This is a genomic window from Paracoccus sp. Arc7-R13 (assembly GCF_004010775.1).
In the GTDB taxonomy this organism is placed as follows: domain Bacteria; phylum Pseudomonadota; class Alphaproteobacteria; order Rhodobacterales; family Rhodobacteraceae; genus Paracoccus; species Paracoccus marcusii.
This window is the reverse complement of sequence record NZ_CP034810.1, coordinates 2403863-2457961: the sequence shown is the minus strand read 5'-3', so window position 1 is coordinate 2457961 and position 54099 is coordinate 2403863. Positions and strand designations below refer to the sequence as shown.

Genomic DNA, 54099 nt, shown 5'->3' with positions numbered 1-54099 from the left:
CGGACATCCGCGTCAGGATGCGCCCGCGGTCGGTGGCGGTCAGCGCCCCCCAGGGGCCGTCCAAGGCGGCGCGGGCGGCGGCGACGGCGGCGTCGACATCGGCCGGGGTGCCGCGACCGATCACCCCGATGGCATCGCCGGTCGACGGATCCTCGACCGGCAGGGCGCCGCCTTGGGGGCGGGTCCAGTGGCCATCCACGAAGATCAGGCTGGTGTCGATGCGGGTCAGATCGTCGATGATCATGCTGCAGTCCTGTGGTCGGTGGAAAAATTGCGTCCGGTCACCTTGTGGCCCGGACGGCCAGCGCCCAAGCTGGCCCCCCGGCAGGACAGGAGGAGACGATGGACAAGATGACGGTCGGCATGGTGGGCGTGGGTCTGATGGGCCACGGCATCGCGCGAAACATTGCGGCCAAGGGGTGGCCGCTGCTGTTTCTGGATCATCCCGGCAACCAGCCGGTCGGTGACCTGACGGCGCTTGGTGCGCGCCGCGTCGACAGGCTGGAGGCCTTGGCGGAATGCCGCGCGGTCATCCTGTGCCTGTCCGGCACCCCCCAGGTCGAGGATGTGCTGCTGGGCGCGGGCGGTCTGCTGGCCGCGATCCGTCCGGGCACCGTGATCGTCGACTGTTCGACCGCGATCCCGGCATCGACCCTGCGCCTGGCGGGGCTGACGCGCGAGGCGGGCGGGGAATTCATGGACGCGGCCATGACCCGCACCCCGAAGGAGGCTGAGGAAGGCCGCCTGAACCTGCTGGTGGGCGCGGACGGTGATCTGTTCAACCGCATGCGCCCCCTGCTGGGCACGTTCGCCGAGAACATCTTTCACGCGGGCGACGTCGGCGCGGGCCATACGCTGAAGCTGCTGCACAACTTCGTCTCGATCGGCTGTGCGACCCTGATCAGCGAGGCCGCGGCCTGTGCGCGGCAGGCGGGCATCCGTGACGCGACCTTTGTCGACGTGCTGTCCAAGGGCGGCGGGCACGGTGCCGCGCTGGACCGGATCGCGCCCTTCCTGCTGTCGGGGGACACGTCGGGAATGCGCTTTTCGGTCGGGAATGCGGCCAAGGACCTGTCCTATTACCGGCAGCTGTCGCGGGACGTGGGCGCCGCGCATGACGCGGCAGATGGCGTCGGAGCAGCCCTGGACGGGCTGGCCCAAGGCGGTTTCGCCGACAGCTATCTGTCGGAAGCCGCGGCCCTGTTTTCCCCGCAGGACAAGCCCTCGCACGACTAGCCCGTGACCACGGGCCAGGGGCGTGCGGGCGGGGCGATCCGTTCCCACGCCCGCGCGGCGCGCAGTACGCCCAGGTCGTCGAACCGGTGGCCCGCGATCTGCAACCCGATGGGCACGCCGTTCCGGTCATGGCCGCAGGGCACGCTGATCGCCGGTTGTTCGCCGATGTTGAAGGGGGCGGTAAAGCCGATATGCTGCATCGCGCGGGTCACGTCGTTGTCGGCGGGATAGGCCCAATCCGCCGGAAAGCTGACATTCGGAGAGATGGGCGACAGGATCAGGTCCAGATCAGCCATGGCCTGCGTGGTGCGACGACGGATCTCGACCGTGGCGCCATAGCTGCGCCAGACGTCCTCTCCGGACCGGCCCAGACCCGATTCTGCCCATTCCCGCACCAGCGGCAGGATCCGGGCCCGCTGTTCGGGCGATAGCGCCAGCACGTCCAGCCCGGCCCGCGTGCGCCAAAAATCATCCAGGCCCTGCAGCAGGTCGGGAGTCATCCACGGATCGATGGGCCGGATGATGGCACCAGCCTGTTCGAACAGGGCCGTCGCGGCGGTCACGGCGTCGCTGACCTGCGGGTCGACCGCCATGCCGCAGCCAGCGTCCATCAGCAGGCCGACGCGCAGCCCTTTCAGGTCGCGGTCCAGGTCCATCCAGTCGATCGTGGCGGGTGGCAGGGACATGTGGTCGCGCCCGTCGGGCTGGGACAGCACCGCCATGGCCATCGCGGCATCGGTGACGGTCCGCGTCATCGGTCCCGCCGCGCGCCCCATGAAGGGCGGGTCGATCGGCACGCGCCCCAAGCTGGGCTTCAGCCCCACCAGCCCGCACCATGCGGCGGGCAGCCGAATCGATCCGCCGATATCGGTCCCCAAGTGGATCGGCCCATAGCCCGCAGCCCCTGCCGCTCCCGCACCCGCGCTGGAACCGCCGGGGTTCATGGCGGTGTTCCACGGGTTGCGCGCCAGCCGGTGAAAGCTGGACAGGCCCGAGGACAGCATCCCGAAATCGGGCATGGTCGTGCGGCCCAGAAAGACTGCCCCCGCCTCGCGCATGCGGGCGGCGGGGGGAGCGTCCTCGGCGCGCGGCGTCATGTCGCTGACCGCGGTGCCCAGGGGCATGGGCACGCCGCGGGTGGCGATATTCTCCTTGATGGTGATGGGCACGCCGTCCAGCGACACGCCGTTTACCGTCAGCGGATCGCCCCGCCGCCAGCGGTCCTCGGACGCGCGGGCGGCCTCCAGCGCCTGGTCGTGATCGACGGTCCACATCGCGTTCAGCACCGGCTCGCTGGCGTCGATGCGCTCCAGGACGGCGCGGGTCACCTCCACCGGGGACAGGCTGCGGTCGGCAAAGCCCGCGGTCATCGCGGCGGCGGTCAGGTCGGCAAATGCGGTCATGGGGTCCTCAGATGATCCGGGTCAGCAGGCCCGCGGCCAGGCGCGCACGCTCGGGCAGGCTGTCGATCTCGATATGTTCGTCCAGCGTATGCAGGCCGCGGCCGCGCACGCCGATGCTGTCCAGCGTCGGCACGCCCATCGCGCCGGTGAAGTTGCCGTCCGACCCGCCGCCCGACCGGTCCGAGGACAGCTCGAACCCGATCTGCGCCGACAGGTCGCGCGCGAGGTCATACAGCGCCATTGTGCCCGGCTGCGGCTCCCAGACCGGGCGGGTGACGCCGCGGGTGACGGTGAATTCCACCCCGTCCCGTTCGCCCTGCAGCGCCAGCATGGCCGCAACGCCGCGGTCCAGGTCGGCTTGCGTCTTGGCCATGGACAGGACCTCGGCCCGGCATTCCGAGGCCACGCAGTTCACCCATTGCCCGGCATGGATCACGCCCACGGAAAAGGTGCAGTCCTCGGTGGTCATCGCCTCGATCTCCAGGATGCGGCGAGCCATGGCGGTGATAGCCGACCGCCCGTCCTTCAGCGCCCAGCCCGCATGGCTGGGCCGGCCATGGGTCAGCAGGTCGAACCGCGCGATGGCGTATCGCCCGATCACCGCGCCCCCGTCGGGCAGCGCGGGTTCGGGCAGCAGCACGGCGCGCTGGCCGCGGGCGGCATCCTCGATCAGGCCGCGGGTGGCGGGGGTGCCGACCTCCTCGTCGGGGGTGAACAGGAACGTGACCGGCAAGGGCGTGCTCAGCCCGGCCCGCGCGATCTGGCGCATTGCCTCCAGAAAGACGTAATTGCCGCCCTTCATGTCCATGATGCCTGGCCCCCAGGCCTTGCCGTCCTGGACGCGGAAGGGCAGCTTCTCGAGCGTTCCCAGGGGATGGACCGTGTCCATGTGCCCCGACACCAGGATGCCCGGCTTGCCCTGATCGGCATGCGGAAAGGTCGCGCGGATCGAGGTGCCGAAGCCCTTGGTGCCCGGCACCGTCTCGACCGTGGCGCCGATCGCGGACAAATCGCGCGCGGCCAGGTCCATCATCCGGCTAACGGCGGCCGCGTCCCAGGTCGGGCTTTCGCATTCGATCCAGGGGCGCAGGCCCGTCAGCATCTCCTCCGCGTCGAAGGGCAGATCCAACGCGCTCATGCCGCCACCGGCAGGCGGCGTTCGATCAGCCGCGCATAGATCGACGCGCCGACGGGCAGGATGCTTTCATCCAGCACGAAGCCCGGATTGTGCAGCGGTACAGTGCCCGCATGGCCCACGTTGCCATAGGCGCCGGGGACCTGCTGCAGCATGTCGGCGAAATCCTCAGACCCGGTGAAGGGCTGGGAATCGTCGCGCACATTGTCTGCGCCCAGCACGTCGGCGGCGGCTTGGGTCCAGGCGTCCGACAGGTCGGCATCGTTCACCAGCACGTCGAAGATCTCGCGGAACTCGCAGGTGATCCGCAGATCGAAGGCCTGTGCGGCACCCTCGCAGATGGCGCGCATCCGCGCCTGCATCAGGTCGCGGACCTCGGGGCGGAAAAAGCGGATCGTGCCGGCCAGGGTCGCGGTTTCGGGCACCACGTTGTAGGCGCTGCCCGCATGGATCTGGGTGACCGACAGAACCGCCTGATCCAGCGGCGCGACGTTGCGGCCCAGGATCGTCTGGAACTGCCCGACCAGCCCAGATGCCGCGACCAGCGCGTCGCGCGACTGCTGCGGCATGGCGGCATGGCTGCCCTTGCCCGTTACGGTGATGTCGAAGAAGGACGCCCCCGCCATGGCCGGCCCCTTGCACAGCGTCGCGCGGCCCGGCTGGCCGGTCGGCTGGTTGTGCATGCCATAGACCTCGTCGACCGGGAACCGCTGGAACAGCCCGTCCGCGATCATGGCGCGGGCGCCGCCCAGACCCTCCTCGGCGGGCTGGAAGATCAGGACCGCGGTGCCGTCGAAATTGCGCGTCCGCGCCAGATACTGCGCGGCCCCCAACAGCATCGTCGTGTGCCCGTCATGGCCGCAGGCATGCATCTTGCCGGCCTGGGTCGAGGCATGGGGCAGCCCCGTCGCCTCGTGGATCGGCAGAGCGTCCATGTCGGCGCGCAGGCCGATGCGGCGGTTGCCCTGACCCCGACCATGCAGGATGCCCACGACGCCGGTCCTGCCCACGCCCTCGTGGACCTCGTCCACGCCCCATTCGCGCAGCTTGGCCGCGACGACCGCGCTGGTGCGGACCTCCTCCATGCCGATCTCCGGGTGCGCGTGCAGGTCGCGGAAGATCTCGGTCAGTTCCGGGACGGCGGCGTCGATCTCAGGCAGGTTCGGCATGTCTCACCTCTGGCATGGCACGGAAGTTCTGGAAGTCCCATGACCGGCCGGGGGCGGCCTCGATCAGGGCGCGTGTATAGGGATGGGCGGGCGCGGCCAGCACCTCGCCCGCGGGGCCGTGTTCCACGACGGCGCCGCGCTGCATGACGATCACCTCGTCGCAGATCTGGGCGGCGACGCGCAGATCGTGGGTGATGAAGACGATGGCGATGCCCAGGTCGCGCTGCAGCTGGTCCAGAAGGTCCAGCACCTGCGCCTGCACCGACACGTCCAGCGCCGACACGGCCTCGTCCGCGACCAGCACGTCAGGGCGCATCATCACCGCGCGGGCGATCGCGATTCGCTGCCGCTGCCCGCCCGAGAACTGGTGCGGATAGCGGGCCAGCGCGTCGGCGGGCAGGCCCACGACGCCCATCAGGCGCGCGGCCTCGGCCATCGCGTCCGTACGGCTGGTGCCATAGTTCAATGGCCCCTCGATCAGGCTCTCGCCGATGGTCCAGCGGGGGTTCAGCGACCGCATCGGGTCCTGGAACACCACCTGCAGCTTCTGGCGGTGCGGGCGCAACGCGCCGCGCGAAAGGTTCGCGATGTCGGCATCGTCCAGCAGGATGCGCCCCGAACTGGGGTCGATCAGCCGCATGATGCAGCGCGCGACGGTGGACTTGCCGGACCCGCTCTCGCCGACGATCCCCAGGGTGCGACCGCGCGACAGGGCGAAGGTCACGTCCTTGGCGGCATGCGCTTGCGGAAGCTTCCGCAGGATGCCGCCGCCGCCATAGATCTTGTTCAGCCGCTCGACCCGCAGGACGGCATCCGCCGCCTGGGGCCGGGCCTCGCGGGGCGACAGGCTGGGCACGGCCTTCAGCAGCTTGCGGGTATAGTCCGCCTGCGGGCTGCGCAGCAGCGTCTCGACCGCGCCATGTTCGACGATCTCTCCCTGCTTCATAACATAGACGGTGTCGGCAATTTCCGCGACGACGCCCATGTCATGGGTGATGAACAGCACCGCCGTGCCATGGTCGCGCTGCAATTCGTCGATAAGCGCCAGGATCTGCTTTTGCGTGGTCACGTCCAGCGCGGTCGTGGGTTCGTCCGCGATCAGCAGGACGGGTTCCAGCACCAGGGCCATCGCGATCATGATCCGCTGGCGCTGGCCGCCCGACAGCTGATGCGGATAGCTGCGGAAGATGCGCTCGACATCGGGCAGATGGACCTGCTCCATGATTGCCACGGCGCGACGGCGGCGTTCCGCGGCGGGCAGGTCGGTGTGCAGCTCCATGACCTCCATGATCTGGTCGCCCACGCGCAGGACCGGGTTCAGTGCGGTCATGGGCTCCTGGAAGATCATCGCGACGCGGGCCGCGCGCAGGTCGCGCATCTGCGCCTGTGTCAGGGGCAACAGGTCGCGCCCCTGCAACTGGATCGTGCCCCCCGCGACGCGCAGCGCGTCGGGCAGCAGCCCCATGATCGCCAGCGAGGTGACGGATTTCCCCGACCCGGATTCGCCCACCAGGCAGACGGTCTCGCCCGCGCGGATGGTCACGTCGATGCCCTTCAGGACCGCGGGGTTTCCCGGCGTCTCGGGCAGGGTCACGGTCAGCTCGCGGGCCTCAAGCACCACGTCGGCCGCGTCGAAGTTGCGTGTCTTGAACTGCATCAGCCTGCCCTTTTCTTCAGCCGCGGGTCCAGCATGTCGCGTGCCGCGTCGCCCAGAAGGTTGATCGACAGGATGCACAGCGACAGCGCGATGCCGGGATAGAGGATCAGTTCCGGCTTGATGCGGAAGAACAGCCGACCCTCGGCCATGATGTTGCCCCAGGTAGGGGTCTCGGTGCTGACGCCTGCGCCCAGGAAGGACAGGATCGCCTCGGTCAGGATGGCGCTGGCCAGGATGTAGGTGCCCTGCACGATCAGGGGCGCGGTGGTGTTCGGCACCAGGTGGCGTACCAGGATCTTGCGCATCGGTGTGCCAAGCGCGATCGCGGCCTCGACATAGGGCTCCTCGCGCGCGGAGAGGACCACGGCGCGGACCAGGCGCACGACGCGGGGGATCTCTGGGATGGTGATCGCGGCGATGACCGATCCGACCGACGGCCCGTTCAGCGCCACCAGCGCGATGGCCAGCAGGATCGAGGGGATCGCCATCAGCGCATCCATCGCCCGCATGATGATAGCGTCCGCCGTGCGGAAGAACCCTGCGATCATGCCGATGATCAGGCCCAGCAGGACCGACACCACCGCCGTGGCGATGCCGATGATCAGCGACAGCTGTCCCCCGATCAGCACGCGGCTGAAGATGTCGCGGCCGAAATTGTCGGTGCCAAGGGGGTGGCCCTCGATCGGGCCCTGCAGGCGGGCCATGGGGTTCATCGCCAGCGGGTCATGCGGCGCGATCCAGCCCGCCAGCAGCGTCAGGACGACGATGACGGCCAGCACCAGCGCCGCGATCTTGCTGCCTGCGCCCAGATGCGGCAGGCGCAGCGCGCGCAGGACCGGCTGCATCGCCGAGGTCGGTTGCGGTACCTGTGCCATCAGTAACGGATCCTTGGGTCAAAGAGGCTGTAGCTGAGGTCGATCAGCAGGTTCACCAGCACATAGAGGAAGCTGGTCAGCAGGATCATCGCCTGGATGACCGGATAGTCGCGCGCCAGGATCGCATCGACCGTCAGGCGGCCGACGCCGGGGATGTTGAAGACGGTCTCGGTCACCACCACCCCGCCGATCAGCAGGGCAAAGCCGGTGCCGATCACGGTCAGGATCGGCACGGCCGCGTTCTTCAGCGCGTGGCGGAACAGGACGGTGCGTTCCGGGGCCCCCTTGGCGCGGGCGGTGCGGATATAGTCCTCGCCCAGCACCTCCAGCATGTTGGCCCGCGTCATGCGCGCGATCAGCGCGACATAGATGGTCGACAGCGTCAGCGCGGGCAGGAAGGCATTCGACAGAAACCCGCCCAGGCCCGACGACAGGGGCGTGTATCCCTGCACCGGGAACCAGCCCAGCTGCAGCGAGAAGACCAGGATGAACAGGTATCCGATCACGAATACCGGTACCGAAAACCCCAGGACCGAGAAGGTCATCACCGCGTAATCGACCATGCTGCGATGCTTCCACGCGGCCAGCACGCCCATCGGCACGGCGATCGCGACCGACATCACGATGGTCAGCACCGCGATGGACAGGGTCGGCGCGATGCGGTCGGCGACCATCGTGGCCACCGGCGTGTTCGAGATCAGCGACACGCCAAGATCGCCCCGCAGCAGCTGTCCGACCCAGGTCACGAACTGGATGTGCAGCGGGTCGTTCAGGCCCATCGCCTCGCGGATGCGCTCCAGCTGGGCGGGGGTCGCCATGTCGCCCGCGATGATCGCGGCCGGGTCGCCCGGCGTCAGGCGCAGCAGCAGGAAGACGAAGACGGCGACCAGCAGCATCACCGGAATGACGGCCAGAATGCGCCGCAGGATGTACCCCAGCATCAGGTTTCTCCGATCAGGTGGGTGGGGGGCGGCGGAACCGCCCCCTGCTTTCGATCACTCGGACTTCTGCAGGCCCCAGAAGACCGGCACGGGCGAGTTGATCATCTCGGTGATCGTGGTGCGGCGGGCCTGCGGCAGGGTGTACTGACCGAGGGGGATCAGCAGGCCGTTCTCCAGGGCATGGGCCTGGATCTTCTCGGCGACCGCGGCCTGGGCTGCGGCGTCGGGGGCGTCGATGAACTCCTCCTTGAGACCCTCGATGGTCTCGTCGGTGGGCCAGCCGAACCAGGCATCGTCGCCGCGTCCGTTCAGCATCGGGTTCGAGATCGGGTTCGAGATCTCCGGCACCATCCAGTTGGTAATGAACACGTTCCAGCCCCCCTCGGCCGGGGCCGCCTGGCTGGCGCGGCGGGTGACCAGCGTCTGCCAGTCCATCGGCTGCAGCTCGACCTGGAACCCGGCCTCGCGCAGCATCTGCGATACGACGACGGGCTGAGTGGCCAGCGCCACCATGTCGGTGGGCGCCATCAATACGACCGGCGTGCCGTCATAGCCCGCCTGTTCCAGCAGCGCCCGCGCCTCCTCGGCGCCGCCGCCCTGGGTCAGGGTTTCGGTGCCGGTCGCGTTCTCCAGTGGCGTGCCGCAGCCCAGGATGGCGCCGCAGACCGAATAATATTCGGGGTTGCCGACCATCGCGGCCAGGACCGGTTCCTGGGTGATCGCCTTGATGGCCGCCTGGCGGACTTGGACGTTGTCGAAGGGCGGGTGCAGGAAGTTCATCCGCGTCATCGTCTGCATGCCGGTCGGCTCGCGCGTTTCGACGACGATGTTCGGATCACCCTCCAGCAGCGGGATCAGGTCGACCTGCATCGCCTCGATATAGTCGATCTCTCCGCCCGACAGCGCGTTCACGGCGGTCTGGACGTCGGGCATGTTGACCCATTCGACGCGGTCGACATTGACGACCTTGCCGCCGGCCATCCAGTCGGCGGGTTCGTCGCGCGGCACGTATTCGTCGAACTTCTCGTAGACGACCATCAGCCCCGGCTGGAACTCCGCCTCGACAAAGCGGAACGGCCCCGAGCCTACGTATTCAGTGATCGCCTCGTCGGCCGAGGTCTCGGCCACGCGGGCGGGCATGATGAAGGGGGGCAGGGCCGACTGCTTGGACAGCACGTCCAGCATCGGCACGAAGGGTTCGGTCAGCGTCCAGGTGATCGTCTTGTCGTCGGTCGCCTCAAGGCTGGCGGTGCGGTCCATGATGACCTGTCCGCCCGCGTCCTTCTGCCCCCACCGCTGCAGCGAGGCCACGGCATCGGCCGCCGTCACCGGCGCGCCGTCATGGAAGGTCAGCCCGTCGCGCAGCGTGAAGGTATAGGTCAACTGATCGTCCGAGATGGTCCAGTCGGCCATCTGCGGCTGCGGCTGGAATTCGGAATCCTGCGCGATCAGCACGTCGTAGATCATGTAGGCGTGGTTGCGCGTAATGTGGGCGGTGGTGATCACGGGGTCCAGCACGCGCAGGCCGGAATGCATCACGGCCTTGACGGTGGTCTCGGCCCAGGCCGCGCCTGTCAGCATGGTCGAGGCCAGAAGCGTGGCAGTCAATTTCTTGAGCATGGTGTCCTCTCTGTTGAACGGGTCCGCGGGGTGATCTTGGCGTCAGCCTTGCGCGGGGGGTGTGAAGGGTGCGCCGCCCGGCTCCAGCCGGATGCCGGGGGCAAGGTTGCGAAAGGGCAGGCTGGCCGGGCTGACGGGCATGGGCCCGGGCGCGGCGCAGGTCAGGATCGCCGCCGCGATGGGGGCGAAATCGGCACGGAAATGGTTCGAGCTTTTCACGACCAGGACGGCCTGCTCCTCGGGGACGATCCCCAGGAAGCGGAACATCTGCCGATCGGCCATCTGCGCCTTTTCCGACGCGACGGCGACCCGCACGCCCCCGATGCTGAGGCAGGCGGACGGCCCAAGCGCCAGATGCGCGCCGCCATAGAACGGGCCCGTGGCATGGCAGGCCCCGTCGGACAGCGCGTCCACGGTGAATTGGCCCTGAAATGGCGCATCGCCCGGAATGCCGGACCGACCGCCTAGGGCCAGATCGATGGTCGCGCCCACCCCCGCGGCATGGGCCGCCGCCGCCGCCTCCGGATCGATGATCAGGCCGATGGCCGCGTCCCGGGCATCGGCCTCGACCAGGGCGCGCAGCATGCCGGTCGTGTCGGAATTGCCGCCTGCGCCGGGATTGTCCTGCGTGTCGACCAGGATCACCGGCCGATCGTTGACGCGGCGCATCGCCTCTGCCACCCCGCCCGCGGGGCTAAGGCATTCGCCGCGGAACGCGGGTTCGGCCTCGCGCAGGGCCTGTGCCAGGCCGTCGGCCATCGCATCGGCATGTGCCTGCGTCTGGGCATAGGCGATGACCGAGGGGCGGCAGTCGGCGAAATCGGCCGCGGGAAACCCCATGAACAGCGACGCACAGCCCTGACCGTCGCAGGCGGCAACCCGGTCATAAAGCCCGGCTGCGGGCTGCGCATCGGTCGCCTGCCACGCGATCGGGATCAGAAAATCCAGTTGCCGGAACGCCTTGGCGTTGGGCGCGCCGCCCATCAGGCGGTCCAGTTGCTGCGCCGCACGATGCCCGGTCAGGGCCATGTCGACATGCGGATAGGTGCGAAACCCCACCATCAGGTCGGCATTGTCCACCATCCGCGCCGTGATGTTGCCGTGCAGGTCCAGCGCCGCGACGACAGGCGTGTCCGGCCCGACTGCCTGGCGGACCCGCTCCAACAGCAGGCCTTCGCCGTCCGGCGCCCCATCGGCCACCATCGCGCCATGCAGGTCCAGAAAGACCCCGTCCAGCGGCCCCGCATCGCGCAGGCCCTGGACGATCTCCTCGGTCAGGGCGGCGTAGCAATCGGCGGTCACCGGGGCCGATGGCACCGCGCCGGCCCAGACGACAGGCACCATCTGCCAGCCCTGCTTTTCGCCATGCGCGATGACGCCGGCGATCGGCAGGTTCACGTCCCGCGCCCGATCGATGATCTGCGCCCCGCGGCACAGAGGCAGATAGCCGCCGCCCTGTTCAAAGGCCGCCATGTCGGCGGGGCTTGGGGCAAAGGAATTGCTCTCATGAACGAAGCCCGCAAGGGCGATCCGCAAAGGACGGGCAGGAATCGTTTGGGTCAGCAATGTATTGCCATCCGATACAGTTGCATTGTATCACGAGTGTATTAACCCAAAATTGATCATGTCAACGTCGGAGATTGCATGCAGCGCAAGAATCACGATCCGGACGGTCCGCAGGCAGAGAATGCCTTGTTCGTCCAATCCCTTGCCCGCGGAATGAGCGTTCTGGAAGCGTTTCGCGATGCCGACGGGGCACTGTCGCTTGGCCAGATCGCCACGCGGACCGGGCTGACGCGCAGCGCGGCGCAGCGTCTGGTGCACACCTTTCGCAAGCTGGGCTATCTGACGTTGGCCGAGGATGGTCGCGGCTTTCGTCTGGACCTGCCGATCCTGGACCTGACGCACGACTATCTGCGCCTGAACCCGCTGGTGCGTCGCGCCAGTCCGATCCTGCTGGACCTGCGTCGCAACGTCCGCGAACGGGTCGACCTGTCACTGTTCGATGGTCAGCGCATGGTCTATGCCGCCCGGATGCAAAGCAAGCGCGAGACGTTCTTTGCGACCTTGGTGGGCAACAGCGTGCCCACGACCTGCACGTCGGGTGGTTGGGCCGTCATGGCGATGCTGCCCCCGACCGAGGTCGACCAGATCCTGGACCAGGCCAGTCTTCGGCCGCTGACGCCGCGGACCCTGACCGATCCCCAGGCGATCCGCGACCAAGTCGCGCTGGCACGAGAGGCCGGCCACGCGCTGGCGCTGGAGCAGATCCTGATGGGAGAGGTGGCCCTTGGCGTGGCGATCCCGGACGCATCGGGCCGCCCGATCGCCGCGATCCACATCGCCGGATCGCTGTCGGAGTGGGATCCGGAGGAGTTCCGCCGCCGCAACGCACCCTTGGCCGCAGAGGCCGTGCGCAGCATCGTGTCGGCGTAGGCGACATCATGTATGGCAGCCAAGTACGGCTGATTATTCGACTTTCTGGATATTGGCTGGGGCGGTAGGATTCGAACTGACTTTCGAGGTCAACTGAAATCTCACGCGCTTTTCCAAACACCGTGCAAGATTCCGCGCTTTGGGTGACAATATCTATACCCTACTGTGGTGTCTGACGATCGCCAACACAAGGGCGTAAATCTTGCGCTGTGTAAGAAGCCTTTCGGCTACTGCGATATTTCACGACAGCTCCATCGGCCATAACCATGGATGCCTCGATGCTTGATGTTCCGCGATGGTTCACCGGCGCAATGATAGATCGTCGTCCGCCCGATGTTCATGGTCAACGGGATCGAAGCACCTTCCAGCGTGTTGCCAGATTTGACTGCCGATCTGGACGATCATCAGCGACCCGAGTTCATCGGCAATGAAGCGAAGCCCCGTGACGGGTTCTCCGAAAGCATCAGCCTGATGATGCGCCGCGCGGATCATGTCGGCCCGGGTCAGTCGTCGGACGGCCCGGGCATCGGGTGCCCGAGGAGGTCGAGGACCTCGTTGGTCTGCGCCTCCAGCCGTCCAAGCCTCTCCAAGATGGCCTGATCCCAAGACGACCGGTCGAGCGCCTCCTGACGACGCAGTGCGGCGATCAGATGCTCGGTCGCGGCCGTGAAGCTGGCCTCGATCCTCTGCACCGCGATGAGGTGATCCCGGATCACGTCCGAAATTGCCGGCTGATCGCGGTCCCGGAGCAGTTCGGCCAAAATGTTGTTGAAGGTCCTCAACTGCGCGATGAGGTCGTGAACCTGCTCCACCGAGACGGTGGTGCCCGTATTGGGCGCGGTTGTATCGGTCATTGGTGTTCTCCAAGGTGGTGATCAGATTTGAAATTGTGGGCAGAGCAGCCGCAGCATGAACCTCAAGGTTCGCGGCAATCGCCACAACCATACGGTTCCTCCGGATGCGGGCCATAGTCCGCTCGAAGATAGGTTTCAGCTTTCTGACGAGGTGAATGAGCTGAGAATGTCCGAAGTGATCTGCAGGTCCCGGATCTTTCGGTTTCCCTCGGTGATTTGCTCCCGGAGATGTCGGTTTTCCTCGGTCAGGACTGTTAGCCTCTCTTCCAGACGGGTCAGCGCGACCCTCAACTGCTGAATGCCCTGCCAATGCAATTTCAGTGCCGAAGCCATCCGGTCCATCCGGTGCCGGAACGGGGAAAGCGCTGCCGTCGTGTAGGGGTATTCTTTCGTCATAAGAGTGTCCTGCATCGGGGTGGCACGCGGGCAAGATTACCCGCGGGATATCGGCCAGATCCGCGATCGGGTTAGGCCTAGGATGGTCCTCCCTCTGCGCGCGTTCGTTTGCATATCTGTTCCGGTATTCGATAAACCTCGTCTCAGCGGTCCGCAGCCGGATCCTTCGTTCGATCCTCATCGGACCATTTCGATCACGGAGGTCTCTGATGTCCTGTGCGGACCGAAACGCGTCGGTGCAGCAGAATCCTCTCAGCCGTAAGGATTTATCTCCGGCGATCTGATTGATCGTTACGGTGGTTGGTGTCAGGTGATCGACCTCGAAGCCTTCTACAGCCAGATCAGGGACGAGCCGTTCGATGAGGTCGTTGCGATTATGCACCAAGCCATGTTTGGCGGCCGTGACCCCCTGCTCGATCAGGTGGAAGAGGGCATGTCCTGTTGATTTCCACCCAGAACTGAGCCGGGTTTTCCATCGAGAAGTGAGCCACCTCTGATTATGGATATAGGGTCATAGAGGGGTCAAGGTATGGTTTGTCTCCTTCTTTTTCGTGGCCGCTGCGGCTGAGCTTGCCTTGAACCTGAAGCTGTCGTTTCCGGTCTCCAGGATGTGGCAACGGTGGGTCAGGCGATCGAGCAGTGCGGTGGTCATCTTGGCGTCGCCGAAGACCGTGGCCCATTCGCTGAAGCTGAGATTCGTGGTGATGACCACGCTAGTGCGCTCATAGAGTTTGCTCAGCAGATGGAAGAGCAAAGCGCCGCCTGATGCACTAAAGGGCAGATAGCCCAGCTCGTCCAGGATCACGAGATCGAGGCGGCTGAGACTTTCGGCAATCTGTCCGGCCTTCCCCCTTGTCTTCTCCTGCTCGAGGGCATTGACCAGTTCGATAGTCGAGAAGAAGCGGACCCGCCGGCGGTGCTGTTCGATGGACTGAATGCCCAATGCCGTCGCCACATGGGTCTTTCCGGTCCCTGGGCCACCGATCAGCACAACATTCTGCGCACCCTCCATGAACTCGCCGCAGTGCAGCTGACGCACAGTCGCTTCATTGATCTCGCTGGCGGCGAAGTCGAACCCCGAGAGGTCCTTGTAGGCGGGGAAGCGCGCCGCCTTCATGTGATAGGCAATGGAACGGACCTCGCGCTCGGCCAGCTCCGCTTTCAGCAACTGAGCCAGGATCGGCACAGCAGCGTCAAAAGCAGGCGCCCCCTGTTCGATGAGGTCAGTGACCGACTGCGCCATCCCATGCATCTTCAGACTGCGGAGCATGATGACGATGGCACCGCTGGCGGGATCATGACGCATGACGGCCACCTTCGGTCTGGCTGCGCAGACTGTCGTAGCGCTCGACATTGGCCGATGGCTCGCGCCGCAGGGCCAGCGCCTGCGGGGTATCCAGGGGCGGCCCGCCAACCACCTTCCCATCGATCAAGCGGTGCAGGAGATTCAGTACATGGGTCTTGGTCGCCACGCCCTCGGCCAGGGCCAGCTCCACCGCCGTCAGCACGGCCTGCTCGTCATGCTGCAGAACCAGGGCGAGGATATCGACCATCTCACGATCGCCGCCCGGCTTGCGTATCATTTGGCCCTGTAGTTGCCTGAAGGCAGGCGGCAATTCCAGGAAAGGTGCGCCATTCCGAAGCGCTCCGGGCTTGCGCTGAAGGACAGCCAGGTAGTGCCGCCAATCGTAGATCGTCCGCGGCGGCAGCTGGTGGCTGCGTTGAATCACGCGAGGATGCTCGCACAGGATGTTACCCTCGGCCGCCACGACAAGTCGGTCCGGATAGATCCGCAAGCTGATGGGACGGTTGGCGAATGACGCGGGAACGCTATAGCGATTGCGCTCGAAACTGATCAGGCAGGTGGGCGAGACGCGCTTGCTCAGCTCGATGAAGCCGTCAAAGGCCACCGGCAACGGCATCAAGGCAGCCCGTTCTTCGGCCCAGATATCAGCGATCGTGCCAGGCCGCGTCCCATGCGCCGTGCTTTTCCACAGCTCCAGACAATGCTGTTCCAGCCAGACATTCAACGCGGCGAGGTCTGCGAAGTCAGGCATTCCATGAAGCAACTGGTGACGGGAGTCCCGCACGTTCTTCTCGACCTGCCCTTTCTCCCAACCCGCTGCCGGATTGTAGAACTCGGGCTCGAAGACGTAGTGGTTCGTCATGGCGAGGAAGCGCATGTTGACCTCTCGTTCCTTGCCGCGGCCGACACGATCCACTGCCGTCTTCATGTTGTCGTAGATGCCCCGGGCAGGCACGCCACCAAAAACCCGGAACCCGTGCCAGTGGGCGTCAAACAGCATCTCGTGGGTCTGCAGCAGATAGGCGCGCAGCAAAAAGGCCCGGCTGTGCGACAGCTTGATGTGGGCCATCTGAAGCATGGGTCACGCTCTCCACCCAAAATGGCGAAGTCGTCGCTCCAGTCGAACTGGAAGGCCTCGCCCGGACTGAAGGACAAGGGGACAAAGGTCCCCCGTCCTGCCGTCTGCTGCTCACGCTGACGGTCCGCGCGCCAGTCCCGCGAAAAGGCGGCCACGCGGTTGTAGGATCCGGTGAAGCCGAGCTTGACCAGATCGGCGTGCATCTGCTTCAGCGTTCGTCGCTGCTTGCGCGGCTTGCCGATCTCCGTCTTCAGCCAGCCGGCCAGCTTCTCCGAGAAGGGGTCAAGCTTGCTTGGACGTTCCGGCGCCGCAAACTTTGGCTCGATCGTGTTCGCCGCCAGATGCTTTGACACGGTATTGCGCGAAAGACCCGTGCGCCGAGCGATCTCGCGGATCGACAGCTTCTCGCGCAAGTGCATGCGTCGGATGATGTTCAAAAGCCCCATGTGGATCACTCCGTTACCCCCGCCGCTGACCGCTATGGGGGAAGGTTCACATGGCTCACTTCTCAGTGGAAATTATGCGCTTACCCGGCTCAGTTCTGGGTGGAAATCAACAGTCAGGATGCCCGCGAGGCGCCGTGCGGTTGCCGGACAGGCCGTTCCCAGACCGACCTGAAGGTGGAGGCTTTCGCAACCGATACGTGTGGGAATGCGACGGCGCCATGTGTAGATAGCGGCCCGGCGAAAGACAAAGTGTGCGATGCCCATTCGTGGCCCTCGAAGCTGGGGCGCGGTAGGTCTGGAGGACAGGCATGGAGGACATCGGTCCGATAGCGTGCCTGGCGGCTGCTACCTGCTTATCTTCCAATATTTTAGACGATGTTGGCTGGGGCGGTAGGATTCGAACCTACGGTACACGGTACCAAAAACCGATGCCTTACCACTTGGCCACGCCCCAACTGTGGAGGGTGATTACCCAAGCCCGCAGATGGGTGCAAGACGAAAAATGCAGAAATCTTGCCCCCGTCCCAAAGCCCCGGTATCGACGCGCCATGGAACACGCCGATATCGTCATTCTGGGGGCCGGGGCGGCCGGATTGTTCTGCGCAGGCTCTGCCGTCGCGCAGGGCAGGCGGGTCGTGGTGCTGGATCATGCGCCGACGCCCGCCGAAAAGATCCGCATTTCCGGCGGCGGGCGGTGCAATTTCACCAACCTCGCGACCGGGCCGGACCGTTTCCTGTCGGACAACCCGCGCTTCGCAGCCAGCGCCCTGGCGCGGTATCGTCCGCAGGCCTTCGTCGATCTGGTCGACCGGGCGGGAATCGCTTGGCACGAAAAGACCCAGGGCCAGCTGTTCTGTGACGGCAAGGCCACGCAGATCACCGACATGCTGCTGGACCGCATGGCCGGGGCGGACCTGCGCCTTGGCACGCGCATCGACGGCGTCAGCAAGGATGGTGATCGGTTCGTGGTCGCGACCTCCGGCGGGTCGATCAGCACGGGTCGGGTCGTCGTCGCGACGGGCGGAAAGTCGATTCCCAAGATCGGGGCGACGGGGCTGGGCTATGATCTGGCGCGCCAGTTCGGGTTGCGGCTTGTCGAAACGCGGCCCGCGCTGGTGCCGCTGACCTTTGCGGAACAGGATCTGGCGCTGTGCCGTCCGCTGGCCGGGCTGTCGGTCGAGGCGCGGATCACGCATGGCAGGGGCAGCTTTCGCGACGCGCTGCTGTTCACGCATCGCGGGCTGAGCGGCCCGGTGATCCTGCAGATCTCAAGCTTCTGGCAGGCGGGCGAGGTGCTGACCATCGATCTTGCGCCCGACCGCGACATCGCCGCCGACCTGAAGGCCGCACGCGGCGGCAAGGCGCAGGTGGCGACCGTCCTGGCCCAGATGCTGCCGGAACGCCTTGCGCAATCCGTGGCGGCGGACGCGGGCTTGGCACAGGCGCGGCTGGCCGATCAGCCGAACGCCCGGCTGGACGCGCTGGGCGCGCGCGTGAACCGGTGGCAGGTCCGACCCGTGGGGACCGAAGGCTATCGCACCGCCGAAGTCACCTTGGGCGGCGTGGATACCCGCGATCTGGACGCGCGGACCATGCAGGCGCGCCAAGTGCCCGGTCTGGCGTTCATCGGCGAATGCGTCGACGTGACGGGGTGGCTGGGCGGCTATAATTTTCAGTGGGCCTGGGCGTCAGCGGATGCCGCCGGGCGCGCCGCCTAGGTCCGTGGCGTCGGGCTGAGCAGGTCGCGCCCGTCATCGATGCGACCCCGTTCGACCATCTCCTCGAACGCGGCGTCGGGGTTCAGGTCGGACAGGCGCGCATCGGCGGGGCGTGAGGGGCGGGCAGGGCTTGGACGCGCCTCCGCCTCGGGCTGTTCCAGGCGGATGCGGTGGACGGGTTCCGGCACCAGATAGCCCTTGCTGTCCAGCGCATGGCGCAGCAGGCGAAACGCCTCTCCGCGCGCCAGGTCGAAATCGGTGCCGTCCTGCGAGACCCACCCCCCGGCGCGGATGACCACGTGATCCGGCCCCTGGGCATCCAGCCAGGCAACGGGTTCGGGACGCTTCAGCACGAAATCCATCCCCGCCAGCGCCCTGAGCACCAGATCGCGCGCGCGGCCCAGATCGGCGCCGGGGTCGATGGTCAGGTCGACCATGAACCGGCGTTCGGGGTTGCGCGTGTAATTGGTCAGGACGGCCTTGTAGATGATCTGGTTCGGGATGCGGATGTGATTGCCGTCCAGCGTCAGCAGGGTGGTGCCGCGGCTGGTCAGGCGGATCACCCGACCGCGCAGGCCGTTCACTTCGATCAGGTCGTTCGGGTTGAAGGGTTGGCGCAGCGACAGCAGCATCGTGGCCACGAATCCTTCGATCGTATCGCGGGCGGCAAAGGACAGCGACAGGCCGAAGATACCCGCCGCACCCAGCAATGTCCCCAACAGAGCCCGCGCGCCCATCAGGTCCAGCGCCACGACAAGCGCCACGATCCATGCGGTCAGCCGGATCGTCTGCGCCAGAAATCCGGCGATGAAGGGGTTCGGTGCGATCCCCGACAGGGTTCGTTCTCGCCGCGACAACCAGCCGCCGGCCAGCACGATTATCGCCCCCACGGCCAGGCCCAGTGCCATGAAGGGCAGGCCCGCGATGACCGCGGTCAGGCGTGACTGAAACCTGTCGCGGACCGAGACCAGCCGCGTGCCCAGGTCTGTAGACAGGGTAACCTGATCCTCGATCGCGACGACCCCCTCGACGCGCGCCAGCAGCGATTCAAGGCGCGAGATGGTCTGCTGTTCGGTCACCTCGCCGACCAGCGTCACGATCCCCGCATCGACGCTGGCACGGACGCCATCGAATTCAGGGACTTGCGCGAGGATGCTGGAAATCCTCGACAGGATTGCCAGGTCCGTCGCCCGATTGTCATGTGTCGAGATTGCGCCGCTTGGCGTCGACGGTGCTGACGGATCGGCGACTTGGGCGGCCACGGGGGCCGCCAGTGCCAACAGGATCAGCAGAACGCGGATCATGCCGGGAGCGGGTCGGCCTTTGCCAGCCGGTCGAAGGCCATCAGCGATGCGATCAGCGCGGGCATACGGTCCAGCGGGATCATGTTCGGCCCGTCGGACGGCGCGATGTCGGGGGCTTCGTGCGTTTCGATGAAGACGCCGGCCACGCCCAAAGCCACCGCGGCCCGTGCCATGACCGGGGCGAATTCACGTTGTCCGCCAGAACTGCCGCCCTGACCGCCCGGCTGCTGGACCGAATGGGTCGCGTCCATGATCACCGGATAGCCGGTCCGCGCCATGATCGGCAGCGACCGCATGTCGGCCACCAAGGTGTTATAGCCGAAGCTGGCCCCGCGTTCGGTCAGCAGGATGTTTTCGTTCCCGGTCGAGGCGACCTTGTCCGCGACGTTGGGCATGTCCCAAGGGGCCAGGAACTGACCCTTCTTGATGTTGACCACCGCGCCGGTGCGGCCCGCGGTCAGCAGCAGATCGGTCTGGCGGCACAGAAAGGCGGGGATCTGGATCACGTCGACGACCTGCGCGGCGCGCACCGCCTGGTCCGCGTCATGGATGTCGGTCAGCACGGGGCAGCCGAACCGATCGCGGACCGCGGCCAGGATCTCCAGCCCCTCCTCGATGCCTAAGCCGCGGCGACCCGACAAAGAGGTGCGGTTCGCCTTGTCATAGCTGGCCTTGAAGACGAAGGACGCCCCGGCATCGGCACAGGCCTTGGCCATCACTTCGGCGATCATCAGCGCGTGGTCCAGGCTTTCCAGCTGGCAGGGTCCGGCGATCACCGTCAGCGGCAGGTCGTTGCCGCAAGTGATCGAACCGATGGGGATATGCTTGGCAGTCGTCATGTCGATACCTGTTCGCGTAGGATGGAGGCCGTCAGCGACAGCATCAGATAGATACCCGAAAACACCAGGAATGCCACCAGGGTGTTCTGGAACGCGCGGGGATAGGTGGCCTCATCCGGCGGGATGGGCGCGATGGACAGCGACAGATAGCGGACCTGCTTATTCGCCTCGATGCGCGCGGTTTCCATCTGGGCGGCGGCGGCGGCCAGCATTTCCTGGCGCGTCAGCATCTCGGCCTCGGCAACGCGCAGCTCTCCGCCGATGGCGGCCAGAGAGTTGCGGGTGTCGTTGCCCTGCGTCAGCTGCTGGCGGGTCTGCGTGATCAGGTCGCGCAGGCGGGCGATGTCGCCCTCCACCGCATCGACGCGGCTTTGCAGGGGGCGGGCATTCGACTGCAACTGGCCCAGTTCCAGCTGCTTTTCGGCCAGTTGGCCCTCCAGCATGCTGACCTGCGCCATGACCACGCCGCTTTCCGCGACGGGGTCCAGGACGCCCAGCCTCTCCTGCAACTCCTGGACGCGAAGCTGGGCGGCCAGCATCTTCTCCTCGGCGTCCTGATAGGTCTCGCGCGCGCCGTCCATCTGGTCGGAGCGCATGCGTGAGGTCAGGGCGTCAACAAGCTGTTCCGCATAGGAAATCAGCGCGCGCGAGAACTGTTCGCTTAGCTGCGGGTCGGGCGCGATGACCTCCATGTTCAGCACGCCTTCGGTCGGGTCATAGCCGATCTTGACGGAATCCTTGTACAGGCTGAACGTGGCCTCGTTCGTGGCATCCGCGGGCAGGCGCTTGATCGCATCGACCGACGGGTCCTGGAAGGCGCGCCGGAAGCCCAGATCCTCGTCCAGCCGCAGCATCGCGTCGCGCGATGTCAGATAGCTTTGCACCGCGACCGCGTCCTGGTTCGTGCCCAGGCCCGACCCGCCCAGCATCCCGCTGAGCCCGCTGGCGCCGGATCCGCTTTCGGCCGACTGGATCTGGAACTGCGATACCGTCGCGTAAAGCGGAGAGGCATAGCGGCCGTAATAGATGCCGACCAGTGCGGTCGGCAGGAACACGAACAGCGCCAGCCGCATCGCCAGCATTGCCATGCGGCGGCGGCGGCGGCGGGCCAGGTCGCGCTGGATGCGATAGATTTCGGCGGCGCGCTTTTCTTCGGTCAGTTCCTCGCGGGACGGCAGGGCGGGGCGGCCGGGGGGCGCCGGGCTGCGGTCGGGTAGGATCGACGGCACGGGGGCCTGCCGCACGGCGGGCGCGTTGGGTGAGGGGGCGGCCTGCGCGCGCGTGCCCTCCGACGACAGGATGCTGCCGACGGCGGTGCGATGGGACGGATCGATCCCCCGCTCGCGCAGACGAAGCACGGCCTCCTCGGCCGAGGAAACCTCGATCTGGTGCAGGGCGGCGATGCGCTTGGCGATGCGCAGCTGGCGTTCGGTCAGCTTCTCCGCGCGGATGGCGGCCAGTCGCGCCTCCATGTCGCCAGAATCCGCAGGGGGGGCGGCCGGCATGTCCTTTTCGGGGGACGGCGCTGCGGGCTTGGTCAGGCGAAAATCACCCAGGCCGTCGTCGATCGGTTCGGTGGCCAGGAACCGTTCCAGCCGCGCCTGGCGTTCGGACGCGTCAGAGGCGGGGGCATCGCTGCGGCGCGCGACCTCCAACCGAGGCGGCGCGGGGCTGTCCGATGCGATCGGTTCCGCCGGCGGGGGCGTCTGGGGCGTGATCGAGGCCATCGCCTGCGTGTTGTACCGGCGCGCTTTAGGAGGTGTAGTCATAATATTGCTTGGCCTCGTCGAGGGTCTCGAACAGATACAGCCTGCCATCACGCAGGATCGCGGCGCGGTTGCAGAACTTCTCGATCGTGCTGGGCTGGTGGGACACGATCACCGTGGTCGCGGTCTGAAGCCGCTCGAACAGGACGCGACCGGCCTTCCGATTGAATTCCACATCCGTGGTCTGGGGCATGCCCTCGTCGATCAGGTAGATGTCGAAATCCAGCGCCAGCAGCAGCGAGAAGTTGAACCGTTGCCGCATGCCCGTGGAATAGGTGCCGACCGGCATGTCGAAATATTCGTGGATGTCGCACAGCCACCGCGTGAAGGCCGCGACGTAATCAGGGTCCAGCCCATAGATGCGCGCGATGTAACGCGCGTTCTCGTTGCCGGTGTGGCGCGTGACCAGGCCGCCCATGAACCCCAGGGGAAACGAGATGCGGCATTCGCGGCGGATCTTGCCTTCGTCGGGCTTTTCCAGCCCGCACATCATGTTCACCAGGGTGGTCTTGCCGGTGCCGTTGGGGGCCAGGATGCCAAGCGATTGCCCCAGCTCAACCCTGAACGAGGCCTGCTCGAGGATGATCTTGTGCTGCTTGCCGGTCCAGAAGGATTTGGACACATTGTCGAATTCAAGCATGGCCTTGTTATACCAACGCGTTTTGGCACGAGGCGTGCCATGCCGGGTGCCTCGACTGCCAAGGCGACATTAGGGTGGGGCGGACGGGGTGTCCAGTCTTGCCATCGGGCCCGATAATTTGTGATCTGACCAGCCTTATATCGCCGCAATTTCGCCATAAATGCGACGCATGTATGATCACGACGCCCCGCTGGCCGACCGTATCCGTGCCTGCAGGCTGTGCGCGGACCGCTTTGCCGTGACCGCCACGCGCCATGCGCCCCGACCGGTGGTCTGGTTCCGGCCGGGAACGCGGATCCTGATCGTGGGGCAGGCGCCGGGGGCGCGGGTCCATGACAGCGGGCGGCCCTTCACCGACCGTTCCGGCGACAGGCTGCGCGACTGGATGGGGGTGGAGCCGGACACCTTCTATGACCGCGACCGGATCTCGATCGTGCCGATGGCCTTCTGCTTTCCGGGTTACGACGCCAAGGGGTCGGACCTGCCGCCCCCGCCCATCTGCGCGGCGACGTGGCGGCGGCAGGTGATGGACCAGCTGAACCCGCAGCTGACCCTGCTGGTCGGCGGGCACGCGATGCGGTGGCATCTGGGCGCGCGCAACGTGACGCAGACCGTCCGGGACTGGCGCACCCATGCGCCGGCGGTGTTTCCGCTGCCCCATCCCAGCTGGCGCAACACCGGATGGCTGCGCGCCAATCCGTGGTTCGCGACCGACCTGCTGCCCGTGCTGCGGGACCGCGTGGCGACCCTGCTGGGCTGATCAAGGCCAGGTCCACGCCCAGGACGCTTTGTGGCCGTGCGGGCTTGTGTTTCGCACACGCATCCGTGACGATAAGACCATCCAGCGGGAACGCGCCTGTCATGCCTTCCCGCCAATCATCGTTAGGGAGACGCCGACATGGGTAAATTGAAACCGATCCTGCTGAGCACCGCCATGGCACTGGGTGCCACGCCGCTGATGGCGCAGGAAGAACAGTTCATCACCATCGGCACTGGCGGCCAGACGGGCGTCTATTACGTCGTGGGTCAGTCGATCTGCCGCTTGGTGAACCGCGACACGGCGACCACCGGCCTGCGCTGCACCGCGCCCGAGACCGGTGGATCCATCGACAACATCAACCAGATCCGGTCCGGCGGCATGACGATGGGCGTGGCCCAGTCCGACTGGCAGTTCCACGCCTATAACGGCAGCTCGGACTATGAGGGCGATGCCTTCACCGACCTGCGCGCCGTGTTCGCCGTCCACCCCGAGCCCTTCACCGTCGTTGCCCGCGCCGACAGCGGCGTCGAGACCTTTACCGACCTGGCAGGCAAGCGCGTCAACGTGGGCAACCCCGGTTCCGGATCGCGCGGCACGTTCGAGGTCGTCCTGGAGGCCATGGGCATGAGCATGGACGACTTTGCGCTGTCGTCGGAACTGCGCCCCGCCGAACAGTCGGCTGCCCTGGGCGACAACCAGGTCGATGCCATCAGCTATACCGTGGGCCATCCCAACGGTTCGATCCAGGAGGCAACCTCGACCGTGGACGCGACCCTGGTCGACGTGTCCGGCGAGGCGATCGACAAGCTGATCGCGGACAATCCGTTCTACTCCAAGGTCGTGATCCCTGGCGGTATGTATGCCGGCAACGACGACGACACCGAGACCTTCGGCGTCAAGGCGACCTTCGTGACCTCGGCCGCGATCCCGGACGAGACGGTGTACCAGGTCGTCAAGGCGGTCTTCGACAACTTCGATCGCTTCAAGGGTCTGCACCCGGCCTTCGCCTCGCTGACCCCCGAAGAAATGATCGCCGACGGCAACAGCGCGCCCCTGCACCCCGGTGCCGAGCGCTACTATCGCGAACAGGGCTGGATCCAGTAATCCAGGCCTGGCCGGGGCGGCCCCATCGGGCCGCCCTTCATCATGACCAACGAATAACAAGATGCATCGCAGGGGGTGCCGTGATGAGCGACGACGACAAGACCAGGGAACGCCAGCAGCAGGCCAGCGCGGTCGAGATGCAGGCGTCGGGCCACGGCGCCCTGACCCAGGAGGAACTGGACGAACTGGTCGCCTCGTCGGACACGGGCGCGCGCACTCCGCCGGGTTTCGTGGGCAAGCTGATCCTGGGGGTGGCCCTGTGCTGGTCGCTGTTCCAGCTGTGGATCGCCTCGCCGCTGCCCTTCATGCTGAACTTTGCCATCATCAGCGCCACGGATGCCCGCGCGGTCCATCTGGCCTTCGCGCTGTTTCTGGCTTTCATGGCCTATCCCGCTGAGAAGTCGCCTTTCCAGCTGGCCCTTGGTGTGTCGGTTCCGGTGATCCTGTCCGGGCTGTTCATTTATGGCGCGCCCGCCGCGATGCCGCTGTGGTGGCTGGCACTGGCCGGGGCGGGCGTCGTCGCGGCCGTGCTGCTGGGCAGCCCCAAGACCCGCGTTCCGCCATGGGAATGGTTGCTGGCGCTGGCCGGCGTGGTCGTCACCATGTACGTCTTTATCAACAGCGACGCGCTTGGCCGCCGGGTCGGCGCGCCGATCACCACGGACCTGATCGTGGCGGTCGTGGGCATCCTGCTGCTGCTGGAGGCCACGCGCCGCAGCCTTGGACCGGCCCTGATGATCGTGGCTACGGTGTTCCTGGCCTATACCTTCCTGGGCCCCTACATGCCGTCGATCATCGCGCATCGCGGCAATTCGCTGGCCGAGGTCGCCAACCACCAGTGGGTCACGACCGAAGGCGTGTTCGGCATCGCCCTTGGCGTGTCGACCAGCTTCGTGTTCCTGTTCGTGCTGTTCGGCGCGCTGTTGGACAAGGCGGGCGCGGGCAACTATTTCATCCAGGTCGCCTTTTCGCTGATGGGCCACCTGCGCGGCGGGCCTGCCAAGGCCGCCGTCGTCAGCAGCGCCATGACCGGCCTGATCTCGGGCTCGTCCATCGCCAACGTGGTCACCACGGGCACCTTCACCATTCCGCTGATGAAGAAGGTGGGCTTTTCCAGCGAAAAGGCCGGGGCGGTCGAGACCGCGTCGTCGGTCAACGGCCAGATCATGCCGCCCGTCATGGGCGCCGCGGCCTTCCTGATGGTCGAATATGTGGGCATTCCCTATTTCGACGTGGTCAAGCACGCCTTCCTGCCCGCCACGATCAGCTATATCGCACTGGTCTACATCGTGCATCTCGAGGCCATGAAGGCCGGGATGCAGGGCCTGCCACGTGCCTATACGCCGCCGCCGCTGCTGCGCCGGCTGATGTTCGCGGCCTTCCTGATCGCGGGCATCTGCGCGCTGTCGCTGGCGGTCTATTACCTGATGGGCTGGATCCGGCCCGCATTCGGTGCGGCCGCCCCCTACGTGGTGTTTGCCGTCCTGACGGCGGCCTATGTCGGCCTGCTGTGGGTCGCGTCGCGCGAGGAGCCGCTGCAGATCGACGATCCCAACGCGCCGGTGACGGAACTGCCGCTGCCGGGGCCGACGGTCCGGTCGGGTCTGCACTTCATCCTGCCGGTGGTCGTGCTGGTCTGGGCGCTGATGGTCGACCGCCTGTCGCCGGGCCTGTCGGCCTTCTGGGCCACCGCCTACATGATCTTCATCCTGCTGACGCAGCGACCGCTGATGGTGCTGCTGCGCGGGTCCGACCGCACCGGAAACGCCCGCACCGGGCGCGCATTGCGGGCCGGGTTCGACGATCTGGTGGACGGGCTTATCTCTGGCGCACGCAACATGATCGGCATCGGCATCGCCACGGCGACCGCGGGCATCATCGTGGGCGCGGTCAGTCAGACCGGCGTCGGATCGGCCCTGGCCGAAGTGGTCGAGGTCCTGTCGGGCGGCCATCTGCTGGCCATCCTTGGCCTGACCGCGGTCCTGTCGCTGATCCTGGGGATGGGTCTGCCCACGACGGCGAACTATATCGTCGTCTCGGCGCTGCTGGCGCCGGTCATCGTGACGCTTGGTCAGCAGAACGGGCTGATCGTGCCGCTGATCGCGGTGCACCTGTTCGTGTTCTATTTCGGCATCATGGCCGACGTGACCCCGCCCGTGGGCCTTGCATCCTTTGCCGCGGCCGCCGTGTCGGGAGGCGATCCGATCAAGACCGGGGTCGTCGCCTTCGGCTACAGCATGCGCACGGCGGTCCTGCCGTTCCTGTTCATCTTCAACACCGATCTGCTGCTGATCGACGTGGGCTGGGGGCAGGGGATCTTCGTCTTCATCACGGCGACCATCGCGATGCTGCTGTTCGCGGCCGCGACCCAGGGCTGGTTCCTGGTCCGCAGCAAGCTGTGGGAGACGGTCTTGCTGCTGGTGATCGCCTTTACCATCTTCCGACCCGGCTTCTTCTGGGGCTACGTCTTCCCGCCGTTCGAGGAGCGTTCGGGCGCGGAACTGGTCCAGGCGCTGGAGGACAGCGAGGTCGGCGACGGCCTGCGCCTGCGCATCGCCGGGCTGAACGACATCGGCAACCCTGTCGAGTTCACGGCCCTGCTGCCCGTCCCCGAAGGCGCCACCGGAGAGGAACGGCTGGAGGCCGCGGGCATCACCCTGATCCAGGACGGTGATCGCACGCTGATCGATAACGTGGCGTTCGACAGCCCGGCGCAGGCGGCGGGGCTGGACTGGGATCAAACCGTGCTTGCCGTGAACGCCCCGGCGGCGGCGCCGTCGCGGTACTGGATCTATATCCCGGCCTTCCTGCTGATGGGGCTGGTGATCTGGTCGCAGCGTCGGCGCGAGACGCGCCCCCAACCCGTGAAAGGACCGCGCCATGCATGACGTCGTGCTGCTGCCGATCGACCTTCAGCATCCCGAAAGCTGGGAAAAGGCCCTGCCGGCCGCGATGCGGCTGGCGGGGGACCAGGGCGTGATCCACCTGCTGGGGATCGTGCATGATTTCGGCAGCTCGATGGTGGCGACCTTCCTGCCCAAGGGGTACGAACAGAAGGCCCTGCAGAAGATGAAGGGCGCGCTGGACGATTTCGCCAGCCAGCATTTCCCCGACCAGTCGCGCGTGCAGGTGCATGTCGGCCACGGGCATGTGGCCGAGACGATCCTCAAGGCCGCGGCCCGGCACAAGGCGGACCTGATCGTGATGGCCAGCGACAAGCCGGACGAGCTGCGCAGCATCCTGGTCAGCCGCGATGCCAACGCCGTCGTGCGCCATTCGCCGGTCTCGGTCATGGTGGTGCGCTAGGACATGAAGACCGACCTTCAGATCGCGCGCGCCGCGACCAAGCGGCCGATCAACGACATCGCCGCCCGTCTTGGTCTGACCCCCGACCAGATTTTGCCCTATGGCCATGACAAGGCCAAGATCACCCATGACGCGCTGGCCGGTCTAAGCGGGCCCGAAGGACGCCTGATCCTGGTCACCGCCATCAACCCGACCCCTGCGGGAGAGGGCAAGACCACCACGACCGTGGGTCTGGGCGATGCGCTGAACCGGATCGGCCACCGTGCCACCATCTGCATCCGCGAGGCCAGCCTGGGCCCGAACTTCGGCATGAAGGGCGGGGCGGCCGGGGGCGGGCGCGCGCAGATCGTGCCGATGGAGGAGATGAACCTTCACTTCACCGGCGATTTCCATGCCATCACCTCGGCCCACAATCTGCTGGCCGCGATGATCGACAACCACATCCACTGGGGCAATGCGCTTGACCTGGACACGCGCCGCATCACCTGGCGGCGGGTCATGGACATGAACGACCGCGCGCTGCGTGATGTGGTCGTGGGGCTGGGCGGTCCGGCGAACGGGTTTTCGCGCCAGACCGGTTTCGACATCACCGTCGCGTCCGAGGTGATGGCGATCCTGTGCCTGTCCCGCGATCTGCCCGATCTGCAGGATCGGCTTGGCCGGATCGTCGTGGGCTATACCCGCGACCGCCAACCCGTCACCGCCCGCGATCTGCAGGCGGACGGCGCGATGACCGTCCTTCTGAAGGACGCGTTGCAGCCGAACCTGGTCCAGACGCTGGAGAACAACCCGGCGCTGGTTCATGGCGGCCCCTTCGCCAATATCGCCCATGGCTGCAACAGCGTCATTGCGACCCGCGCCGCCCTGCGCCTGTCCGATTACGTGGTGACCGAAGCGGGCTTCGGCGCCGATCTGGGGGCCGAGAAGTTCCTGAACATCAAGTGCCGCCTTGCGGGGCTTGCGCCGGCGGCCGTCGTGCTGGTGGCCACGGTGCGGGCGCTGAAGATGAACGGCGGCGTGGCCAAGGCCGATCTGGCGGCGGAAGACGTCGCGGCGGTCACCGCGGGCTGCGCCAATCTGGGCCGGCACATCGAGAACATCCGCAGCTTTGGCCTGCCGGTCGTCGTGGCGTTGAACCATTTCGATGGCGACACCCCGGCCGAGATCGCGGCCCTGCAGGACTACTGCGCCGAACAGGGGGTGCAGGCCATCCTGGCGCGGCACTGGGCCATGGGTGGCGCCGGTGCCGAGGATCTGGCCCGCGCGGTCGTCGCCCTGGCGGAACAGCCTGCGGCATTCGCGCCGCTTTACCCCGACGCGATGCCGCTGTGGGACAAGATCCAGACGGTCTGCACCCATATCCACCGCGCCGCGCAGGTCGAACCCGGTCCCGGCGTCCTGGATCAACTGGCCGCCTGGCAGGCGGCGGGCCATGGGCATATGCCGGTCTGCATCGCCAAGACGCAGTACAGCTTTTCGACCGATCCGGACCTGCGCGGCGCGCCCACCGGGCATGTCATCCCGGTGCGAGAGGTGCGGCTTAACGCGGGCGCGGGCTTTGTCGTGGCGATCTGCGGGCAGATCATGACCATGCCGGGCCTGCCGCGCCATCCTGCAGCCGAGGTCATCCGGCTGGACGATCTGGGACAGGTCGAGGGGTTGTTCTGACCCGATCAGGCGGCGGCCACTTCCTTGGCTTCCGGTTCGAACAGGCGGGACAGCAGGGTCAGGCGATCCAGGCTGTCCAGCATCCGGGGCAGGGGCGCATCCTGCGTCAGCGCCTCTACGCACAGGCGGCGGGTCATGGCGCGGACCGCGGGGCTGGCCGGGCCGTCTGCGTGATGCTGCGCGATGCGGGCGCAGTCGGTGAAGGCCGCGACGTCACCGGCCAGCGCGGCGCGGTCCCACAGCCGCATCACGGCATCCGGCAGGGGGGTCGCGATGGCCACGATGCGCCCGGTCAGCCATGCGGCCTCGGGTCCGTCCAGGCCGGATGGGCGGTCACCGTGACGCGTCAGGCCAAGCCATGCGCGCAGATGCCGGGCCGCGACCGCGTCGCGAAAGCAGATGCGCCCCAATCGGGTCAGGTCATCGGGCATCGCCTGGCGCGAGGGGGACAGGCGGGCGAACCAGTTCTCTCCGGTCGCGCGGGTCAGGCTGGTTGCCGCGTGCAGGGCCTGCGCCTTGGGGATGTCCATCGCGGCGATCCGGTCGGCCAGCTGGCGGGCGGTGGTCTGGACGGGATGGGGCTGCAGCCAGACGGGCGCGGGACCGCGCCAGCGTTTCCACGCCGCCATGTGCAGCGCCATCGCCACATGGACCGTCGGCTGGACCGCATCCGCGAATGTCTGGTCCGCGGTGGCAAAACCCAGCCTGACGGGAAATGATCCGTCGGGCCGCTGGACTTGGATCAGGTCGGAAAGCATGTCCGCCACCGGGTGGTCGTCGTCCAGCAGCCGCAGGCAGAACGCGATCCGGGCAACCGACCCCGTGCATCCCGCGCCCTGTGCCCAGGTTGCCAGCATTCTCAGGTGGTCGAAGATCAGCGTATAGGCGCGCGGGTGGGACAGGCGGGGACGCCGCGCGCCATGATGATAAAGCTGCATCAGCAGCTGCGCCACCTGTGCCACGTGATCGGGGGTGATCGAGGTCGGGGGCGTGGTCAGCACGGCCTCGGCCTCTGCCAGCAGGACGGGCTCGTCGGACAGCGCCAACCTGTGCGGCAGGGGCAGGGCGGGGTCGTCGGCCAGCGCCTCGCAGGCCAGCTGCCACAGGGGGTCCATCTGGGCGACCAGACCGCCCGCCAGCGTCAGGCGGACCAGCGCATCGTCCCGCGCGCCGTCAAGAACGCGCAAGGCGCCCTGGCGAACCAGATCGGGCGTCAGGCGACGCAGCACGATCACCTCGATCGGCGAGATGCGCCCGCGCAGGCCCGACAGCACCGGCGCGACCTGTCCCACCAGCGCCAGCGCGCCGATGTCGGGATGATCCAGCGGGCAGGGATCGGGCAGGGCCATGATGCGCTGGCGCAGCCATTCAAGGCCGCGGTTGGACAGCAGCCGCATCAATTGGTCCCATGATCCGTCCATCTGCGCCCTCGTCCGTTTCGCGGTTGATCATGCGACAAGGACGCGCGGGTTCAAGAACCGGATGCAGACAATTCGTGCCATTGGCGGCATGATGCCGGGAATTGCGTCGGACGCGCGCGCAGGATAAAGCGGCGGCATGACAAACCGCCCCCAGCTTCCACCCGAAATCGCCCGCCGCCGGACCTTTGCGATCATCTCGCATCCCGATGCCGGCAAGACAACGCTGACAGAGAAGTTCCTGCTGTACGGTGGCGCCATCCAGATGGCCGGGCAGGTGCGCGCAAAGGGCGAGGCGCGGCGCACGCGGTCGGATTTCATGAAGATGGAGCAGGATCGCGGCATCTCGGTGTCCGCGTCGGCGATGTCGTTCGATTTTGACGGACATCGCTTCAACCTGGTGGATACGCCGGGCCACAGCGACTTTTCCGAGGATACCTATCGCACGCTGACCGCGGTGGATGCGGCGATCATGGTCATCGACGGGGCCAAGGGCGTCGAATCGCAGACCCGCAAGCTGTTCGAGGTCTGCCGCCTGCGCGATCTGCCGATCCTGACCTTCTGCAACAAGATGGACCGCGAATCCCGCGACACGTTCGAGATCATCGACGAGATCCAGGAAAACCTGGCCATCGACGTGGCGCCGGCATCCTGGCCGATCGGCGTGGGGCGAGAGTTCATCGGCTGCTATGACATGCTGGGCGACCGGCTGGAGCTGATGGACCGGGCCGACCGCAACAAGGTGGCGCAGTCGATCTCGATGAGGGGGCTGGACGACCCGCGGCTGGCCGATCACGTTCCCGCCGATCTGCTGGCCAAGCTGCGCGAGGAGGTCGAGATGGCCCGCGAGTTGCTGCCGACCTTCGACCAGCGGTCGTTCCTGGAGGGGCATATGACGCCCATTTGGTTCGGCAGCGCGATCAACAGCTTTGGCGTGCAGGAGTTGATGCAGGGCATCAGCACCTATGGCCCGCCGCCGCAGCCCCAGAACAGCGCCGAGCGCGAGATTTCCCCGGACGAGAACACCGTGACGGGCTTCGTGTTCAAGGTTCAGGCCAACATGGATCCCAAGCACCGCGACCGCGTGGCTTTCGTTCGGCTGGCATCGGGACATTTCGAACGTGGCATGAAGATGGTCCACGTCCGCACGAAGAAACCGATGGCGGTGTCGAACCCGGTGCTGTTCTTGGCCGCCGACCGCGAACTGGCCGAGGAGGCCTGGGCCGGCGACATCATCGGCATTCCGAACCATGGCCAGCTGCGCATCGGCGACGCCCTGACCGAGGGAGAGACGTTGCGTTTCACGGGCATTCCGTCATTCGCGCCCGAGCTGCTGCAGACGGTGCGCGCGACGGACCCGATGAAGGCCAAGCATCTGGAAAAGGCGCTGATGCAGTTCGCCGAGGAGGGGGCCGCCAAGGTCTTCAAGCCCGCGATCGGATCGGGCTTCATTGTGGGCGTCGTGGGCGCGCTGCAATTCGAGGTGCTGGCCAGCCGGATCGAGCTGGAATACGGCATCCCGGTGCGGTTCGAGGGTAGCCAGTTCACCAGCGCCCGTTGGGTCAGTGGCGCCAAATCAGTGGTCGATGCCTTCTCCGAAACGAACAAGGCGCATCTGGCCCATGACCATGACGGCGATCTGGTCTATCTGACCCGCCTGCAATGGGACATCGACCGGATCGGTCGCGATCACCCGGACCTGAGGCTGACCGCGACCAAGGAGATGATGGTCTAGCGCCGCGTCTCCTGACCGAAGGCCATGCCGTCCAACTCCTGCCCGGTCTCGTCGACCGGGTGGCACCAGACGGTGAAGTCCAACAACTGATGCGCGCCAAAGCTGGCCAGCATCGCCACATCGGCCGCATCGCGACCCCGTGCGACGGCGACGCGGCCAAGGCGGCGTCCGTTGTTGCGCGGGTCGAACGTCCACCAGCGGCCAGATAGGTAGACCTCGATCCAGGCGGCGAAATCCATCGGCGCGTCGACCTTGGGCACGCCGATATCGCCGACATAGCCGTTCACATAGCGGGCCGGGATGTTCAGCGCCCGCAGATAGGCCAGCGCCAAGTGCGCGAAATCGCGGCAGACGGCCATGCCGCCCTTGCTGGCATCATGCGCGGTCCGAAACACCGACGCCGTGCCGTAATCGAATGTCAGCACCTTGTGACCGTGGTCCAGCACTGCTTGGACACGGCCCCAGCCCGGCTGCAGATGACCGAACAGGTCCCAAGCCTGTTGGGACAGGACGTCGCTTTCGACATAGCGGGACGCCATCAGGTAGATCAGCGCATCATCGGGCAGATCCTCGACCCGCGTCTCTTGGGCCGCGAAATCGACATCGTCCCACATTTCGTCGTCATTCAGGGTCACATCGCCACGAAGGACAAATTCGCCCACAGGGGCGACCATGCGGCGGCAGATGTTTCCGAACAGGTCGCGGTACTCATGCACGTCGACATGAGGAACGGTCGTGACCTGTTCGGGGGCTGTGAAATCGTCGTGCCGTGCCGCCTCGGGGGCGACAAGGCAGATGAGGGGGGTCGGCTGCTCGACCTTGATACGGAACTCGTGACCGACCCGGACGCGCATCAGGAAACCGATGCGTCCATCGTGATTTCGGCATTCAGCAGCTTGCTGATCGGGCAGCCTTCCTTGGCCTTTTCGGCGACTTCGAGGATCTTCGCCTGATCCGCATCAGCGGTGATGGTCGTGGTCAGGTGGGCCTTCTTGACGGCGAAACCGTCGCCTTCCTTGTCCATTGAGATGTCGGACTTGGTCTTGATCGACACGCCCGAGATGCCTTCCTGCTCCAGCATCATCGCCAGCGCCATCGAGAAGCACGATGCATGCGCGGCGCCAATCAGTTCCTCGGGGTTGGTGCCGGGCTTGTCCTCGAAGCGGGTGTTGAAGCCGTAGGGCTGCGCCGACAGCGCGCCCGACTTGGTCGAGACCTGGCCCTTGCCCTCTTTCAGGCCGCCAGTCCATTCAGCCGATCCGGTGCGGGTAATCATGTGATCCATCCTTTTCTTGGTCAGTGTTGCCCGCCCAACGCGGCAACACCATCCAAGGTTCAGGACTGTGGCTGAATCAGGCGTTGATGTTCCGCAATCGCATAGCGGTCGGTCATCCCTGCGACGTAATCCAGCACAAGACGCGCGCGTTCGGTCGGATCGTTCAGACGCATGGCCGCGTCGCGCCACTGGTCGGGCAGGCGGTCGGGATGATCTAGGTACAGCGGAAACAGGTCGTTCAGCATCTGCGTGACACGGGTGCGTTCGACGACGACCGAGGGCGCGCGATACATGCGCTGGAACAGGAAGGACTTGATCGCCTTGATGTTCTGGTACAGCGGCTTGGAAAAGCGGATGATCGCCCCGTCCATCGCGCGGATGTCGTCCGCCGATCGCGGCTGCAGCCCGGCAAGCCGGTTCTGGGCAACGGCGATCACATCCTCGACCATGACGCCGAAGACGCGGCGCAGCGCCTCGTAGCGGCGCCGCGTGGGGTCCAGGCCGGGATACAGACGGTCGACCTCGGCAAAGGCCGGGCCGATCACGGGCAGTTCCGCCAGATCGTCCTCGGTGAACAGGCCCGCGCGCAGCCCGTCATGCAGGTCGTGGTGATTGTAGGCCACGTCGTCGGCCACCGCCGCCACCTGCGCCTCGGCGCTGGCATTGGTGTGCAGTTCCAGATCCCACAGCGCGTTCACCTCGGCTAGGGCATAGGGCAGGGGCCCGGTCACCGGGCCGTTGTGCTTTGCGATGCCTTCCAGGCTCTCCCAGGTCAGGTTCAGCCCGTCGAAATCGGCATAGTGGCGTTCCAGCTTGGTGACGATGCGCAGCGCCTGCGCGTTGTGGTCGAAGCCGCCATAGGGCGCCATCAGCGCGGACAGCGCGTCCTCTCCGGTATGACCGAAGGGCGGGTGGCCCAGGTCATGGGCCAGGGCCACGGTCTCGGCCAGGTCGGTGTTCAGGTGCAGCGCCCCGGCGATGGTGCGCGCGACCTGCGCGACCTCGATCGTGTGGGTCAGGCGGGTGCGGAAATAATCGCCGCGATAGCCTTCGCCATCATGTTCGACAAAGACCTGGGTCTTGTGTTTCAGCCGGCGGAAGGCGCTGGAATGGATGATGCGATCGCGGTCGCGTTGCCAGGGTGACCGGAAGGTGGACAGACTTTCGTCCTGCAATCGCCCGCGGCTGTCTTGCGGATGGCAGGCATAGGGCGCGAGTGCGGTCACGGGGTCAGCCTTCCTTGCGGGTTCACCCGGCGGACCCTATATTTGATGCGACCAGACGAAAACGGGAACGCCCCATGAACCTGCCGCCCAAAGTGACCGACCGCGCCTTTGACCGCCTGTCCCAGATCAATGCGGGCAAGGACCCGGTACCGCTGCGCATCGCGGTGCTGGGCGGGGGATGTTCCGGGTTCCAGTACGACATCCGCCTGGACGCGCCCGAGACCGACGATCTGATCCTGGAGAAATCGGGACAGAAGGTCGTCGTCGATCCGGTGTCACTGCCCTATCTGGCGGGGGCGGTCATCGATTTCACCGACGAGCTGATCGGTGCGCGCTTCGTGATCGAAAACCCGAACGCCACGGCAAGCTGCGGCTGCGGGACCAGCTTCTCGATCTAGTCGCAGGGGATGCTGCGCGGGTCCAGCCGCTGTTCGACATAACGGAACTGCGTCCCCGAGGGCAGCGTCTTGACGATGCGCGTGCTGTCCCATCCGGCGTTCTGACAAATGACACGGTTCTGCCGGTCGGTGATCCGCAGGCCGTCACCGTCTTTCGACAGCATGATGGATTGCCCCTCGCGCCGCGTGCCATCGATGAAAAAGGGCAAGGGCTGCGGCAACGCGATGGCAGGCACGCCGAACATGTCGGGCAGACCCTGCCAGTCCTGCGCGGGCCCGCTGGCCACCGTCAGGCGGTGATCTCCCGGCGGCACCAGCAGCCGCAGGACCGCGCCGCCGCGCAGATAGCCGCTGATGACGGGCGTGCCTTGGTCATCCGTCAGAATGATCGCGTGATCCATGTCGGCCGGGGCGCGGACCTGCAGGGGGATCGTCGCGGGCAGGGGGCTGGCCTTTTCCAACAGCCCGGTGACCGGGCGCGCGGCGGCCGCCACGGGCAGGACCATCAGCAGGATCAGCAGTCGGATCATCGCGGCCCCTTTCCGGTTCGTGTTGCCAAACGCGCAGGCGGCGCTAAAGATGCCGCCCATGAAAATCGCAAGCTTCAACATCAATGGCGTCAAGGCCCGCGTGCAGGCCCTGACCGACTGGCTGGCCTCGACCGATGCCGATCTGGTCGTGCTGCAGGAAATCAAGTCCGTGGACGAGGGGTTCCCGCGCGAGCATTTCCAGGACCTGGGATGGCAGGTGGAAACCCACGGCCAGAAGGGCTTCAACGGCGTGGCGATCCTGTCGCGGCTGCCGCTGGAGGACGTGACCCGCGGCCTGCCCGGCGACGATGCCGATGAGCAGGCCCGCTATATCGAGGCGACCGTGGTCGGCACCCATGCGGTACGCATCGCCGGGCTGTACCTACCCAACGGCAACCCCGCACCGGGGCCGAAATACGACTACAAGCTGGCATGGATGGAACGCCTGCGCCTGCGCGCGGCGGAATTGCTGGCGTCGGAGTTGCCGGTGGTGATGCTGGGCGACTACAACATCATTCCCGAGCCGCGCGACGCCGCCCATCCCGACCGCTGGACCGAGGATGCGCTGTTCCTGCCGCAAAGCCGGGCGGCGTTCCGTGCCATCGTGAACCAGGGCTGGACCGATGCGGTGCGCATCCGCGACCCCTGGGCCACGCGCGGGCCGTTCACCTTCTGGGACTATCAGGGCAGCGCGTGGGAGCGTGACAACGGCATCCGCATCGACCATCTGCTGCTGTCGCCCCAGGCGGCCGACCTGATGATCGAAACGGGCGTCGACCGCGATGCGCGGGCCGGTGAAAAGCCAAGCGACCACGTCCCGGTCTGGGTGCGCCTGGCCGCCTGACGGCAGGCGGCGCCCGGCGGCGGGTCAGATCACCAGAACGCCGGAATGCTTGGCCTTGTGTTCCGGTTCGACATGGATGGTGATCTGGGCGTCGGGCAGCTTGGCCTTCAGGCTGGCCTCGACCCGGTCGCAGATGTCATGGGCGTCGGACACGGTGGTCTGGCCGTCCACGACCAGGTGAAAGTCGATGAAGGTGACGGCGCCCGCATGACGCGTGCGCAGGTCATGCGCCTCCAGCGCGCCGCTGGCCTTGTCCGAGATGATGTCGCGGATGGTCACCAGCGTCTTTTCGGGCACGGCCTCGTCCAGCAGGCCGGAGACGGACGACGCCATGACCTTCCATCCCGACCACAGGATGTTCACCCCCACCAGCATCGCCAGCGCCGGGTCCAGGATTGACCAGCCGGTCGCCACCGCCAGCCCCACGCCCAGCAGGACGCCCCCCGACGACACCACGTCCGTCAGCAGGTGCTTGCCGTCCGCGACCAGCGCCGGAGAGCGCAGCCGCCGCCCCTGACGGATCAGGATGCTGCACCAGATCGCGTTCAGCACGCCCGCGCTGGCGTTGATGGCCATGCCCATGCCGACGGCTTGGATTTCGCGCGGGTTCTGGAAGGCGTGCCACGCCTCGCGCAGGATCAGCAGGGCTGCCACGATGATCAGCACCCCTTCCAGCACGGCGCTGAGGAATTCGGCCTTGTGATGGCCATAGGGATGCGACTGATCCGCCGGTCGTTGCGCCACCGAGATCGCGACCAGCGCCGCGACCGCGGTCGCCACGTTCACAATGCTTTCCAGCGCGTCCGACAGCAGCGCCACTGACCCGGTCAGGTACCAGGCCAGGGTCTTCAGCCCAAGCACGATCAAGCCGACAAAGATGCTGCCGACGGCGATTTTCAGGCTGCTGGACATCAGATCGTCCCCTTGGCCATGGACGGGATGGGTATGAGGCGCAGCATGTCGCAGATGCTTTGTGAAATCTCAAGCCACGGTTGCAGCCATTTGCGCACAATAGGCGTTCGGGTGCCGGATAGACACGCATTGCATTTGTTGATTGACCCGTCACTCAATATAAAGCATCCTTAGAGTATCAAAGAAACATGCGGCCGCTTGGCTGCGATCATACGCACGCAGCGGGCCACATGCCCGGCTGCACTGTGTCTCTGATCGTTCATCTGTCTAAGGAGGATTGCGCCCATGACGCCAATCATCACCGTCGCCTATCTCAGCGTGTTGGCCTGCGCGCTGTTCGTCCTGATCCGCTGGCCCCGCCTGCGGCTGCAGGGCGAAGAGCCCGTCGGCCTGTTCACCCTGATCGCCCTGCTGTTCACCGCCGGACTGGACATGGGCCTGGTCATGCTGCCCCTTGCGGAGTTCCCGATCTATGAGGAGGACCCCGCCTTCGGGTTCACCAACGCGCTGGCCGTGGAATTCGGCATGTGGGGGCCGCTGGTCTGGCTGATGTATTTCGTGGCCACCTTCTATTTCATCGCGCTGGAGCCGAGCCTGCAGCTGTTCCAGATCCCGGCGGTCAAGTGGGTCTACAACCTGACGGTCATCGCGACCTGCTCGTTCACCTGCTATCTGTTCATGTCAAACCTGCCGACCTATGCCCCGGACCTGCCGCAGGGCGCGGTCTGGGCGCTGGTCGTGGTGGTGATCGCCACCGCCGTCCTGTCCAGCGGCAACATGGCGGTGATGAAGTGGCTGGCCATCATCTCCAGCTATGGGTTTGGCATGCTGGCCTTCACCGCACTGGCGATGATCGCCTTTGTCTACAGCCGCGTGGGTCTGGGCGATTTCTTCGACAGCGTCGGCCTGCTGGGCGGGTACTTCGCGCATCTGCCGCGCTTTGCCACGCCCATTTCGGATTACCATGAATTCTATCTGTTCTGGTGGTTCGCGTGGTCGATCATGATCGGCCAGTTCGTCGCGCGCTTCGTCGGTGGGCTGAGGGTCTGGCAGCTGGCATTGGCGATGGTGGCCCTGCCGGCGATCCCCCTGGGGCTGTGGTTCAGCGTGCTGTTCGTCTATCACCAGGGCGGGATCGTGATCCCCGGCTGGCTGAACTGGTTCATGATCGCTGTCGGTGTGGTCTTCGTCGTGAACTCTCTGGACAGCCTGATCCGGCTGTATTCGACGAACCTGAACTGGTCGCGTGAGACGTTGGGGGACCGGCGCTATTATCCGCTGCATTTCCTGCTGCAGCTGGGTCTGGTCGGCGCCTATGTCTTCACCCCATTCGAGATCCAGTGGGTCGGCCTGATCGTCGCGGCGCTGTATGGGGTGATCTATGTGCTGCTGGCGCGGCACATGGGCAAGCTGGGCGGCATCGGCCGCCCCGCCGCGGGATAGGGGGCGGACGTCCTCTCAGTCGTCCTTGTCGCTGTCATCGTCGCCAAAGCGCGAATCGTCCGAGAACTCGTCCTCGCCCTCGTTGACGAACTTGGACGACAGCGCGATCGAGTGGTTGTCATGGACGGGGTCCATCACGACGTCCGACGGGATCTCTCCGACCAGCCATTCGCGCAGCTCCTCGCGGATCTCGGCGGGCTCCTGGCCGGTCACCTCGACCAGATAGGCGATGAAGGCGCGCTGGTCGCCGTCGATCTCGTCCAACTCGGTGTCCTCGGCCTCGGGCCACTTGTCGATGATCGCCTCATAGAAGGCCGCCCAGTTTTCCTGAACATGGTGCCACTTCATCAATAACCTCCTGTCGGAAGGCTGCCCTGGAACCAGCGCGCCGTCCCTGTAATGTCCTCGCCGACACCGGCGACGGTGTTGCAACCGGCCAGCATCGTGCAAGCCGCTACAGTAACCCAAAACATTCGCATCAGTTCGTCTCCTGCCACCAGACTTCGGGCAAAAAGCCCGGCCAGTCCCCGTACATGGGTATTTCCTCTGGGTATTTCAGATCCGCGGCATGGGCCAGCCGCGAGATCGGCGAAAAGCTGACCGGGATCACATAGCGCCCCGCCGTCAGCACGCGGTCCAGCGCCCGGACCGCGGCGGTGAAATCCTCGGCCGTGTCGGCGGCCGTCATGGCGTCGATCATCGCCTCGGCCGCGGGGCTGTCGATGCCCATCCAGTTGCGGCTGCCGGGCGTGGATACGCCGTCGCGGCCCCAGTACAGGCGCTGTTCGCTGCCCGGCGACAGCGACAGGCCGCGTTCGTACCATGTCATGTCGAACTGATAGTTGTTCGTGCGTTCGATGTACTGCGCGGAATCCAGCAGGGTGATGCGCGGGGTGATCCCCAGGGGACGCAGCGCCTCGACATAGATGTTCACGATCTGCTGAACCTCGGACCCGCTGCGCATCGCGGTGCCGTTCTGGTTCAGCAGGATCTCGAAGGCGAAGGGCTGGCCCTGCGCGTTCTTCAGCTGTCCGTCCTGAACCGTCCAGCCGGCCTCGGCCATCAGCGCCATCGCGCGGCGGACACCGGCGCGGTCCATCGCGCGGTCCGATCCTTCGGGCAGGGTATAGCCGTCCAGCGTGCCGGGCGGCAGGTCGGCCGCGAAGGGCGCCAGCAGTTCCGCCACGCGCCCCGTCGCGGGCCCGTCCTGCATCGCCAGGACCGAGTTCGAGAAATAGGACGTGATCCGGGGATCGGCACCGCCGTTCAGGGTCTGGTTGATGAAGCGGAAGTTGAACATCTCGATCAGCGCCTGCCGCACGCGCCAATCGGCGAAGGCCGGGTTGCGCGTGTTCATGACCAGGCCGACGATGCCCGACGGGCGTTCGTTCGGGATCTCTGCCTGGACCGCGCGTCCGTCCGTCATCAGCGGAAAGCCGTATTCGCTGGCCCATTTCTGCGCCGACAGTTCGCGCCAGACGGTGACGGCACCGGCCTTGAACGCCTCGAACATCGCGTTGGCATCGGCGAAATAGTCATAGCGGATGACGTCGAAATTGTTCACCCCCGCCATCAGGGGCAGATCGCGGCCCCAATAGTCGGGATTGCGGCGAAAGCTGATCGACCGCCCCGGCTCGACCTGATCGACGACATAGGCGCCGCTGCCGATCGGCGCCTCGAGCGAGGAGGCGGCGAAATCCTGCCCCTCCCACTGGGCCTTCTTCAGGATCGGACGCAACCCCATCAGCAGGGGCAGTTCTCGGTCGGGTTCGGTGAAGGTCAGGCGCACGCTGCGGGGGCCCGTGGCCTCGATCCTGTCGACGCGCGACCAGGCCGCCAGATAGCGGGGATGGCCCTGCGTCCCAAGCGTCTCATAGGACCAGATCACGTCGTCGACGGTGACCGGGCTGCCGTCGGAAAACCGCGCCTCCTCGCGCAGGGTGAACTCGACCCAGTGCCGATCGGGCGCGACCTCGATCGTCTCTGCCAGCAGGCCGTAAAGGGTGAACGGTTCGTCGATCGACCGCATCATCAGGGACTCCGTCACGTGGACGCCCACGCCCCATGCGGCATTGCCCTTCAGCACCCAAGGTTTCAGACTGTCGAACCCGCCCGGCTCCGCCAGCCGAATCGTACCGCCCTTGGGCGCCTCCGGGTTGGCATAGGGCAAATGTGCAAAGCCCTGTTGCAGGGCAGGTTCTCCATAGATTGCAATGCCATGGACAGGTTCGGCAAGGGTTGCCAGCGGCATAGATGCAACACCGCCCGTCAGGGTCAGCAGACCCAGGGCAGCTCCCCTGATCGCGGATTTATTAAGGTTTTCGAAGATTCGCATTGCCTGCCGCCCGGTCGTTTCTTGTTTGGCCGCATTATCAACAGGCTTGACCGGGGGGCGTCAACCAAGGTGGCAAGATCGCTGTTGGACTCGCGCGGTTCCTCGCGTATAAATAGGGCACTGCTCGATAGGTTTCTTGCCTGTATGAAACCTGCCTCATAACTTGCGCCCGCCTTGTGCGGGCGTTTTTTTTTGCCCATGCTGCGCCTGCAAACCGCCTTTCGGGGCCGTCAAGGAGCAGCCGATGTTCGAGAAATTCCTCAAGGGCAAGACCGCCGTCGTCACCGGATCCAACTCTGGCATCGGGCTGGGCGTGGCCCACAGGCTGGCGCGCGCCGGCGCGGACGTGGTCCTGAACAGCTTCAGCGACACGGACGAGGATCACGCGCTGGCCGAAGGCATGTCCGGCGAACACGGGGTCAAGGTCCGTTATATCCGGGCCGACATGTCCAAGGGCGACGACTGCCGTGCGCTGATCGAAAAGGCCGGCGCCTGCGATATCCTGGTCAACAATGCCGGCATCCAGCATGTCGCGGCGATCCCCGATTTCCCGGCCGCGAAATGGGACGCGATCATCGCGATCAACCTGTCGTCCGCCTTCCACACCACCGCGGCGGCCCTGCCGCTGATGCGTGCGGCGGGATGGGGCAGGGTGATCAACATCGCCTCGGCCCACGGACTGACGGCCAGTCCCTACAAGTCGGCCTATGTCGCAGCCAAGCACGGCATCGTCGGGCTGACCAAAGTGACGGGCCTGGAGACCGCGCGCGAGGCGATCACCGCCAACGCCATCTGTCCGGGCTATGTGCTGACGCCGCTGGTGGAAAGCCAGATCCCGGACACGATGGAGAAATACGGCATGGGCCGGGACGAGGTGATTAAAAAGGTCCTGTTGGAACGCCAGCCGTCCAAGGAATTCGCGACGACCGACCAGCTGGGCGACACGGCGGTCTTCCTGTGCAGCGACGCCGCGGCCCAGATCACCGGGACCACGATCAGCGTTGACGGGGGCTGGACCGCCCTGTGACGGGAACCGCTCTGCGTCCTTTGCCGTTCCATATCAACACAATGTGAGGAGATGGTGATGAAGGGTCTTGTGGCGTGGTTTCTGGGGGTTCCGGTCGTTGTGATCGTGATCTTGTACGTTCTGGGCATCTTTTGATGCGTAAGGGCGCCCCGTGATGCGGGACGCCCTTTGTCTGTCCGGGGTCTTCAGGACAGGCTGCTCTGGATGGTCTGGATGTCGGAATTCGTCAGCGTCTTGGCGACTTCCTTGCGCAGGCGAAGCTGCAGTTCCTTGTGATAGTGCTTGCGCATGACGCCCAAGGTCGAAGGGTCTGCGATGATCGCGATATCCTCGAACTTGTTTTTCAGCACCATTGCGTTCAGGTGACGCGACAGCTGGGCCGCAAAGGTCGCCTCCTCGTCATCCCGGGGCGACCCTTCGTCGATCTGCGCTCCGTCGCCCGACAGGCTCTCCTGCGTCACCTTGGTCGTTTCCGACAGCTCCAGCCCGGATTTGGCCGTGTTGCGGAACAGGGTGGCAGAGTGGCCGTCGGCAACGACGACCAAGGCATTGTGGGGCAGCATGGTCAGCTCCTTCTTGCGTTCGCTTTCACGGGTTCAACGCAAGCCGGGACCGGTCAGTTGCAGCCTTCGCAAAAGCGGCGGATGCGTGCCATCGCGTCCTGAAGCACGGCGTCGCTGGTGGCGTAGGAAATGCGGAAATGCGGCGACAGGCCGAATGCCGCACCGAAGACGACCGCGACCCCGGTTTCGTCCAGAAGCGCGTTCGCAAAGGCTTCGTCGCTGTCGATCGGGGTGCCGCCGGCGCTGGTCAGGCCGATCAGCCCGGCGATCGACGGATAGACGTAGAACGCCCCCTGCGGCACCGGGCAGTCCAGCCCCGGACAGGCGTTCAGCCCGGCCACGACCAGGTCGCGCCGCCGCTGGAACACCGCGCGGCTGTCGGTGATGTAATCCTGCGGCCCGGTCAGCGCGGCCTCTGCGGCGTACTGGCTGATCGAGCAGGGGTTCGACGTCGATTGCGACTGCAGCTTGGCCATCGCCTTGATCAGCGCCTCGGGGCCCGCCCCATAGCCGATCCGCCAGCCGGTCATGGCATAGGACTTGCTGACCCCGTTCATGGTCAGGACGCGGTCCTTCAGCCGGGGTTCGACCTGTGCGGGGGTGCAGAACTCGAAGCCGTCGAAGACCAGGTGCTCATAGATGTCGTCGGCCAGCACCCAGACCTGCGGGTGACGCAGCAGCACATCGCACAGCGCCGCCATCTGCGCCCGGTCATAGCCCGCGCCCGACGGGTTCGAGGGCGAGTTGAGGATCAGCCACTTGGCCCGCGGGGTGATCGCGGCCTCCAGCGCGTCGGGGGTCAGGCGGAACCCGGATGCCTGGTCGCATTCCACGACGACCGGCGTGCCGCCCGCCAGCAGAACCATGTCGGGATAGCTGACCCAATAGGGTGCCGGCACGATCACCTCGTCGCCGTCGTCCAGCGTGGCCATCAGCGCATTGTAGAGGATCTGCTTGCCGCCGGTGCCGACAGTGATCTGGGCAGGCGCATAGTCCAGCCCGTTCTCACGCGCGAACTTGTCGGCGATGGCGCGTTTCAGGGACGGCGTGCCGTCCACGGCGGTATAGCGGGTGTGGCCTGCGTCGATCGCGGCCTTTGCCGCGTCTCGGACGTTTTCCGGGGTGTCGAAATCGGGCTCTCCGGCGGACAGGCTGATGATGTCGCGTCCCTGTGTGCGCAGGTCCGCCGCGCGGGTGGTCATCGCGATGGTGGGCGAGGGTTTGATGCGGGCCAGCCGGTCCGAGATGAACGCCATGAGACACCTTGCTGCTGTCGGTTTGAACTGTCGGCCCGCATGGCATACGCTGCGCCGCACGCCCTCACAAGGACGAGAGACATGATCGACAGCTATGCCGAACCGGTGGCGACCCTTGGCGACCGCCTGACTGCCGCGCGCGAAGGCGCGGGCCTGGACATTGCCGCCATGGCCGATGCGCTTGGCCTGCGCCCCGAGACGCTGGAGGGGTGGGAGGTCGATCAGGCCGAACCGACGGCCAGCCTGATGGGACGGATCGCCACGGTCACCGGCGTCTCGCCGGTTTGGCTGTTGACGGGGCAGGGCGCGGGACCGCAAGACGCAAGCGCGGGGGCGGCTCTGCGTGCCGAGCTGGCCGATCTGCGCCGCCTGCTGGCCGAGGCCGCCGCCCGCGTGGACCGTCTGGAGGAAGCACTGTCGCATGGCTGATACGCTGGAAACCCCCGAGAACCGCCTGAAACGTCTGCACATGCGCAGCTGGCGGCGCGGCATGAAGGAGATGGACCTGATTCTGGGCCGCTTCGCCGATGATTGCCTGTCCGGGCTGTCCGGCCCCGATCTGGACCTGTACGAACGCATGCTGGCCGAGAACGATCAGGATCTGTACCTGTGGGTCACCGCGCGGATCGGCGACGGTCCCACCCGCGAGGCACCGCAGATGCTGACCCCGATGCTGGATCGGATCGCGCGACATGCCGCGACCCGCATTGCGGCCGATCGCTAAAAATTTCGGCATTCCTGGCGCAGGAAGAGGCGGCAATTAACCGAAGATTGTCTTTTCTCTGTCATTGAGAGGTCATGACGAACAGGACAGGACATCCCGAAGCCATGCTTGCACCTGCACCCCGCGAACAGCATCCGACAGTCGATCCCACGGCCCTGGACGTGCCCCTGTCGGACATGACCGACGCCTATCTGGAATCCCTGCAGCTGCTGGAGCGGATGCACCGGCTGATGCTGGATCTGGTCAAGGACGAATTCGAACGCCTGCACCGGGGTGACCTGACCCCGGTCCAGGCCATGATCCTGTACAATCTGGGCGAGGCCGAGGTCTCTGCCGGAGAGCTGCGGTCGCGCGGCATGTATCAGGGATCGAACGTCAGCTACAACCTGAAGAAGCTGGTCGCGATGGGTTATGTCCATCACGAACGCTGCGACATGGACAGACGCTCGGTCCGGGTGCGCCTGACGGCCGAAGGCCAGGCGGTGCGCGACCTGGTGCAGCGCCTGTTCATCCGCCACGCCGAAGGGCTGGCCATGTCGGGCGTGCTGGAGGATCCGCCGCTGGATCAGGTGAACCTGCAATGCCGCCGCATCGAGCGGTTCTGGACCGAGCAGATCCGCTATATCTATTGAATTGAACCCGGCCCTTCGGGGCCGGGTGTGCCTTTTCCTGGCGCCTTACCAGGTGCCGGTGTTCTCCATGCTGGACCACGGCTCCTGCGGGGGCAGGTGATCGCCTTCTTGCAGCAGTTCGATCGACACGTTGTCCGGGCTGCGCACGAAGGCCATGTGGCCGTCGCGCGGGGGGCGGTTGATCGTGACGCCGGCATCCTGCAGCTTCTGGCACATCTCGTAGATGTTGCCGACGCGGTAGGCCAGATGGCCGAAATGGCGGCTGTCCGAGGGCAGGCCGTCATCGCCGTCCCAGTTGTAGGTCAGTTCCACCGGGCATTCCGGCTGGCTCGGAGGCGCCATGAACACCAGGCTGAAGCGGCCCTTGTCGTTGTCGATGCGGCGCGTTTCCTCCAGGCCCAAAAGGCGGAAGAAATCCATCGTGTTGTCCAGGTCCTTTACGCGGACCATCGTGTGCAGATAGCGGATGTTCATAGAGTATCCTTTGACGTTTGGGTTGAAGGAGACATGGTCTTGGCGCCGGCGCAACGCAACCCCCGCGTGGGCGGTTGCCGCAGTCGCGTTCTTGACTTAGGACGAGGGTCACCGCACCGCCTGAAAGGACCGCCGCAATGCCCCTCACGCCCGAACAGCAGGCCGAGATCGACAGCCAGCGCGCCACGCCTCGCCAGACGCTGCGCGCCGTGTCCGAGGGGATGGAGAACCACCTGTACGTGGCGCATCAGGTTCTGGATCACGGGCTGGTGCGGGTCATCGACTACATGGGCGACGACGCGGCGATCTGTCAGGCGGCGCGCGTCAGCTATGGCAAGGGGACCAAGTCGGTGCAGAACGACGAGGGGCTGATCCGCTATCTGATGCGGCACTGGCATTCGACGCCCTTCGAGATGTGCGAGGTCAAGTTCCACGTCAAGCTGCCGGTCTTCGTGGCTCGTCAATGGATCCGTCACCGCACCGCCAACGTGAACGAGTATTCCGGCCGCTATTCGATTCTGGACCGGGAGTTCTACATCCCCGCGCCCGAGCATCTGGCCGCGCAGTCGTCGCAGAACCACCAGGGCCGGGGCGAGGTGCTGCAGGGCGCCGAGGCGCAGCGCGTGCTGGACCTGCTGCGCGAGGACGCGATGCGCAGCTATGACAGCTATGAGGCGATGCTGAGCCAGGAGGGGCAGCAGGGTCTGGCGCGGGAACTGGCGCGCATGAACCTGCCCGCCAACATCTATACCCAGTGGTACTGGAAGGTGGACCTGCACAACCTGCTGCATTTCCTGCGCCTGCGCGCCGACAGCCATGCCCAGTACGAGATCCGGGCCTATGCCGACATCATGTGCGACATCACCCGCGACTGGGTGCCCGCCGCCTTTGGTGCATTCCAGGATTACCGGATGAATGCCGTGAACCTGTCCGCGCAAGCCGCCGATGCGCTGCGGCGGCGCCTGGCCGGAGAGGTCGTCACGCAGGAAAATGCCGGCATGGGCGCGCGTGAATGGCGCGAGTTCCAAGCCGTCTGGGGCTGAGCGGGGGCGCACCACGCGCCCCGTCCGGATCAGAACGTGAAGTCGTTCAGGTCCAGGTTCACGCGGTTGAAATCCTCCAGCACGATCACGGTAGACGCGTTTACCGTCAGGATCGTGTCGCCGCCCTGCTGCACGGCGCCATTGATGGCGCGCTGGACCTGGCCGCGGCCCAGGTCGTCGATCTCGATCCGGTCCAGGCCGTTCTGGAAGTCGACGATACGGTCGCGTCCGTCGCCCAGGTCGAATTCGAACCGGTCGGCGCCGATCCCCCCGGCCAGGATGTCGTTGCCCCGACCGCCGTCCAGCGTGTCGTTGCCCTGGTTTCCGTGCAGGATGTCGGCGCCGTCATCGCCCTCGATCTCGTCATTGCCCTCGTTGCCGAACAGCCGGTCATTGCCGCCGTCGCCTTCCAGGTCATCCCGGCCCTGACCGCCATAGAGCAGGTCGTTGCCCTGATTGCCCTCCAACTCGTCGTCGCCCCGGCCGCCGAACAGGGTGTCGAAGCCGAAGCCACCCCACAGATCGTCGTTTCCGTCATCGCCGCGCAGCAGGTCGTTGCCCGCACCGCCTGCCAGGCTGTCATTGCCCGCGCCGCCGTTCAGCACGTCGTTGCCGTTCTCGCCCCAGATGCGGTCGAAGCCGCGGTTGCCATTCAGCACGTCGTTGCCGTCGCGCCCATAGATCAGGTCGGCCAACGCGCTGCCGTTGATCCGGTCCGCACCCGAAGTTCCGTTATAGCGTGCCATTCAAGCGATCCTTTCATGTTGTCGGCCACCCATGCGGCGGCCCTGTGCGAATCGCGATATCACGGGCCCGCTGACAGCCGGCTGACGGGGGCTGTCAGCGGGCTGTCAGCTTGGCCGTGCTAGGACGCGGGAATGAAACGATCCCTGTCCAGCCTGATGCTGATCCTGCTGCCGCTGACCCTTGCGGCGCAGCCGATCGCCCCCGATTACGAGACCGCCCGCCAGGCAGTGGACCGCGGCGACATGCTGCCGCTGGAACAGATCCTGGCGCGGATCGAGGCGCTCCATCCCGGCCGCATCGTCGAGGTCGAGCTGGAAGACGAGGACGGCCTGTGGCTCTATGAGATCGAGGTGCTGACCCCCGAGGGCCGCCTGATCGAGATAGAGCTGGACGCCCGCACGGGGGCGATTCTGGTATACGAGGAAGACGACGACTGATGCGCGCCCTTGTGGTCGAGGATGACAGCCGGATCGCCGCCGATCTGGGCCGGGCGCTGACTGCGGCCGGGTTCCGCGTGGACGGCACCGCATCGGGCCAGGACGCCTGGTTCCGGGGCGGGACCGAGGGGTACGACCTGATCGTGCTAGACCTGGGGCTGCCCGACCTGGACGGTCTGACCGTGCTGAAGCGCTGGCGGGCCGAGGGGTGCGATTCGCCCGTGCTGATCCTGACCGCACGGGGCGCCTGGACCGAGCGGGTCGAGGGGATCGAGGCCGGTGCCGACGATTATCTGCCCAAGCCGTTCCGCATGGAGGAGCTGGTGGCGCGGGCCCGCGCCCTGGTGCGCCGGGCAGGCGGCCGGGCCGAACCGCGGATCGAGGCAGGCCGCCTGACCGTCGATCTGAACCGCATGACGGCGCTGGTCGATGGCGTGCCGGTCCCGCTGACCCCGCTGGAGTTCCGCGTGATCGCGCATCTGGCCGTTCACCGCGACCGGGTCGTGTCGCCCACGGAACTGCTGGAGCACCTTTACGGCGACGATGACGCGCGCGAGGCCAACGCGCTGGAGGCGGTGGTGACCCGCATGCGCCGCAAGCTGGGTCCGGGCATCGTCGCGACGCGGCGCGGCTTCGGCTATCTGCTGGAAGGCGGTGCATGAGGCCTTTGTCGCTGCGCCTGCGGCTGATGCTGCTGGGCGGGGCGACCATCCTGCTGGTCATGGCGCTGTCGGTGACGATGCTGGCGGTGTTGTTCGACCGCCATGTCCAGCGCGTCGCCGTGTCGGACCTTCGCGATCGGGCGCTTGTTCTGCTGTCGGTGATCGAACCCGGCACGCCGCCGCAGATGCGCGACCAGCCGCGCAACCCGTCGTGGCAGCTGCCATTCTCGGGGCATTACTGGCAGGTGTGGCTGGGGGACCAGCCCCTGCGGTCGCGGTCGCTGTGGGACGTGACGCTGCCCGTGCCCACGGACGCGCCGCCGCCGGGCGAGGGGCGGGTGCTGCAGCTGGACGGGCCGGGCGACCAGCGCCTGCTGGCGCTGGATCAGCAGGTGCTGATCGGGCAGGGTGCGACCGCGTCCCCCATCCGCCTGATCGTGGCCGAGGACATGGAGGATTCCGCGCAGGCCCGCGCGGCCTTTCTGCGCGACCTTGTCCCCTGGCTGGCGGGATTGGCGGCCCTGCTGCTGGCGGCGTCCTTCGTCCAGGTCACGCTTGGCCTGCGCCCGCTGGCCCAGGTCGGCGCGCATCTGCGCGGGCTGGCGCAGGGGCGCAGGCGGCGCCTGGGCGACGATCTGCCCTCCGAGGTCGCGCCCCTGGCCCGCCAGCTGGACCATCTGCTGGACGACCGCGACCGAGAGCTGGATCGTGCGCGCCACCGCGCCGGCGATCTGGCGCACGGGTTCAAGACGCCGCTGCAGGCGCTGCTGGGCGATGCCGAGGCGTTGCGCGATCAGGGACGGACCGAACAGGCCGACAGCATCGAACATGTCGTCACCGTGATGCGCCGCCATGTCGACCGGGAACTGGCGCGCGCCCGCATCCGCACCGACGCTGCACAGGCCCGCGCGCATCCCGCCCCGATCGTTGCCCGGCTGGTGCAGGTGCTGCGGCGCACGCCCGCGGGTGCCGGGCTGGACTGGCAGGTCGACCTGCCGCAGGCGGTGGCGCTGCGCATCGACCCTGACGACCTGACCGAGGCCCTGGGTGCGCTGCTGGAAAACGCGGCCCGCCATGCGCGGTCGCGGGTGTGGGTCGGGATGCGTGCGGATGACGATCGGACGGCCGTCATCATCCGCGACGACGGGCCGGGCGTGCCGGACGCCGAGCTGGCGCGGTTGGCGCAGCGCGGCGTGCGGCTGGACCAGGGCGGGGACGGTCAGGGGATCGGCCTGGCCATCGTCACCGACATCGCCGAGGCCGCGGGCGGTCGCCTGGAGCTGATCAACATGCTGCCGGGCCTTGCGGCGGAACTGCACCTGCCGCGCCACCCGGACTGATTGTCAGGACGCGAACAGACCGTCGAAATCGGCAAAGCCCTTGACCTCTATCGGGTTGCCCGAGGGATCGAAGAAGAACATCGTCCGCTGCTCCCCGGGCTGGCCCTCGAAGCGGATCTGGGGCGGGATGTCGAAGGACACGCCCGCCGTGGCCAGGCGGTCGGACAAGGCCAGCCAATCCGCCAGCGGCAGCACGACCCCCAGATGCGGCATCATCACCATGTGATCGCCCACCTGACCGGTGCGGGTGGTGGGAAAGGGCGTGCCCAGATGCAGCGAAAGCTGATGGCCGAAAAAGTCGAAATCGACCCAAGTGTCGGTGGACCGACCCTCGGCACAGCCCAGGATGTCGCCATAGAAGCAACGAGCCGCGTCCAGGTCGGTGACATGGATGGCAAGGTGGAACAGGGATCTCATCGCGGCCTCCGTGGTTGCGGGGCAGTGATGCACGCGCGGGCCGCGCCCCGCAAGTCAGTCCAGAGCGTCCAGAACCCCGCCCGCCACGCGCGCGGTGTCCGACCAGCCCGGCAGCGCCGCCCCCGCCCGTGCGGCGGCGGCCGCCCGTGCGGCACGCTCGGCCGGGTCGGTCAGCATGCGGCGCAGCGCCTGCGCCAGCGCGGGCGCATCGTCGGGTGCGACCAGCAGGCCCGCATCGGCCGGAACCGTTCCCGGCACCGCGCCCGCACGCGTGCTGACGATGGGCAGGCCATGGGACAGCGCCTCGTCGAAGACGATGCCGTAACCCTCGTACCGGGTCGCCAGCGCAAAGATCGAGGCTGTTCGGTACAGGTCCGCCAGGCGATCCGCCTCGACCCGCCCGGCCAGTTCCAGCCGTCCATCCAGTCCGCTGGCGGCGATCTGCACCTGCAGGTCGACCACATGGGCCGCGTCCCAGGGGTTGCCCACGATCACCGCCTGCCAGTCCAGATCGGCCAACGCCGCCAGCGCGGCGATCAGGACATCATGACCCTTGCGAGGGTGCAGGATGCCCACCGACAGGATCAGCGGCGGGTCCTGCGTCGTGGGGGGCTGTTCCGGGCGGTCGGTGCCGGGGCGGGCGACGGTGATCCGGTCGGCGGGCACATCATAGCGGTCGACCAGCATGTCGCGCGTATGCGGGCTGGGCACCATCACATGGCGCGCATGGGCCAGGTTCGCGCGCTCGGTCTGCCACAGATGGTCGGCCAGATCGGCGGGCAGGGCGCTTTCCTGGGCCAGGGGATGATGGATCATCGCCACGATGGGCGCGCGGATCGCGGCCACCCCCTGCGGGTCCAGCGCGCCAAAGGCCAGCCCGTCGATGATCACCGGCCGATCCGCGGGCAGCGCCTGCAGCGCGTCCAGCGCCTGGCGCATGTCGCTGTCGGACGGGGTGGGAAAGCTGTCGGGCAGGGCCAGGACATCGACATGCCGGCCCTGGTCGCGCAGCCCCTGCACCATCCGGCGGTCGTAGATATAGCCGCCGGTCAGGGTGGTGATGTCGCCCGGCAGGGCAAAGGTCAGGGTCTTTGGGTCGATCACGGGTCTGCCTGTATGGCTGCGGGGGCGGGACGGTTGACGCGGCGCCGCGCCAACAGGACCAGCAGCCCCGGCAGGGTGCTGGCCAGAAACATCAGGCCGAAGGCCAGGCTGGCGGCAAGCCCCGCCTGCGCGCTGGCGCCGATCAGGGGGAACAGCCCGGCGGCCGCACCCTCGCGCAGACCCCACCCGCTGACGGTCAGCGGCAGGATCATGGTCAGCAGGATCAGCGGCACCAGAACGGCGGTCTCGACCGGGGACATCATGGTGCCGGTGGCCGCGGCGCAGAAGGCAAAGGCCGCAAGGTTGGCCCCGGTGATCGCCAGGTTCAGCGCCACCTGACGCGGCAGGGCGCCCGGCGCCAGCAGCGTGACGCGCAACGCGCCCCGCAGATCGCGTGCGGCGGTGCCCGCGCGCCCAGGCAGCTGTCCCGCACCGCCGATGGCCAGCATCGCGATCAGCGCGCCGCTCAGCAATGCGCCGATCAGGCCCATGACCCAAGACGGCAACGTCAGCCCGCCCGGCATCAGCGTCACGGTCAGCGCGCCCGCCGCCAGCACCAGGAACAGCGCGACCTGGCCCGCCAGGCGCTCGATCGCGACGGCGGCACCGGCGCGGCGCAGGCCCGCCTGATGACGCGCGCGGACCGCGCGGCCGGCATCGCCCACGACACCGCCGGGCAGCGACTGGTTGACGACCTGCGCAAGGTAGTATTCGCCGATGGCCCGGGTGAGGGGGATGGTCTGGCCAAGCTGCCGCGCCGTCAGCCGCCAGCGCATTGCCGACAGCACCGTCTGCGCCGTCAGGGCCAGCGCGGCGGCCGCCAGCCACAGCGGATCGGCACGCACCAGCAGGTGCAGCGCCTGTTGGCCGTCAAGGCCGAACCACAGAAGCGCCATCACTGCCAGGGCGATCAGGATTTGAAGACTGCGTGTCACGTTCATGCAGGAGGCACGTCCAGGGACCCGGAAAAGTTGCGCATGAAACGGTCGCGAAGTGCTTCCATCGGCATCGCCGGGCTGCCCGGTTCCGGGACCAGCCCCCGCGTCAGGCCCCAACCGTCGGTCCGCGCGACCAGATCGGGCGGGCCGATGACGTGGATCGGAACTTCTCGGCGGTCGTCCAGGCCGATGGTGGTAGCGGCCTGGTGATCGCCGACCAGGATCATCAGGGGCGCGTCCGTTCCTTGCCGCGCGGCATAGTCCAGCACCGCCTGCAGCGTATAGTCGATCGTGTCACGATACTGGGCCCGCACCCGGTCGCGGTCGCGCCAGACGACGTTCGGCGGATCGCCCGCTTGCGCCATCGCGTCGAATTCGGTGCCGTCGCCCAGATCCTCCCAGGGCAGCATTTCGGGGACCGGGGTCCAAGGCGCGTGGGACGAGATCAGGGCGATCTGCGCGAACAGGCGGCGGGGGTCGCTGCCGTCGCGCAACAGGCGGTCGGTGGCGGCCAGCGTGAACTGATCAGGCATGGTGACCCAGTTGAACGGCTGCCCGCGATAGCCCAGGTCGGGCGCGGCCAGGATTCGCTGAAACCCCATCGTCGACGCCTCGGGCCAGGGACGAACGATGGCGGGCATCACGGCCGCAGTGCGGAACCCGGCATCGGCGGCGTGGTGGAACAGCGTTCGGCGCCCGCTGGCGATGGCCGCCTGATAGCGCGTCTGGTCATTGACCCACAGCCCGTTGGCCAGCGTCGCATGCGCCAGCCAGCTTTGTCCGCCATGCGTCGGCGACGTCAGGAACCCCGATGCCATGGCCAATCCGCGATCCTGCAGCACCTGCTGTCCCTGGCGCAGCCGGGGAAGGTGAGTGTTGGCAAAGAAGGGCGTGTCAAAGCTGGTGCGGCCATAGCTTTCCAGAAAGATCACCAGAACGTCGCGGTCGATCAGCGCAAGCG

At 66.5% G+C, this 54099-nt stretch carries 55 protein-coding genes, 1 tRNA gene and 1 pseudogene (2 of these 57 only partly in view); 21 read left to right on the top strand and 36 right to left on the bottom strand.

The window, feature by feature from the left end; all coding sequences use genetic code 11:
* On the bottom strand, positions 1-244 hold the 5' portion of the coding sequence (locus tag EOJ32_RS12250) for an aldehyde dehydrogenase family protein (protein ID WP_127898738.1). Its footprint begins 1214 nt before the window's first position; the window shows 244 of its 1458 coding nt (coding positions 1-244); its start codon is at positions 242-244; its stop codon lies off the left edge, out of view.
* Positions 245-342: 98 nt separating this feature from the next.
* On the opposite strand from EOJ32_RS12250, the gene EOJ32_RS12245 reads away from it, so the two are divergent.
* The gene (locus tag EOJ32_RS12245) at positions 343-1236 is read left to right on the top strand and encodes an NAD(P)-dependent oxidoreductase (RefSeq protein ID WP_127898737.1); all 894 of its coding nucleotides are present in this window, start codon (positions 343-345) and stop codon (positions 1234-1236) included.
* On the opposite strand, the gene EOJ32_RS12240 is transcribed toward EOJ32_RS12245, so the two are convergent.
* The 8 genes from EOJ32_RS12240 to EOJ32_RS12205 are packed head-to-tail and all read right to left on the bottom strand — an operon-like array spanning position 1233 to position 11602.
* Complete coding sequence (locus tag EOJ32_RS12240) at positions 1233-2639, bottom strand: amidase (RefSeq protein WP_127898736.1); 1407 nt, start codon at positions 2637-2639, stop codon at positions 1233-1235. The two genes, EOJ32_RS12245 and EOJ32_RS12240, sit on opposite strands and share 4 nt — an antisense overlap.
* Positions 2640-2646: 7 nt before the next feature.
* Positions 2647-3777 carry a M20/M25/M40 family metallo-hydrolase gene (locus tag EOJ32_RS12235; RefSeq protein ID WP_127898735.1) on the bottom strand — a complete coding sequence of 377 codons (1131 nt, stop codon included), beginning with the start codon at positions 3775-3777 and terminating at the stop codon, positions 2647-2649.
* Positions 3774-4943, bottom strand: coding sequence for a M20 aminoacylase family protein (locus EOJ32_RS12230; protein ID WP_127898734.1), 1170 nt, complete (start codon positions 4941-4943; stop codon positions 3774-3776). Before EOJ32_RS12230 ends, EOJ32_RS12235 begins: the two co-directional genes overlap by 4 nt.
* Positions 4927-6600, bottom strand: coding sequence for an ABC transporter ATP-binding protein (locus EOJ32_RS12225; protein ID WP_127898733.1), 1674 nt, complete (start codon positions 6598-6600; stop codon positions 4927-4929). Before EOJ32_RS12225 ends, EOJ32_RS12230 begins: the two co-directional genes overlap by 17 nt.
* Positions 6600-7475, bottom strand: a complete 876-nt coding sequence (locus EOJ32_RS12220) for an ABC transporter permease (protein WP_045998965.1) — start codon at positions 7473-7475, stop codon at positions 6600-6602. The genes EOJ32_RS12225 and EOJ32_RS12220 overlap by 1 nt, the downstream gene beginning before the upstream one ends.
* On the bottom strand, positions 7475-8416 hold the full coding sequence (locus EOJ32_RS12215) for an ABC transporter permease (protein WP_127898732.1): 942 nt from the start codon (positions 8414-8416) through the stop codon (positions 7475-7477). The genes EOJ32_RS12220 and EOJ32_RS12215 overlap by 1 nt, the downstream gene beginning before the upstream one ends.
* A gap of 54 nt (positions 8417-8470) precedes the next feature.
* Positions 8471-10036: an ABC transporter substrate-binding protein gene (locus EOJ32_RS12210; RefSeq protein ID WP_127898731.1), complete on the bottom strand. Its 1566-nt coding sequence runs from the start codon at positions 10034-10036 to the stop codon at positions 8471-8473.
* 42 nt (positions 10037-10078) lie between these two features.
* Positions 10079-11602: a M81 family metallopeptidase gene (locus EOJ32_RS12205; protein ID WP_240542428.1), complete on the bottom strand. Its 1524-nt coding sequence runs from the start codon at positions 11600-11602 to the stop codon at positions 10079-10081.
* A 78-nt stretch (positions 11603-11680) separates the two neighbouring features.
* On the opposite strand from EOJ32_RS12205, the gene EOJ32_RS12200 reads away from it, so the two are divergent.
* Positions 11681-12472 (top strand): IclR family transcriptional regulator, encoded by a 792-nt coding sequence (locus EOJ32_RS12200; RefSeq protein ID WP_127898730.1) that lies wholly within the window; start codon positions 11681-11683, stop codon positions 12470-12472.
* 300 nt (positions 12473-12772) lie between these two features.
* On the opposite strand, the gene EOJ32_RS12195 is transcribed toward EOJ32_RS12200, so the two are convergent.
* The 3 genes from EOJ32_RS12195 to EOJ32_RS12185 form a co-directional block, all read right to left on the bottom strand.
* Positions 12773-12964 carry a hypothetical protein gene (locus EOJ32_RS12195; protein WP_127898729.1) on the bottom strand — a complete coding sequence of 64 codons (192 nt, stop codon included), beginning with the start codon at positions 12962-12964 and terminating at the stop codon, positions 12773-12775.
* 11 nt (positions 12965-12975) lie between these two features.
* A complete protein-coding gene (locus EOJ32_RS12190; protein WP_127898728.1) occupies positions 12976-13326 on the bottom strand; it encodes a hypothetical protein in 351 nt (116 codons plus the stop codon).
* A gap of 135 nt (positions 13327-13461) precedes the next feature.
* On the bottom strand, positions 13462-13722 hold the full coding sequence (locus EOJ32_RS12185; RefSeq protein ID WP_127898727.1) for a hypothetical protein: 261 nt from the start codon (positions 13720-13722) through the stop codon (positions 13462-13464).
* A gap of 310 nt (positions 13723-14032) precedes the next feature.
* On the opposite strand from EOJ32_RS12185, the gene EOJ32_RS20535 reads away from it, so the two are divergent.
* Entirely contained in the window at positions 14033-14167 is a 135-nt protein-coding gene (locus tag EOJ32_RS20535; RefSeq protein WP_256370505.1) for a hypothetical protein, read from the top strand.
* Between the two features lie 66 nt (positions 14168-14233).
* Here EOJ32_RS20535 and istB read toward each other — a convergent pair whose 3' ends face one another.
* The 4 genes and pseudogenes from istB to EOJ32_RS12170 all read right to left on the bottom strand — a co-directional run bounded on the left by istB (position 14234) and on the right by EOJ32_RS12170 (position 17006).
* Positions 14234-15028 carry an IS21-like element helper ATPase IstB gene (istB, locus tag EOJ32_RS12180; RefSeq protein ID WP_127897961.1) on the bottom strand — a complete coding sequence of 265 codons (795 nt, stop codon included), beginning with the start codon at positions 15026-15028 and terminating at the stop codon, positions 14234-14236.
* Positions 15018-16552: pseudogene (gene istA, locus EOJ32_RS12175) on the bottom strand (IS21 family transposase). Before istA ends, istB begins: the two are co-directional and overlap by 11 nt.
* Before the next feature lie 72 nt (positions 16553-16624).
* Entirely contained in the window at positions 16625-16816 is a 192-nt protein-coding gene (locus EOJ32_RS20690) for a DUF6538 domain-containing protein (RefSeq protein WP_371705513.1), read from the bottom strand.
* A gap of 115 nt (positions 16817-16931) precedes the next feature.
* A tRNA-Gln gene (locus EOJ32_RS12170) sits at positions 16932-17006 on the bottom strand.
* Between the two features lie 94 nt (positions 17007-17100).
* Here EOJ32_RS12170 and EOJ32_RS12165 point away from each other — a divergent pair.
* Positions 17101-18270 carry an NAD(P)/FAD-dependent oxidoreductase gene (locus EOJ32_RS12165; protein ID WP_127898726.1) on the top strand — a complete coding sequence of 390 codons (1170 nt, stop codon included), beginning with the start codon at positions 17101-17103 and terminating at the stop codon, positions 18268-18270.
* Here the strand turns inward: EOJ32_RS12165 and EOJ32_RS12160 are convergent.
* Genes EOJ32_RS12160 through EOJ32_RS12145 form a run of 4 tightly spaced genes read right to left on the bottom strand, consistent with a single transcriptional unit; the run spans position 18267 to position 22819 of the window.
* Positions 18267-19574: a mechanosensitive ion channel family protein gene (locus EOJ32_RS12160; RefSeq protein ID WP_127898725.1), complete on the bottom strand. Its 1308-nt coding sequence runs from the start codon at positions 19572-19574 to the stop codon at positions 18267-18269. The genes EOJ32_RS12165 and EOJ32_RS12160 overlap by 4 nt on opposite strands.
* A complete protein-coding gene (gene kdsA, locus EOJ32_RS12155; RefSeq protein WP_127898724.1) occupies positions 19571-20413 on the bottom strand; it encodes a 3-deoxy-8-phosphooctulonate synthase in 843 nt (280 codons plus the stop codon). Before kdsA ends, EOJ32_RS12160 begins: the two co-directional genes overlap by 4 nt.
* The gene (locus EOJ32_RS12150) at positions 20410-22182 is read right to left on the bottom strand and encodes a capsule biosynthesis protein (protein WP_127898723.1); all 1773 of its coding nucleotides are present in this window, start codon (positions 22180-22182) and stop codon (positions 20410-20412) included. Before EOJ32_RS12150 ends, kdsA begins: the two co-directional genes overlap by 4 nt.
* Complete coding sequence (locus EOJ32_RS12145) at positions 22166-22819, bottom strand: ABC transporter ATP-binding protein (protein ID WP_045981699.1); 654 nt, start codon at positions 22817-22819, stop codon at positions 22166-22168. The genes EOJ32_RS12150 and EOJ32_RS12145 overlap by 17 nt, the downstream gene beginning before the upstream one ends.
* A gap of 169 nt (positions 22820-22988) precedes the next feature.
* Between EOJ32_RS12145 and EOJ32_RS12140 the strand changes: the two genes are divergently transcribed.
* The 5 genes from EOJ32_RS12140 (at position 22989) to EOJ32_RS12120 (ending at position 29657) form a co-directional block, all read left to right on the top strand.
* Positions 22989-23579, top strand: a complete 591-nt coding sequence (locus EOJ32_RS12140) for a uracil-DNA glycosylase family protein (RefSeq protein ID WP_127898722.1) — start codon at positions 22989-22991, stop codon at positions 23577-23579.
* Positions 23580-23717: 138 nt separating this feature from the next.
* A complete protein-coding gene (locus EOJ32_RS12135; protein ID WP_127898721.1) occupies positions 23718-24683 on the top strand; it encodes a TAXI family TRAP transporter solute-binding subunit in 966 nt (321 codons plus the stop codon).
* A gap of 83 nt (positions 24684-24766) precedes the next feature.
* A complete protein-coding gene (locus EOJ32_RS12130; RefSeq protein WP_127898720.1) occupies positions 24767-27571 on the top strand; it encodes a TRAP transporter permease in 2805 nt (934 codons plus the stop codon).
* Entirely contained in the window at positions 27564-27989 is a 426-nt protein-coding gene (locus EOJ32_RS12125) for a universal stress protein (RefSeq protein ID WP_127898719.1), read from the top strand. Before EOJ32_RS12130 ends, EOJ32_RS12125 begins: the two co-directional genes overlap by 8 nt.
* Positions 27990-27992: 3 nt before the next feature.
* Positions 27993-29657, top strand: a complete 1665-nt coding sequence (locus tag EOJ32_RS12120; protein ID WP_127898718.1) for a formate--tetrahydrofolate ligase — start codon at positions 27993-27995, stop codon at positions 29655-29657.
* 5 nt (positions 29658-29662) lie between these two features.
* Here the strand turns inward: EOJ32_RS12120 and EOJ32_RS12115 are convergent, their stop codons facing one another.
* The gene (locus EOJ32_RS12115; RefSeq protein WP_127898717.1) at positions 29663-31054 is read right to left on the bottom strand and encodes a hypothetical protein; all 1392 of its coding nucleotides are present in this window, start codon (positions 31052-31054) and stop codon (positions 29663-29665) included.
* 160 nt (positions 31055-31214) lie between these two features.
* Between EOJ32_RS12115 and EOJ32_RS12110 the strand changes: the two genes are divergently transcribed.
* The gene (locus EOJ32_RS12110) at positions 31215-32810 is read left to right on the top strand and encodes a peptide chain release factor 3 (RefSeq protein WP_127898716.1); all 1596 of its coding nucleotides are present in this window, start codon (positions 31215-31217) and stop codon (positions 32808-32810) included.
* Here the strand turns inward: EOJ32_RS12110 and EOJ32_RS12105 are convergent.
* Genes EOJ32_RS12105 through EOJ32_RS12095 form a run of 3 tightly spaced genes read right to left on the bottom strand, consistent with a single transcriptional unit; the run spans position 32807 to position 35312 of the window.
* Positions 32807-33664, bottom strand: a complete 858-nt coding sequence (locus tag EOJ32_RS12105) for a transglutaminase family protein (protein ID WP_127898715.1) — start codon at positions 33662-33664, stop codon at positions 32807-32809. The genes EOJ32_RS12110 and EOJ32_RS12105 overlap by 4 nt on opposite strands.
* Positions 33664-34086, bottom strand: a complete 423-nt coding sequence (locus EOJ32_RS12100) for an OsmC family protein (RefSeq protein ID WP_045999588.1) — start codon at positions 34084-34086, stop codon at positions 33664-33666. The genes EOJ32_RS12105 and EOJ32_RS12100 overlap by 1 nt, the downstream gene beginning before the upstream one ends.
* Before the next feature lie 59 nt (positions 34087-34145).
* Positions 34146-35312: a deoxyguanosinetriphosphate triphosphohydrolase gene (locus EOJ32_RS12095; RefSeq protein WP_127898714.1), complete on the bottom strand. Its 1167-nt coding sequence runs from the start codon at positions 35310-35312 to the stop codon at positions 34146-34148.
* A 74-nt stretch (positions 35313-35386) separates the two neighbouring features.
* Between EOJ32_RS12095 and EOJ32_RS12090 the strand changes: the two genes are divergently transcribed.
* Complete coding sequence (locus tag EOJ32_RS12090; RefSeq protein WP_045981709.1) at positions 35387-35710, top strand: iron-sulfur cluster assembly accessory protein; 324 nt, start codon at positions 35387-35389, stop codon at positions 35708-35710.
* Here EOJ32_RS12090 and EOJ32_RS12085 read toward each other — a convergent pair.
* A complete protein-coding gene (locus EOJ32_RS12085; protein WP_127898713.1) occupies positions 35707-36240 on the bottom strand; it encodes a hypothetical protein in 534 nt (177 codons plus the stop codon). The genes EOJ32_RS12090 and EOJ32_RS12085 overlap by 4 nt on opposite strands.
* A 58-nt stretch (positions 36241-36298) precedes the next feature.
* On the opposite strand from EOJ32_RS12085, the gene xth reads away from it, so the two are divergent.
* Positions 36299-37084 carry an exodeoxyribonuclease III gene (gene xth, locus EOJ32_RS12080; RefSeq protein ID WP_045981710.1) on the top strand — a complete coding sequence of 262 codons (786 nt, stop codon included), beginning with the start codon at positions 36299-36301 and terminating at the stop codon, positions 37082-37084.
* Positions 37085-37108: 24 nt separating this feature from the next.
* Here the strand turns inward: xth and EOJ32_RS12075 are convergent, their stop codons facing one another.
* On the bottom strand, positions 37109-37996 hold the full coding sequence (locus EOJ32_RS12075) for a cation diffusion facilitator family transporter (protein ID WP_045981711.1): 888 nt from the start codon (positions 37994-37996) through the stop codon (positions 37109-37111).
* A gap of 285 nt (positions 37997-38281) precedes the next feature.
* On the opposite strand from EOJ32_RS12075, the gene EOJ32_RS12070 reads away from it, so the two are divergent.
* Positions 38282-39439, top strand: coding sequence for a BCCT family transporter (locus EOJ32_RS12070; protein ID WP_127898712.1), 1158 nt, complete (start codon positions 38282-38284; stop codon positions 39437-39439).
* A 15-nt stretch (positions 39440-39454) separates the two neighbouring features.
* On the opposite strand, the gene EOJ32_RS12065 is transcribed toward EOJ32_RS12070, so the two are convergent.
* Positions 39455-39787 carry a hypothetical protein gene (locus EOJ32_RS12065; RefSeq protein ID WP_045981713.1) on the bottom strand — a complete coding sequence of 111 codons (333 nt, stop codon included), beginning with the start codon at positions 39785-39787 and terminating at the stop codon, positions 39455-39457.
* 130 nt (positions 39788-39917) lie between these two features.
* On the bottom strand, positions 39918-41774 hold the full coding sequence (locus tag EOJ32_RS12060) for an extracellular solute-binding protein (RefSeq protein ID WP_127898711.1): 1857 nt from the start codon (positions 41772-41774) through the stop codon (positions 39918-39920).
* Between the two features lie 244 nt (positions 41775-42018).
* On the opposite strand from EOJ32_RS12060, the gene EOJ32_RS12055 reads away from it, so the two are divergent.
* Entirely contained in the window at positions 42019-42801 is a 783-nt protein-coding gene (locus EOJ32_RS12055; RefSeq protein ID WP_127898710.1) for a 3-hydroxybutyrate dehydrogenase, read from the top strand.
* A 185-nt stretch (positions 42802-42986) separates the two neighbouring features.
* Here EOJ32_RS12055 and EOJ32_RS12050 read toward each other — a convergent pair whose 3' ends face one another.
* A complete protein-coding gene (locus EOJ32_RS12050; RefSeq protein WP_127898709.1) occupies positions 42987-43364 on the bottom strand; it encodes a host attachment protein in 378 nt (125 codons plus the stop codon).
* 53 nt (positions 43365-43417) lie between these two features.
* Complete coding sequence (locus EOJ32_RS12045; RefSeq protein WP_127898708.1) at positions 43418-44620, bottom strand: pyridoxal phosphate-dependent aminotransferase; 1203 nt, start codon at positions 44618-44620, stop codon at positions 43418-43420.
* A gap of 81 nt (positions 44621-44701) precedes the next feature.
* On the opposite strand from EOJ32_RS12045, the gene EOJ32_RS12040 reads away from it, so the two are divergent.
* The 3 genes from EOJ32_RS12040 to EOJ32_RS12030 all read left to right on the top strand — a co-directional run bounded on the left by EOJ32_RS12040 (position 44702) and on the right by EOJ32_RS12030 (position 45976).
* The gene (locus EOJ32_RS12040) at positions 44702-45049 is read left to right on the top strand and encodes a helix-turn-helix transcriptional regulator (RefSeq protein ID WP_042249702.1); all 348 of its coding nucleotides are present in this window, start codon (positions 44702-44704) and stop codon (positions 45047-45049) included.
* Positions 45042-45344 carry a succinate dehydrogenase assembly factor 2 gene (locus tag EOJ32_RS12035; protein ID WP_045981719.1) on the top strand — a complete coding sequence of 101 codons (303 nt, stop codon included), beginning with the start codon at positions 45042-45044 and terminating at the stop codon, positions 45342-45344. The genes EOJ32_RS12040 and EOJ32_RS12035 overlap by 8 nt, the downstream gene beginning before the upstream one ends.
* 176 nt (positions 45345-45520) lie before the next feature.
* Complete coding sequence (locus EOJ32_RS12030) at positions 45521-45976, top strand: MarR family winged helix-turn-helix transcriptional regulator (RefSeq protein ID WP_127899388.1); 456 nt, start codon at positions 45521-45523, stop codon at positions 45974-45976.
* Between the two features lie 45 nt (positions 45977-46021).
* Here the strand turns inward: EOJ32_RS12030 and EOJ32_RS12025 are convergent, their stop codons facing one another.
* Positions 46022-46450 (bottom strand): VOC family protein, encoded by a 429-nt coding sequence (locus EOJ32_RS12025; protein ID WP_127898707.1) that lies wholly within the window; start codon positions 46448-46450, stop codon positions 46022-46024.
* Positions 46451-46587: 137 nt separating this feature from the next.
* On the opposite strand from EOJ32_RS12025, the gene thyX reads away from it, so the two are divergent.
* Positions 46588-47493, top strand: coding sequence for an FAD-dependent thymidylate synthase (gene thyX / locus EOJ32_RS12020; RefSeq protein ID WP_045999591.1), 906 nt, complete (start codon positions 46588-46590; stop codon positions 47491-47493).
* 29 nt (positions 47494-47522) lie between these two features.
* Here thyX and EOJ32_RS12015 read toward each other — a convergent pair whose 3' ends face one another.
* Positions 47523-48239, bottom strand: coding sequence for a calcium-binding protein (locus EOJ32_RS12015; protein WP_127898706.1), 717 nt, complete (start codon positions 48237-48239; stop codon positions 47523-47525).
* Between the two features lie 132 nt (positions 48240-48371).
* Between EOJ32_RS12015 and EOJ32_RS12010 the strand changes: the two genes are divergently transcribed.
* From EOJ32_RS12010 to EOJ32_RS12000, 3 genes are read left to right on the top strand one after another with little or no spacing between them, the layout of a single operon-like run.
* Entirely contained in the window at positions 48372-48677 is a 306-nt protein-coding gene (locus EOJ32_RS12010) for a PepSY domain-containing protein (RefSeq protein ID WP_127898705.1), read from the top strand.
* On the top strand, positions 48677-49339 hold the full coding sequence (locus EOJ32_RS12005) for a response regulator transcription factor (protein ID WP_127898704.1): 663 nt from the start codon (positions 48677-48679) through the stop codon (positions 49337-49339). Before EOJ32_RS12010 ends, EOJ32_RS12005 begins: the two co-directional genes overlap by 1 nt.
* Positions 49336-50679 (top strand): HAMP domain-containing sensor histidine kinase, encoded by a 1344-nt coding sequence (locus tag EOJ32_RS12000; RefSeq protein WP_127898703.1) that lies wholly within the window; start codon positions 49336-49338, stop codon positions 50677-50679. Before EOJ32_RS12005 ends, EOJ32_RS12000 begins: the two co-directional genes overlap by 4 nt.
* 3 nt (positions 50680-50682) lie before the next feature.
* On the opposite strand, the gene EOJ32_RS11995 is transcribed toward EOJ32_RS12000, so the two are convergent.
* The 4 genes in view from EOJ32_RS11995 to EOJ32_RS11980 are tightly spaced (at most 54 nt apart) and all read right to left on the bottom strand, a layout consistent with a single transcriptional unit that may run on beyond the window.
* Positions 50683-51096: a VOC family protein gene (locus EOJ32_RS11995; protein WP_127898702.1), complete on the bottom strand. Its 414-nt coding sequence runs from the start codon at positions 51094-51096 to the stop codon at positions 50683-50685.
* Between the two features lie 54 nt (positions 51097-51150).
* Positions 51151-52200 carry a glycosyltransferase family 4 protein gene (locus EOJ32_RS11990; protein WP_371705503.1) on the bottom strand — a complete coding sequence of 350 codons (1050 nt, stop codon included), beginning with the start codon at positions 52198-52200 and terminating at the stop codon, positions 51151-51153.
* Positions 52197-53141: a lysylphosphatidylglycerol synthase transmembrane domain-containing protein gene (locus EOJ32_RS11985; protein ID WP_127898701.1), complete on the bottom strand. Its 945-nt coding sequence runs from the start codon at positions 53139-53141 to the stop codon at positions 52197-52199. Before EOJ32_RS11985 ends, EOJ32_RS11990 begins: the two co-directional genes overlap by 4 nt.
* Positions 53138-54099: the 3' portion of a sulfatase gene (locus EOJ32_RS11980; RefSeq protein WP_240542426.1), read on the bottom strand. Its footprint extends 616 nt past the window's final position; only the last 962 of its 1578 coding nucleotides appear in the window; its start codon lies off the right edge, out of view — the gene reads right to left on this strand; it ends in the stop codon at positions 53138-53140. Before EOJ32_RS11980 ends, EOJ32_RS11985 begins: the two co-directional genes overlap by 4 nt.

What these genes read in the sequence shown, in the direction of transcription:
- EOJ32_RS12085 (WP_127898713.1), bottom strand. Translation starts at nt 36,240, where the DNA reads ATGATCCGACTGCTGATCCTGCTGATGGTCCTGCCCGTGGCGGCCGCC.
- EOJ32_RS12240 (WP_127898736.1), bottom strand. Translation starts at nt 2,639, where the DNA reads ATGACCGCATTTGCCGACCTGACCGCCGCCGCGATGACCGCGGGCTTT.
- EOJ32_RS12145 (WP_045981699.1), bottom strand. Translation starts at nt 22,819, where the DNA reads ATGCTTGAATTCGACAATGTGTCCAAATCCTTCTGGACCGGCAAGCAG.
- EOJ32_RS12135 (WP_127898721.1), top strand. Translation starts at nt 23,718, where the DNA reads ATGGGTAAATTGAAACCGATCCTGCTGAGCACCGCCATGGCACTGGGT.
- EOJ32_RS12245 (WP_127898737.1), top strand. Translation starts at nt 343, where the DNA reads ATGGACAAGATGACGGTCGGCATGGTGGGCGTGGGTCTGATGGGCCAC.
- EOJ32_RS12230 (WP_127898734.1), bottom strand. Translation starts at nt 4,943, where the DNA reads ATGCCGAACCTGCCTGAGATCGACGCCGCCGTCCCGGAACTGACCGAG.
- EOJ32_RS12105 (WP_127898715.1), bottom strand. Translation starts at nt 33,664, where the DNA reads ATGCGCGTCCGGGTCGGTCACGAGTTCCGTATCAAGGTCGAGCAGCCG.
- EOJ32_RS12030 (WP_127899388.1), top strand. Translation starts at nt 45,521, where the DNA reads ATGACCGACGCCTATCTGGAATCCCTGCAGCTGCTGGAGCGGATGCAC.
- EOJ32_RS12075 (WP_045981711.1), bottom strand. Translation starts at nt 37,996, where the DNA reads ATGTCCAGCAGCCTGAAAATCGCCGTCGGCAGCATCTTTGTCGGCTTG.
- EOJ32_RS12040 (WP_042249702.1), top strand. Translation starts at nt 44,702, where the DNA reads ATGATCGACAGCTATGCCGAACCGGTGGCGACCCTTGGCGACCGCCTG.
- EOJ32_RS12215 (WP_127898732.1), bottom strand. Translation starts at nt 8,416, where the DNA reads ATGCTGGGGTACATCCTGCGGCGCATTCTGGCCGTCATTCCGGTGATG.
- EOJ32_RS11985 (WP_127898701.1), bottom strand. Translation starts at nt 53,141, where the DNA reads ATGAACGTGACACGCAGTCTTCAAATCCTGATCGCCCTGGCAGTGATG.
- EOJ32_RS12000 (WP_127898703.1), top strand. Translation starts at nt 49,336, where the DNA reads ATGAGGCCTTTGTCGCTGCGCCTGCGGCTGATGCTGCTGGGCGGGGCG.
- EOJ32_RS12150 (WP_127898723.1), bottom strand. Translation starts at nt 22,182, where the DNA reads ATGACTACACCTCCTAAAGCGCGCCGGTACAACACGCAGGCGATGGCC.
- EOJ32_RS12035 (WP_045981719.1), top strand. Translation starts at nt 45,042, where the DNA reads ATGGCTGATACGCTGGAAACCCCCGAGAACCGCCTGAAACGTCTGCAC.
- EOJ32_RS12060 (WP_127898711.1), bottom strand. Translation starts at nt 41,774, where the DNA reads ATGCGAATCTTCGAAAACCTTAATAAATCCGCGATCAGGGGAGCTGCC.
- EOJ32_RS12185 (WP_127898727.1), bottom strand. Translation starts at nt 13,722, where the DNA reads ATGACGAAAGAATACCCCTACACGACGGCAGCGCTTTCCCCGTTCCGG.
- EOJ32_RS12090 (WP_045981709.1), top strand. Translation starts at nt 35,387, where the DNA reads ATGAACCTGCCGCCCAAAGTGACCGACCGCGCCTTTGACCGCCTGTCC.
- EOJ32_RS12070 (WP_127898712.1), top strand. Translation starts at nt 38,282, where the DNA reads ATGACGCCAATCATCACCGTCGCCTATCTCAGCGTGTTGGCCTGCGCG.
- EOJ32_RS12210 (WP_127898731.1), bottom strand. Translation starts at nt 10,036, where the DNA reads ATGCTCAAGAAATTGACTGCCACGCTTCTGGCCTCGACCATGCTGACA.
- EOJ32_RS12130 (WP_127898720.1), top strand. Translation starts at nt 24,767, where the DNA reads ATGAGCGACGACGACAAGACCAGGGAACGCCAGCAGCAGGCCAGCGCG.
- EOJ32_RS20690 (WP_371705513.1), bottom strand. Translation starts at nt 16,816, where the DNA reads ATGGGCATCGCACACTTTGTCTTTCGCCGGGCCGCTATCTACACATGG.
- thyX (WP_045999591.1), top strand. Translation starts at nt 46,588, where the DNA reads ATGCCCCTCACGCCCGAACAGCAGGCCGAGATCGACAGCCAGCGCGCC.
- EOJ32_RS12120 (WP_127898718.1), top strand. Translation starts at nt 27,993, where the DNA reads ATGAAGACCGACCTTCAGATCGCGCGCGCCGCGACCAAGCGGCCGATC.
- EOJ32_RS12165 (WP_127898726.1), top strand. Translation starts at nt 17,101, where the DNA reads ATGGAACACGCCGATATCGTCATTCTGGGGGCCGGGGCGGCCGGATTG.
- istB (WP_127897961.1), bottom strand. Translation starts at nt 15,028, where the DNA reads ATGCGTCATGATCCCGCCAGCGGTGCCATCGTCATCATGCTCCGCAGT.
- EOJ32_RS12125 (WP_127898719.1), top strand. Translation starts at nt 27,564, where the DNA reads ATGCATGACGTCGTGCTGCTGCCGATCGACCTTCAGCATCCCGAAAGC.
- EOJ32_RS12045 (WP_127898708.1), bottom strand. Translation starts at nt 44,620, where the DNA reads ATGGCGTTCATCTCGGACCGGCTGGCCCGCATCAAACCCTCGCCCACC.
- EOJ32_RS12160 (WP_127898725.1), bottom strand. Translation starts at nt 19,574, where the DNA reads ATGATCCGCGTTCTGCTGATCCTGTTGGCACTGGCGGCCCCCGTGGCC.
- EOJ32_RS12010 (WP_127898705.1), top strand. Translation starts at nt 48,372, where the DNA reads ATGAAACGATCCCTGTCCAGCCTGATGCTGATCCTGCTGCCGCTGACC.
- kdsA (WP_127898724.1), bottom strand. Translation starts at nt 20,413, where the DNA reads ATGACGACTGCCAAGCATATCCCCATCGGTTCGATCACTTGCGGCAAC.
- EOJ32_RS12005 (WP_127898704.1), top strand. Translation starts at nt 48,677, where the DNA reads ATGCGCGCCCTTGTGGTCGAGGATGACAGCCGGATCGCCGCCGATCTG.
- EOJ32_RS12065 (WP_045981713.1), bottom strand. Translation starts at nt 39,787, where the DNA reads ATGAAGTGGCACCATGTTCAGGAAAACTGGGCGGCCTTCTATGAGGCG.
- EOJ32_RS12235 (WP_127898735.1), bottom strand. Translation starts at nt 3,777, where the DNA reads ATGAGCGCGTTGGATCTGCCCTTCGACGCGGAGGAGATGCTGACGGGC.
- EOJ32_RS12055 (WP_127898710.1), top strand. Translation starts at nt 42,019, where the DNA reads ATGTTCGAGAAATTCCTCAAGGGCAAGACCGCCGTCGTCACCGGATCC.
- EOJ32_RS12220 (WP_045998965.1), bottom strand. Translation starts at nt 7,475, where the DNA reads ATGGCACAGGTACCGCAACCGACCTCGGCGATGCAGCCGGTCCTGCGC.
- EOJ32_RS12115 (WP_127898717.1), bottom strand. Translation starts at nt 31,054, where the DNA reads ATGCGGCTGCTGTCCAACCGCGGCCTTGAATGGCTGCGCCAGCGCATC.
- EOJ32_RS12015 (WP_127898706.1), bottom strand. Translation starts at nt 48,239, where the DNA reads ATGGCACGCTATAACGGAACTTCGGGTGCGGACCGGATCAACGGCAGC.
- EOJ32_RS12225 (WP_127898733.1), bottom strand. Translation starts at nt 6,600, where the DNA reads ATGCAGTTCAAGACACGCAACTTCGACGCGGCCGACGTGGTGCTTGAG.
- xth (WP_045981710.1), top strand. Translation starts at nt 36,299, where the DNA reads ATGAAAATCGCAAGCTTCAACATCAATGGCGTCAAGGCCCGCGTGCAG.
- EOJ32_RS12200 (WP_127898730.1), top strand. Translation starts at nt 11,681, where the DNA reads ATGCAGCGCAAGAATCACGATCCGGACGGTCCGCAGGCAGAGAATGCC.
- EOJ32_RS12110 (WP_127898716.1), top strand. Translation starts at nt 31,215, where the DNA reads ATGACAAACCGCCCCCAGCTTCCACCCGAAATCGCCCGCCGCCGGACC.
- EOJ32_RS12050 (WP_127898709.1), bottom strand. Translation starts at nt 43,364, where the DNA reads ATGCTGCCCCACAATGCCTTGGTCGTCGTTGCCGACGGCCACTCTGCC.
- EOJ32_RS12140 (WP_127898722.1), top strand. Translation starts at nt 22,989, where the DNA reads ATGTATGATCACGACGCCCCGCTGGCCGACCGTATCCGTGCCTGCAGG.
- EOJ32_RS12025 (WP_127898707.1), bottom strand. Translation starts at nt 46,450, where the DNA reads ATGAACATCCGCTATCTGCACACGATGGTCCGCGTAAAGGACCTGGAC.
- EOJ32_RS12100 (WP_045999588.1), bottom strand. Translation starts at nt 34,086, where the DNA reads ATGATTACCCGCACCGGATCGGCTGAATGGACTGGCGGCCTGAAAGAG.
- EOJ32_RS12190 (WP_127898728.1), bottom strand. Translation starts at nt 13,326, where the DNA reads ATGACCGATACAACCGCGCCCAATACGGGCACCACCGTCTCGGTGGAG.
- EOJ32_RS12195 (WP_127898729.1), bottom strand. Translation starts at nt 12,964, where the DNA reads ATGATCCGCGCGGCGCATCATCAGGCTGATGCTTTCGGAGAACCCGTC.
- EOJ32_RS11995 (WP_127898702.1), bottom strand. Translation starts at nt 51,096, where the DNA reads ATGAGATCCCTGTTCCACCTTGCCATCCATGTCACCGACCTGGACGCG.